Consider the following 57,671-nt stretch of genomic DNA (forward strand, 5'->3'; position numbering starts at 1 on the left):
GGTGCTGATCATCCTCGGCCCGTTTTCATCCTCATAACCTTTGGCGCCCTCTATGGCATAGCCCACACAATCCACCAAACGAATATTGACATCCAATCCTTCGTCCACATGGATCTGAATCGCCTGATTGGGCACAAATTTCGGCTCGATGGTTGTGATGGTACGTCCTGCACCGCTGTGCGGCAACTCATCCGTCGCTCTCACTCTTTCAGCTTCATCTTCAATGTTTGGGATGACAACCTGTTCCATGAACCGCTTGATAAATGTTGATTTACCGGTGCGCACCGCACCGACCACACCCAGGTAAATATCTCCTCCTGTTCTCTCTGCAATATCTTTCAGGATATCTACTTTTTCCACGAAATTCCCTCCTCCAGAACTTAAACATCACATGCTGGTCTTGTCGCCGGTGCGAAGGCAACCCCTCCCTCCGGAACCTTCCTTGGACACTACTAATATATGAATGCTTCGCTCCAATATGATTCTTTGGGTAAAAAAATAGAGCTCTCTTTTTGCAAGAAGCTCTAAGATGAACGGGATGACAAGCGGTCTTTGTGACGGGAAGAGGTTACTTTCGTCCGGAATGCGGATATTTTCACAGACCCCGACAACCTTCCCAACAAGAAAACCGACGGGATCGCCAAAAGGTGAAGCAAAAGCAGTTCCATGGGACTTCACTCCTCGGGCCCAAAGTTCTTCCGCTTGTTTTCATCCTTATTCAAAGAAAAAACAGTTATTCATTTTTTGCTGTGGCTTTCCTCATCCACCGGCAACAACCAAGGTTCGTTCCCCTTCATTTGGATCTTCGGGGAAAATGCGGGGACAAAAAGTGCATCTTCGGATAACCACAGGCGCAAATCCGTCTCTTCATCCGGTTTCTCTTTCGCATTTTGCCATTTTTTCATCACTTCTGTCCGGTAATCGAGATAAACTTTTCCTTGCCCGTTGACCACCAAAGGCAGGTTTTCCCCGGAATAAGGGCTGGGCACCTCCACGGGGTCCATACGCAGTTTTTGGAAATCGACGGTGTAAAATGGCCCGTTGATTTTCTCTTTGACCGGTAAAGAATGATGTTGTTTCACATAGCTGTTCACTTCAGCTTGGACTTTCATGACCGCATCATTGACGCGAAGGTCAAATAAGCGGACTTTGGGATCCTTTTCCACATCGACCAGAACAAACAAAAAATATCCGCCCTTTTCAAATGCCGATGGCGGGATATTCCCCAAAATCCCTTTCAGCTCTTCAAAGTTCACCTTGTACTTGGTCGTTAATTTTTCGTCCTCTTCTGTATACTTAAATGGCAAAACCCGGTTTTCCCGGTAATAGGCATCGACCGCCCCCTGCACTTGCGCCACTTGTTCCGGAAGCCGGTCGAGCTGCATCCGTTCCTCCTCCGGATACATACAACCGGCCGCAAGAAGCAGAACAAGGCTGAACATCCCGGGTAACCACTTTTTGAACCGCAAAACCATCCCTCCTCACGTAAACATTCGAATCACAAAGAGCACAACCACCAACAGGAGCAAGAAGGAAACGGTTGAAAAAATCATACTCACCCAGGCCCTTTTTTGTTGCCGTCCGATGGCCACCAAGATATTGATCAGCACCAATAAAAACAAGACAATCATTAAGTCCAATCTTTCCACACTTCCTTTTTCGTTTTCACCGGGATGGGTGAAATCCGCACCGGCCCAGGGGATCACAGGACATCTGCCTCAATACATTCGCCTGCCCTGTGCATAAGATAAATGGACATTAGCCTGAAATGGAGGAAGCCAACATGAGTAACCAACGAAATCGACCAAATGCTTCTCGCAAAAAGAGAAGAAAAAAAGTGACTTCCCCGGCAAAACCGGTTCAGCCGCCCGGCAAAGCGAAGCCGGAACCGCTGCCCCCCATGACATCCGAACATATCGCAAAAGTTCTGAGCGGATTTATGACCTTGCGTTCAACCATCCAAGACTTGAGCAAGTCCATCCAAAAGCTTGAAAACATCATGGATTCGGCATACAAAATTTTCGAATTGTCCAATCAGATGAAATCCGCCCAGCAAGCGTTTCCGTCACAACGCGCTTTTCCCATGCTTCCCCCGCCGGATCGGGAACACACCCCTTCTTTGCCAAGGGAAGAAGACATCCCGGTCATTGATTGGCCGGACGAAAAAAAAGCGGATCCCCCATCCCTCTTTTCATCCATCAGCATCGGCCAAATTCTTGAACTGTTACAATCTCCGTGGATTCAAAGAATGATTGCACAACTGTTCCGTCCCAAAACAGCTTCCACTTCTTCTTATTCCCAAATCAAACGAAAACAGGGGTAATGCTTATCAGGCATTACCCCTGTTTCTTGTACCCTGCTTCTCCTGACCAATCTGATTCCCTGTCCTTGTATCAGTGCTCAAGTTTTGTGGATATTGGTTGAAGCTATTACAGAGTATGAAATCACCGAAAAGCTTGCAACAGGGAAAAAGCCCAAATATCATTTTACCAACCTTGGACGATTTCTTCCAGTTCTTTTGTCCGTCCACGCTCCATCAATTCTTTTACGGCTTGTCTAGGTTCTTTGTTCTCAAAAAGCACCAAATACAGTTGTTCATTGATGGGCATTTCCACATTGTATCGCTTCTTTAAAGCATGGGCGGCACGGGTGGTTTTCACCCCTTCGACAACCATTCCCATCTCCTTAAGAACCTCATCCAACTTTTTGCCTTGGCTCAGCATATTGCCTGCCCGGAAATTCCGGCTGTGCTTGCTGGTGCAAGTCACAAACAAGTCCCCGACTCCGGCGAGGCCGGCAAAGGTAATGGGCTCGGCTCCCATCGCGGAACCTAGGCGGGCAATTTCGGCCAATCCGCGGGTCATCAGTGCGGCTTTGGCATTATCCCCGAATTGAAGCCCATCAGCCAAGCCGGAAGCGAGAGCGATCACGTTTTTCAGCGCCCCGCCCACTTCGACACCCACCACGTCCGGATTGGTGTAGACACGAAAATAATGGTTCATAAACAAGGTTTGGACCTTTTCCGCAGCCGGTAATCCGGAGGATGCAACAACAACGGTCGTCGGACACTTTCGAATCACTTCTTCCGCATGGCTGGGACCGGATAATACGACCAGCCGATCCCGGAACGACTCGCCCAGTTCTTCCAGCAAAACCTCCGACATTCGCTTCCACGAATCCAATTCGAAACCTTTTGTCGCATGCACAACGAGTGCATCCGGAGGCAGATACGGCTTCACTTTTCCGGCCACTTCCCTCATCGTGTGCGAAGGCACCACAAAAACGACGATGTCCCGCCCCTTCAGGCACTCAGCCAGCGAAGGGGAGGCAAAAAGCGATTCCGGAAGTTTCACCCCCGGCAAATATTTCTCATTGGTGTGAGATTGGTTGATTTCATTTGCCTGCTCATCCCTGCGGGCCCATATCTTCACATCATGGCCATTTTCCACAAGAACCGATGCCAGAGCGCTTCCCCAACTCCCTGCACCCAGCACTGCTATTCGTTGTTTCATGCCTTCTCTCCTCTGAATGAGATCTTCCGTTCTTTTCCGCGAATCAAATTACGAATGTTCTCCCGGTGGCGCCAAACGGACATCACCGTGATAATGAGCATCAGCCCGATCAAGCCCCCGGAATAATCCAGGATCCACATCATAACCGGGATAAAGAGGGCCAAAACCAGAGACCCCAATGAAACATAACGGGTAATAACAATAAACAAAATCGCCAAAATCCCGGAAACGAGGGTGGCGCCAAAAAAACAGGTGGCTGTCACCCCGACCATGGTGGCGATCCCTTTTCCTCCCCGAAAACGAAGAAACACTGGCCAGTTATGGCCGACAATGGCCGCAATCCCGCAAACAACCATCCATACCGGGTCTCCGTGAGACAACCAGTGACCCAGTCCCACCGCCGCCACTCCCTTGACGGCATCAAGGACAAAGACGGCCGCCGCAGGTCCTGCGCCAAGAACACGCAACGTGTTTGTCGCCCCGGCATTCCCGCTTCCATATTCCCGAATATCCACGCCTTTTAACCAGCGTGTAAACAAATAACTGAAACTGATCGACCCCAGTAAATAGGAGATCAATAAAGATATCCCCCAACTGAACAACATATTCTCCTCTCTCTCCCTGCTTGTGATTATCAACTTTTCTTTCTTAATTTTATTTTAAGAGGCGTGCCATGGAAAGGAAATGCCTGTCGCAATTGATTTTCCAAATATCGGAGATAACTGAAATGAGCGATCTCCGGATCGTTGACGAAAAACACAATTGTCGGCGGTCTCACGGCGACCTGCGTAATGTAGTGAACCCGGAAGCGGCGTCCCCTGTCGGAAGGAGGCGGTGTCGTCGCCATCGCATCTTGAATCACTTGGTTTAATACGGATGTGGGGATGCGCATCGCATGCTGTTCCGCCACTTCGCCCACGGTTGGCAAAATCTTTTGAATCCGTTTGCCTGTTTTGGCAGAAACAAATAAGATGGGGGCATAGTGCATAAACTGGAATGAATCACGAATTTTTTGCTCAAATTTATGCATTGTTTTTTCGTCTTTCTCAACCGCATCCCACTTGTTGACGATGAAAATGGCCGCTCTTCCCGCTTCATGTGCAAACCCGGCGATTTTTTTATCCTGTTCCGCTATCCCCCGTTCGCCATCAATGACAATCAGACAGACATCGGAACGCTCAATCGCCCGCATCGCCCGGATGACACTGTATTTCTCCACGGACTCATAAACTTTTCCGCGTTTGCGGATCCCCGCGGTATCAATCAGCACATACGACTGCCCGTCATACTCAAAAGGCGTGTCCACCGCATCGCGGGTGGTTCCGGCTTCCGGGCTCACTATCACCCGCTCTTCCCCCAAAATCGCATTGACGAGGGATGATTTCCCTACATTGGGCCGGCCGATGAGCGCTACCCGGATCGTGTCCTCGTCATACTCTTCTTCTTCTTTGTCCGGAAAAAGAGAAACAACGGTATCCAGCATGTCCCCGGTACCCGTGCCATGAATCGAAGAGACCGGGATCACATGTTCAAATCCCAACCGGTAAAACTCGTACACGCCTTCAATATGTTTGACATCATCAATTTTATTCACCATCAAAACAACCGGCTTTTTGGACCGGTGCAACCAACGGGAAACTTCTTCATCCGTTGCGGTGATTCCTTGCCGGCCGTCCGTGACGAAAATAATCACATCGGCTTCTTCAATCGCCAGTTCGGCCTGATTTCGAATATGTTTAAGGATCCCGTCTTTTTCATCAAATTCTATTCCGCCTGTATCAATCAAATGAAACTCGCGACCATTCCATTCCGTGCGGGAGTAAATCCGGTCACGGGTGATTCCCGGCTGATCTTCCACAATCGCAATCCGCTCTCCCGCCAAGCGGTTGAAAATAGTCGATTTGCCCACATTGGGCCTTCCAACGATCGCAACAACAGGTAAACTCATACAAAATCCTCGCTTTTCCATTTTCCAATCATTATATTAAGACATACCTAATCTTATCGATAAATATTTTTTAAGGCAAGCTCTTCTCATCCGGTTTTGATGTTCTTTCAAAGCTTTGGCAGAGACAGGCGTTTTTTGGATATTCGTGAACGAAAATGCTTTTCCAAAATATGAGCGAACAAAATGCCGGTCAAAGACAGCCATAACACATCCATAAAAACATCAGACCCCAAAACGACCGGGGCGAATCCATCCTGATGAAAATAAAGAATCCAAATATACAAGGTCATCAAACTCATGCCCGCAAACCAGATCCGCTCCGGGAGACGGGGAGAAATCAAAAGCGAAAACAGGATTACTCCCAAAAACAACATGATTCGAAAAGGTGGATAAGTCCAGTCGGCATGGGCATGGAGCCATTCATGCCCTAAAAGGAACAAGGTGCCTGCACAAAAGGAACTGCTGAGTAAAGTCATGAGGATATCCGGTGAAAATTTGCTGACGAAATAAATAAATATAAGAAGAAAAGCAATCCATGCGGGATGTATATACAAATACTCATGAACCATCCAAGGTTGACATAAACTGAACAAAGACAAGGTCCACAACACCCATTGGATGTTGGTGCGGGTCGATTCAAACGCTTCCATCCAATGTGACAACCATCCGGTGCCATATAAAATCAACAAGCTCCACGAACAAAGGAAGGCCGCAATCCTGTTCACCTTCTTTCTAAATCTTTTTATATATTTTTTGTAGAAAAAACTTTTCTTAAGCATACAAAAACCAGCCAACTTTTGGCTGGTTTAAACATACTGTGTTTTTATTTTAAGTTGCGCAATTCCGGATAAACATCACCCAAGGTCACATTCAAACCGGAGGATTGTTGCAATTTGTTCTCTTCTTTTTCTTTTACTTCTTTTTTCGGTTCTTTCGGTTCCACTTCTTTCATGCTTAAGCTGATCCGTTTTTGATCCGGAAGGATATCGAGCACTTTAACTTCCACTTCTTGTCCTTCTTCCAAAACCTCCGCCGGTGTTTCCACATGACGGTGGGAGATTTGGGAAACATGAACCAATCCTTCCACTCCCGGGTAAACTTCAACAAACGCACCAAACGAGACGAGGCGTTTCACTTTTCCTTTCACAATGTCCCCGGCGCTGATTTCTTTGGCCACCTTTTCCCAAGGGCTTTCCAGGGTTTCTTTGATGCTGAGGCTGATTCTTTCTTCTTCCTGGTTGACTTTCAGGACTTTCACCTGCACCTTGTCGCCTTCCTTCAACACATCGGCCGGATGCTCCACGCGGTGCCAGGCGATTTCGGATACATGAACCAGACCGTCCACACCGCCAATATCCACAAATGCCCCGAAGTCGGTTAAACGTTGTACGGTTCCTTCCAGCACTTGTCCTTCTTCCAGCTGGCTCAAGCGTTCTTTTTTGCGACGCTCTTGTTCTTCTTCCAATACGGCCTTGTGTGATAAAATCAGCTTGTTTTTCTCAGGATCCAATTCCACCACTTTTAATGTCAGTTCACGACCTTTGTAATCGGAGAAGTCTTCGACAAAGTGTTGTTCAACATGCGAAGCCGGGATAAAACCGCGAACGCCCACATCCACAACCAAGCCGCCTTTGACAATGTCATGAACTTTTGCCGTCAGCGTTTCGCCTGTTTCAAATTTTTGTTGCAACTCTGCCCACGCTTTTTCGGCATCGACTTCCTTTTTGGAGACAATCAATTTTCCTTCGTCTTCTTTAATGCGAAGCACTTTGACCGTGACTTCGTCTCCTTCCGACAAGACATCGGAAACTTTATCCACATGCAAACTAGACAATTCGGAAATGGGTAAAATGGATTCGAATTTATAACCTGTATCAACCAATGCTTGATTGTCTTCCACTTTCACGACTTTGCCTGTTACAACGTCGCCCACTTCTAAATTTTGAACTTCAGCCAACTCAGATTTCATCTCTTCTGCCATCACGAGCCCTCCTCATCATTGCCAGACGCAATCAAAACTATTTTTTATAAAAGAAAGATCAGATTTGAAAAGGTGAGCCTCTGAGTTTCCTCACCTTTTCGATGATCTTCATTCCCTGTTTTCATTTTGCATCGAACGGATTTCTTCCATCACCCGTTCCGTCAATTGTTTCGCCGTTTTCATGTTTGCTTTTTCCTGTAAATACGGCGTGATGTCAATGGGGGGACCATAGGTGATCTTGACCGGACGAAACAACCGGTAAGGTCCGGTGATGTTGACCGGCACAATAGGTGCTTTCCCCTTCAGGGCAACCAATGCGGCACCCACATGAAAATCCAACAGCTCCCCTGATTTGGAGCGGGTCCCCTCCGGAAAAATCCCCACGACTTTTCCGTCTTTAAGGAGTTGAATGGCTGTTTTCAACGATTTCAAATCCCCGGCTCCGCGCTTGACGGGAAAAGCCCCGAAACGGTGGATCAAACCACTCAGAACCGGAATGCGAAACAACTCCTCCTTGGCCATAAAATAAACCTGACGCGTCGTGGTGATCCCCACTAAAGGCGGATCCAAATTACTGATATGATTGGAACATAAGACCACAGGACCCTCTTTGGGAATATGCCCTTCCCCCTCAGACTTGAAGGGATAGAGCAAAGCCATCAAAAATCGAACAATGGCACGTGAAACACGGTATAACATATCTTACTCCTCATCGTTTAATTTGTTACGACAAAGTTGAAGGATCTTTTCGACAACTTCCGAAACCGGGCAATCCGTCGTATCCACCAACACCGCATCCTCTGCCTTTTTTAACGGGGCGATTTCCCTCATGCGGTCGTTTTCATCGCGTTTCGCCAGTTCCGCTTTCAATTGTTCGAAATCCACTTCGATCCCTTTTGCTTTCATCTCCCGGTATCGACGCATGGCCCTTTCTTCAATGGACGCCGTCAAAAACACTTTTACATCGGCATGCGGCAACACATGCGATCCGATATCCCGTCCGTCCATCACAACACTCCGGCCTTCGGCGATCCGTTGTTGGATGTTTACCAGGATGCGGCGAACCCCGGGCATTTTTGCAATGTTTGACGCAAGTTGCGACACTTCGGAAGTGCGAAGTTCATCTTTTAAGGGCTGTCCGTCGACACAGATTCCATCCGGATGCAGATCGATTTGAACCGATTCCGCAAGCTGAGTCATCGCTTCCTCATCTTCCGGATCAATCTGGTTCTGAAGCGCTTTCCATGCAATTGCCCGATACATGGCTCCTGTATCCACATAAGTTATTCCAAGGCGCTTTGCCACTTGGCGCGCCACTGTGCTTTTTCCGGCACCTGCCGGACCGTCAATTGCCACTGAAATCCTACTCATTGATTCTGTTAATCCTCCCTGAAAGTCGGGATGAAAATGATAAGAGCAGGCGTAGCCTGCTCGATTGGAAATACTTTATTCGATTCAAGTAAATTCCTCTCGACAAACTAAAACGCAACTGCTACCTGATCATATCAACTATGTATTTCCTTTTTAAGTAAAAACATGAAATTCGAGCGAATGACATCGCGCATCACGATAAAGGAAACCTGTTAAAAGAATAACATAATTTAGTCATAGTTGCAATGAAAACAATTAAATGAGCCGATCTTATTATATCGGCCCATTTAAAAGTTTAAACAAAAAATTAAATCTGATCGGCGTCTGCTTTTTCAATCCGCTCCACGTACTCTTCCTCGCCGGTTTTGGCATTTAAGAAGACGCGATACTGATTGTCTTTGATGGTACCCAAAAACTCATGGCACAATGCCGGCTGCCCGTTTTGGTTATAAATCACCGCAAGCCCGTTCTTCTGCACTTTCAAATACGGACTCAGTTTTTTCCTGGCCTCTTCCACCGTCAATTCCGGTTTGGTATCGACCACTTTGAATTGATTAAACACATATTCATCAGCCTGCAGCCCCATGATTTCCCCGTTATCCAACGCCACTTTGACGGCGAGGGTTTGCGGATAAATCATCACTCCGTTCAGCCGGCGGACAAACGTATATGACAAAATGTTGGCCGTTTCATCGTAGGCAACCGGTTCCATGTCCGGATAACCGATCCGTTCCAAAAACTGTTCCGCTTTTCTCAGCGCTTGCTCAGAAGAAATTTGTTTCTTTTTCACCGGCCGGTCAAACACCATCCATACCAGATGGCCTCCTTTGGTGGTCATTTCCGTGTAAACATCGGTGTTACCGGCTCCCTTGTAACGGACACTGTATGTCTCAAAATCTCCGTTTTTGTTTTTCGCCACTTCCATGCCTTTGGTTGTTTTTTTGCCAAAGGCTTTTGCGACAATTTCCCTTGCTTCTTGCGGTGTGATCTTCTTGCCGGAAATTTGATTGGCACGCTCTCTTTCCCGTACTTCCATATTATTCACAGCGGGTCCCCAATCCACTTCCGGGAACTCTTTCACTTTCTGATTCACCAACTTAAAGCCGTCAATAATGGTGCTGTCCATTTTCTTGTCTTCAGTGGCGATCGCCAGTTCGACATCCATCCAGCGCAAGTTGTTGTCCAATACCTTATGTTGCACATTTTGCAACTCATGGGTGATATTTTTGGATTGATTATAAAGTTCTTGCAGTGTGTTCCATTCTTTTTCACTCAAAGGCTCCTTGTTAAAATCGCGAATTCCGACTTGGTAGGCAAAACGTCCTACTTTTGCCAAATATTTTTCAGCCTGGTCAAAAGGAACCAACGTGAGCGGCAATTGTCCGATATCGTTTTGTGCCGCATAGGCCAGTCTCCACACATTGGTCATTGAGGTTGCCAACTGCTTGGGGGATTTCATTGCCAGCGACTTTCCCAATTCCCCGTGCAGACGGTCCAAATTCTCGTTCAAATCATGGAAAGCCCGTTGATAGGAGTTTTCCGCTTTAATCAAAACGGCATTTTTGTCTTGATATTCCTGGTATCCCCAGGCTGCTGTCCCCACCAGGGCCACCAAGGTAATCGGAAACAAAATGGCCGCCACTCTTTTGTACATGAGATCACATCCCCTTTAATCACAGAAAATATGTTTTCCGATTTTCTTTTTTTGCGGACGGGACCAGATCCATTTGGAGGTGGCTGTTTCCGGATTGAAATAATAAACCGCCCCTTCCGCCGGATCCCATCCGTTTATGGCATCCATCACCGCTTTGCGGGCTGTTTCATCCGGTTCCATCCAAATCTGTCCATCCGCCACGGCGGTAAAAGCCCCCGGTTGAAAAATGATCCCGGAGACGGTATCGGGAAAACTTTCACTTTCCAAGCGGTTTAAAATAACCGCGGCGATGGCGACCTGTCCAATATAGGGCTCGCCACGCGCTTCACCGTAAACCGCCTGGCTCAACAGCCGGATTTCATTTTCACTGAATCCTCCACTCGATTTTCCGGCATTTGCCGCATGAACCTGTCCCCGGTCTGCAGAAACCGTACAAACCATCATCAGGATCAGACAAAACCAAACGATGATCGACACAAACCTTTTCACCGTTTCTTCCTCCGTTTTTCATTTCTTCCAGTAGTTTGAACGGCCAGCCGGTGATTTATGCAATAAGAAAAGAGAGCCATTCGAGCTCTCTTTTTTCAACCGGTTCTTTATTTGTCATCCAATGAGGTATAATCAATTTCAAAATCCGAATCATTATCGCACAAGCATTTCTTAAAGCCTGTCTGCACTTGCCCCTTTTTCATCCTGCCTTTTAAAATAAACCGTTCGCCACATTGATTGCATTGGATTCTGACCATGTATCTTTCGTTTTCCTTCATTCTTTCACCATCCAAACCACTTGATAATCCTATTATTGACAGGGAATACTGGATTCCATACGATAGATTTGGTGTAAGCCGCAAACACGGACGGATGGAAAGGATGTGAACCGCTTGGATCAAAAAGTGGTTGTGATCACAACCGGAGGAACCATCGCCATGTCTCAATCCGATGAGACCGAAGGCGTCAAACCGGAAGATCCGGCAGCATTACAGGACACACTGCCGTTATTGAACAAATATGCAAAAGTGGAAATGGACCATTTCCTGAACCTGCCCAGCCCCCATATCACGCCGGCCATCATGGCTCAAATCGCCGGGCGGGCCAAACACTTCCTGGATCAAAATAACGTGGCGGGGGTCGTCATCACCCACGGAACGGATACCCTGGAAGAAACCGCATACTTCTTGAGTTTGGTCCTTCCCCAAGATAAGCCGGTTGTCATCACGGGTGCCATGCGAAGCCAAAACGAACTGGGTGCCGACGGCCCGTACAATTTGGTCAACGCCGTTCGCGTCGCCTCTAACGAAACAGCCAAAGGCATGGGAACCCTTGTGGTGTTTAATGATGAAATTCATTCCCCCAAAACGGTGACCAAAACGCACACAAGCAATGTTGCAACTTTTCAATCCCCGGGATTGGGCCCTCTTGGCATGATCACAAAAAAAGAAATTTTGTTCCAACGGCAAGCGATCAGTGAAAAACAACTGCCGTTAAAACCCCCGGCGCATCAAGTCGCTCTCATCAAGGCGGTCTCCGGAATGGACAGCTCCTTGATCGAGTGGTCGATTCACCAGGAAATGGACGGGCTGGTCATCGAAGCATTGGGACAAGGCAACCTTCCTCCCATGATGTTACCCGGAATCCGAAAAGCACTTTCCCGCAACATGCCGGTCGTGCTGGTTTCCCGGTGCTTTAACGGAGTGGTGCTCGACACTTATGAATACGAAGGGGGCGGAAAACAATTAAAAGAGATGGGGCTTTTGTTCTGCAACGGGATCAACGGGCCCAAAGCACGGATCAAACTGATGCTGGCCCTTCAACAAACAACCGATCTCAAAGAACTGGAGCCTTACTTTCAAATGTAAAAAAGGCCACATCGTGGTTTCAAAAGGAAAGCGGAGGGGCCTCCCTCCTGAAACCACCACACATGCCTTCATTACGCTTTGAATTTCTTCTTCAAATCCTCGGCAATGAACCGTCCGTGGTGTCTTCCGTTTTCAATAAAGATTTTGGTGGAATCATGACCGGTTGTGACCACCCCGGCCAGATAAAATCCGGGCACCGTTGATTCCATCGCTTCGGATAAAACGGGAACACCGGTTTTCGGATTCACTTCCCCTCCCAATCTTTTCAAAAATGTGAGATCGGGCCGGTATCCGGTCATCGCAAACACCACATCAGCCGGAATGGCCATTTTCTCCCCGTTTTTTCGAATCACCACGGAATTTGGCAAAATTTCTTCCACTTCCGATTCCCAAAACATCTCTATGCGTTTCTTTTCAATCGCAGTTTCAATCACCGGGCGCACCCAGGCTTTCACACTGTCGTGAAAAGCTCTTTTGCGGTAAACCATGGTCACCTTGGCTCCGGTATAGTAAAGCTCCAAGGCCACATCAATGGCTGAATTGCGGCCTCCGATGACAACCGCTTTTTGGTCGGCATAGGGATGGGCATCATGAAAATAATGATGGACATGCGGCAACTCTTCACCCGGTATTCCCATCCGCTGGGGATTATCATAATAGCCTGTTGCCAGCACCACCGCTTTCGCCTCGTAACGATGTTGTTCCTCTCTTTTTCGGGTTCGGACCACAAATGCATCCCCGTTCTTTTCAATGTCCAAAACTTCTTCATAAGTATGGATATTTAACTGAAAATATCTGGCCACGGTCCGGTAATAAGCCAACGCCTCGGCGCGGGTCGGTTTTTCATTTATAGTGGTAAAAGGAATTCCCCCGATTTCCAGATTGTCAGCGGAACTGAAAAAAGTCATGGATAACGGATAATGATAAATGGAATTCACCAGACACCCCTTTTCGATGATAAGCGGATCAAATCCTTCCTTCTTCAGTTCAATGCCGGCAGAAATTCCGCAGGGTCCGGCTCCGACAATAATAACATCTGCCAAGTGAACCACCTCCAAAATACATGCAAAAGAAGAACACCCCGCAAAGGGTGTTCTCCAAGTCTTTTATTATACTATACCCAGCCACGAAAACGCGATGCTTCCGCCATATTTCTCACGCCGACCATATAAGCGGCCAAACGCATATCCACATTTCGTGTTTGAGCCGTGCGATATACATTCTCAAACGCTTTCACCATGATTTTTTCCAATTTTTCCTCGACTTCTTCTTCCGTCCAATAATAGCCCTGGTTGTTTTGCACCCATTCAAAATAAGAAACCGTCACACCGCCGGCACTGGCAAGCACATCCGGCACCAACAAAACTCCGCGATCATTCAGGATTTTGGTCGCTTCCAAGGTCGTCGGACCGTTGGCGGCTTCCACCACGATATCCGCCTTGATCCGGTGTGCATTTTTGGCGGTGATTTGATTTCCGACCGCGGCAGGCACCAGGATGTCACAATCCAGCTCCAGCAATTCCTGGTTGGTTATCGTGTCTTTGAACAGATTGGTCACGGTGCCAAATGAATCGCGGCGATCCAGGAGATATTCAATATCCAATCCGTCCGGATCATAAAGGGCTCCATAAGCATCGGAAATCCCGATCACCGTGGCACCGGAATCATGCATGAATTTGGCCAAATAACTGCCCGCATTTCCAAATCCCTGAATCACAACCCGTGCAGTTTTGAGATCAATGTTCCGCTTTTTCGCCGCTTCGCGGATCATCAAAGTCACGCCTTTGGCCGTCGCTGTTTCCCGTCCGCGTGAACCACCGAGCACCAACGGCTTTCCGGTAATAAATCCGGGAGAATCAAATTCACGAATCCGGCTGTATTCATCCATCATCCATGCCATGATTTGCGAGTTGGTGTAAACATCCGGAGCCGGAATGTCTTTGGTGGGACCCACAATCTGACTGATCGCCCTCACGTAGCCGCGGGACAAACGTTCCAATTCCCGAAATGACATATTGCGCGGATCGCAAACCACGCCGCCTTTACCGCCGCCATAAGGAAGGTCGACAATCCCTGCTTTTAAACTCATCCAAATTGACAACGCTTTCACTTCTGTTTCAGTGACATTCGGATGGAAACGGACGCCGCCTTTGGTCGGTCCGACCGAATCATTATGTTGTGCCCGGTATGCAGTGAAAACCTTGACGGACCCGTCGTCCATCCTCACGGGAATCCTAACCGTCAAAACCCTTAACGGCTCTTTCAACAATTCATAAACCGCTTCTGAATAACCTAATTTTTCTAAAGCTTCTTTGATCACGGTTTGCGTGGAAACAAGAACATCCATGTTTTCTTTATCTTCTTGATGACTTTCTGCAACTGATTGTTGTGCCATCCTGACCACCTCAGAAAAAATACTACTTTTCATTCCCTTTAAACATATCTAAGTATACAATATTCCTCAGAAGAACTAAACTCAAAAAACAAGCGCCCTACACCACTACGTTAAACAAAGAAAGGAAAATCATCATGTGTCAAAAAATATTGTACGTATTTGCCCATCCCGATGATGAAACCTTCAGTTGCGGGGGAACCATTTGTCACTTTCATCAATTGGGATACGAACAGATTCTTTTTTGCGCCACCCGTGGCGAAGCCGGCAAAACCGGCAACCCTCCCCTGTGCACGCAGGAAGAGCTGGGGGATGTCCGGACACAGGAACTGAAAAATGCGCTGTCCATTTTGGGAATGGACCGGTTGATCCTTAAAAATTACGGTGACGGACGTTTGGCCGGGCAGCCTTTTTCGACCATCGTCGATGAACTGTGTTCCGTGATGAATGAGATTCGCCCCGATCGGATTATCACCTTCCCACCGTCCGGAATTTCCGGACATCCGGATCATAAAATCATCCAAAAAGCAACACTTACAGCTGTGCAAAATATTTCTTTCCCAACCAAACTTTACTATATTGTCATACCAGAATCAATTGGCCATTTTTATTCCTCTCCCGTTTCCTTTGTACCGGACGAGCATGTAACCGAAAAAGTGGATGTAAGCCCTTACCATCAACAAATCGCCAAAGCACTGGCCGCGCATAAAACCCAGCATCTGTCCGTCGAACGCGTCTTTCCGGGGGTCCTTTCAGGCAAAACCGGCCAGCTGCGAAAATTTGAGCATTTCCAATTGGTTGTGGATAAAACATCATGAAAAGCGCACCCGCCTGAAAACGGGTGCGCATCTATGTCATCCAAAATAATGGGATATTTGTTGAACCGCATGATCTTCACAAACCACTTTCCCGTATTCCTGCAAATAAGGAATGGTACACGTGGACATTTCCCCGAATTCGGACAAGATGGCCACCAAGGTTCCCAAATCATCCGATTGCATCTCTTGCCCGAAAAGGAGATAGTAACGATTTTGAAAAGCGTAAACCTGTCCTCCTTGGGTAAGATGTTTCACGCGATGGGCGGCCTGCACCAAATTTTCAAAGTCATGGAAACAGAAAACCAGGTCCTTTGTTTCCTCCATCGTCACTTCCAGTTCATAGATTTCCGGATCTTGGCTGATTTCCTCCGCCATATCGCCCGGAGCCTGACCACGGGTGACGACAACCACCATCCCCTGTGCAGGCAATGCAAACACTTCCACAGCCACGGGTCCGGTCACTTCAAATCCTAACTCCTGATAGGCATGTTCCATCATGTCATTAAATAACTCGTGCACTTTGGGGATATCCCGCCAAATATCCTCTTTTTCGATCCCGCGATCAGCCAAATCATCCAAAGTGAGGAAAAAGCGGATTTTATCCCCCCCAAGCCGTTCGACACGCATGGCCTACCCTCCCTCGCTGGAGACCTTCCCCTATACCTTATGTGAAAAAAAGATCATGTGACGGGGCAAAGTCTCCTTTTTCTATATTCATCATACACAATCAACAACTCTCTTGCCTAGATCAGCATATAAAATAATTAAAACATCTTGAAGTGGCTGTCAAGTTTTGAGCTTCCTTCCTCCTTTTGCCCTGTAACGGATGAACAATCCCGAAACAAAGTCGATCAGCCCGTGCGCAATCACGGCGGGAGTGATGTTGCCGAAACATTCCGTTAACCAACCGAGCCCCGCACTGATTGCAAAAACAGCGGCCACCAGCAACCATTTTTTCAAATACCGCGTATGCAAGAGCACAAACACAACACTGGTCATCCAGATCCCCAGCCATTCCTGGAGAACTCCCCGGAAAAACATCTCTTCCGAGACCGCCGCGACCACCGCAATCACAAGAACATGCACCACGGAACGATTTTCAAACAGCAGTTGATTCAAGCCCCCGTCGTCCAGCCAGCTTTTGGGGACGCAGGCCATGAGCACGGCGTCGATGGCCAGAATCAATCCTCCTGCACCGATTCCCCACAACCACATATGTATATCATGAAAGGAGAATAAATGCTCCAGTGATTTCTCTTGCCACCATAAAGCGACGGCACTGATTGCAAATAACAGTAACTGGGTAAAATAAAAGGCGAACAGCACTTGCTTCGCCGCAGGTGATGAATCCTTGGAAGCGTGTTCCCTCATGGTCATCCCTCTCAATCCGCTTCTTGCAATTCCAACCAATTCGTTCTAAAATGAGGGTTGGTAGTGGACTTAGCTCATTGGTATTTATTCACGGGAGGAGATTTGTACTTATGCGCACTTGGGTAGATAAAGATACTTGTATTGCTTGTGGTGCTTGCGGAGCAACGGCTCCCGACGTGTATGACTATGACGAAGACGGCATTGCTTATGTGATTCTTGATGACAACACCGGAACCGCTGATGTTCCTGAAGAACTTTGGGAAGATGTCCGCGACGCTCAAGAAGGCTGCCCCACGGACTCCATCAAAGTCGAGGAATAATGCCCACAAGCTACCCGGTTTTTTTCCGGGTAGCTTTTTCATTTTTCAAATTCCTCCAAATACAACCGGACGCGTTGAATTCCCCCTTCAACATTCACCACATCGGAAAACCCTTGTTGGAGCAAATATTGCGCGGCATAGAAGCTGCGGACGCCATGGGCGCATATCACATAAATTTTTTGCTGCTTATTCAGTGCATGAATTTGCTGATGCAATGTCCCCAACGGCATTAACTTCGAGTCTTCCAAATGATAATCATGCCATTCTTCAGGTTCGCGCACATCAATGATCACCATTTCATCCTTCTGTGGCTTTTGGCTTTGAACCTTTTTCGCAAACTCTTTTGCAGAAATTTCACTTATCATATTTACTCCCCTTTTTTATGATTGTAGCATACCCGGGGTGCCTTCTTTATTGCGAATCTGTAAAAAAACGTCTACAATGATGGTTAGGTTATACATACCAAAGGAGGAACAAAGATGTCCAATCCACTCGTAGTTGATGCATTCATTGAAATTCCGACCGGAAGCCAAAACAAATACGAATACGATAAAGAACTTGGCGTATTCCGACTGGACCGGGTTCTTTACTCTCCCATGCATTATCCGACCGAATACGGTTATCTTGAAAACACCCTGGCGGAAGACGGGGATCCGTTGGATATTTTGGTCCTGACTTCGTTCCCGACCTTCCCGGGTTGCGTGATTTCCAGCCGGGTGATTGGCGTGTTGCTGATGTCGGATGACAAAGGACCGGATGAAAAATTATTGGCCGTTCCGGTTGACGATCCCCGTTTTGACAAAGTCAACTCCTTGGAAGACGTGGCTCCCCATGTGTTGAAAGAGATCGAACACTTCTTCCAGGTTTACAAAGACCTCGAAAACAAAGAGACCAAGATCGAAGGTTGGAAAGATGCCGACTTTGCGGCTCAACTTTATGAAGAATGTCAAAAACGGTATCAAGAAAATAAATAACGCTTATTGAAAAAGCACCTGAAAGGATCAGGTGCTTTTTTTGTGCCTCCTGTTGCCCGTTCAATTTGTTTGTTATATTATATATATAACATATAGAATAAACGGAAGGTGGTGGAAAGGTGCAAATTTTTTTGGACTTTGAATCAGATGAACCAATTTATTTGCAGTTAAAGCATCAAATCATCGCCGGGATCGCCAAAAAAGAATTAAAACCGGGCGACCGCCTTCCTTCGGTAAGAGCCCTGGCTGCTGACATCGGAATCAACCTGCACACGGTCAATAAAGCTTACCAACAGTTAAAACAGGAAGGCTTCATCTTGATTCACAGACAAAAGGGCGTGGTCGTTCATCCGGAAGGGGTTCCGGAAGCGGATGAAGCATACCGGACAAAACTGGAACAAGCCCTTTCTCCCCTGATCGCCGAATCCGTGTGCCGCGGAATCGGGGAAAAGGAATTTCAACAGCTTTGCAGACGCTTGTTTCAAAAATTCACCGACAGGGAAGGTGACAACCCGTGAGTACAAGTGTGTTACTGATGTGCCTCATCATGATTCCCGTATTGATTTCCCTTTGTTTCATTCCCTATTGGACCAGACGGACAGAAAGTTTTGGCGTCTCCATCCCGGAAAAAGCTTATCATCTTCCGGAACTTAAAAAGATGCGCAAGCAATACGCCTGGATCATGGCCGGTATCGGATTGGCCGTCCTTGCCATGTTTGTTCCGGGATCCACGGTATTAAACGACGAGGAATCGCTCGGCCTTTGGTTTGTTTTTCTTCTTCTTTTTTATCTGGCTGCCCACTTTCTGGCTTACTTAATCTTTCACCGAAAAATGAAAGCATTGAAACAACAGGCCGATTGGGGAAAAGAGAAAAAACAGATGGTGGTCGTGGATACCAGCTTTCGCCAAGAAAAGCTGACTTACTCCCATTTATGGTTTTTGATTCCCTTTTCCCTGACGCTGGCCACTTTGATCTTTTTAATCCATTTTTATGAACGGATCCCGGAAAAGATCCCCATGCAATATGACTTTAACGGAAAGGTAACCCGCTATGCGGAAAAATCTTACCGGACGGTTCTCTTTCCACCGGTGATGCAAGTCTATTTAACCCTGTTGTTTTTATGGATCAACATCATGATCGGCAAAGCCAAACAACAAATCAGCGCGGAAAACCCGGGAAAATCCATCCGGCAAAATGTGATTTTCCGGCGCAGATGGTCCCTTTTCACCATCCTTTCCGGAACCGCTGTGGTTTCGATGTTCTCTCTGTCATCCTTTTCATGGATTCACCCGGTTTCCGCGGGACCGGTGACTGCCGTTTCACTTGTCATTACCATCGGAATTTTGATCGCCGCACTTCTCATATCCTTTACAACGGGACAAGGAGGAAGCCGGGTCAAAGCGGTTTCCGGCAAAAACGGGGACATGATCAACCGGGATGATGACCAATACTGGAAGCTCGGACAGTTTTACTTTAATAAAAACGATCCGGCAATTTTTGTGGAAAAACGCTTCGGGATCGGCTGGACCAATAATTGGGCTCATCCGCTTTCCTGGATCTTCATCCTTCTTGTCATCGGTCTTGCGTTTGCCATTACCTATTTTTTTGGAAATTGACAAAAGGTCAGGGAACCTGTGTCCCTGACCTTTTTCATGCCTGCCGGATCAATCCCAACTGCCGGGATAATTCATAGTGCAAGGATTGCCGCTCGCCTTGAAACCGCACCAGAATTTTTCTGCCGGGAGCCACCCCTTCAATGGGAACAACATCTTCAATGACCCCGGTTCCGAACCGGGTATGGTGAATCTGCATGCCGATGGTGATTTCTTCATGGATAAATCGCATTTGCGGTTGTTTTTTCAGATCGGACAGTTTTACAGGGGAAGCGGATTCCGGCTTCTTTTCCGTTTCCCCTTGTGCCCTCCGGTTTTCCCCGGTGATTCCGATGTCTTTTAAAAACGGGGAAGGAGCGGTTCTTTTCCCCTGCCTGGTTTTGGCCGAAGACAAAATCAGTTCTTTTCGCGCACGGGTCATTCCCACATACAACAAGCGCCGTTCTTCTTCCCAAGCGGCACTTTTCCGTTCCTCCGCCACCTGAAGGCTCCGGTGATGCGGAAGGATTTGCGCCTGTAAACCGATAATGAAAACCCGGTCAAACTCCAGCCCTTTGGATCGGTGAAGCGTCATCAACTTGATTTTGGCCGTGTCGGGATTGCTACGTTTCAACGCTTCTTCCACTTTTTCCGCATGCGCGAGCATCTCCGTGAGATCAGAAAAACTTTCCGCGGCGACCATCAGTTCATCCAACGGTTCGATCAACTGCTCGAGATCCGCCCCCGTTTCCTTCGCAAATGCTTCCAAATACCGGTCATATCCCGTTTGAAACCGCAAATGCCGGATCGCTTCAACCGGTGAGCATGCCTGAATTTCGCGCAGATCTTTTCCCAGCTTGTCCAAATGGCGGACCTGATACGGTTCCAGTCCCGGCAACGCCGGTAATGTATCCACCAGCGACCGCCCGCTTTTTTTGGACAGGAACCAGCATGCATCGATCCATTCTTCTTGAAACAAGTAACGTTTGGGTTTGTTGATGATGCGGATCAAGGCATCCAGATCATCCGGATCATTGACAAGACGAAAATAAGAAAACAGATCTTGGATCTGCCACCGGCGGTAAAAAGAAAATTCCCCTGACATATAAAAAGAGATGCCCTTTCGTACCAACGCATCGACCAAAGCGCGTGCCTGAGTGGCGGTTCGAAACAATACCGCCGTGTCGGTGCCGTCCTGGATCCGGAAAAGAATCCGTTCAGCTTCTTCATTCTCGTCTTCCGGCTCCATCCATTCCACGTCCGCTCCGTCCTTCCCCAGTCCATGCCGGACTTTGGCCTGTCTGAAGCGGTTTTTTTGGATCAAACGTTCACTGGCTTGAATGATCGGATCGGCGGACCGGTAGTTGGTGGTCAAGATCAATCGCTTCAAATCGGGAAAATCTTTTTTTAATTGCAGCATGATTTCCGGATCGCTTCCCCGGAATCCATAAATGGATTGATCATCGTCCCCGACGGCATACAACAGGCGGTGCCTGGAAGCCAACCGGACCAGAATATCATATTGAATCCGGTTGATATCCTGAAACTCATCCACCAATATATGTATCAACCGTTTTTGCCACCGCGCAAGAAACTCCGGTTTTTTCACCTGATGGTACATCGCCAGCAAAATATCATCATAATCCCAATAATCCTGCTCCCGTTTCCATGCTTCGTATAAAGAATAAATTTCCCGAAACAAGATGTTTTTTTGCTTTTGGACTTTCATTCTGGCCGGAAGAATGGCATGCGCTTTACATAATCCGATTTGCTGAAGATAAGTGCCGATCGTGTCATCATCGGTGGGCTGGTTCAGTTGGGACAAGATGTTGCGGATGGCTTCTTTTTGCCTGCCGTCTTTCAACAAGGGAGGAATTCTCATGCCGCTATCCTTTAACATCAAAAGAAACAAAGAATGAAACGTTCCGATCCACAGTTTGTCCGTTTCCACGGGATTCACTTCCTGTAAACGGCTTTTCATCTCTCGTGCCGCTGCCCGGGTGAACGTCACCACCATGATCTGTCCGGGCGGTGTTCCCTGTTCCATCAAATATAAGATTCTTCTTGTCAGCACCGTCGTTTTTCCGCTCCCCGGCCCGGCAAACACCACGGTCGGCTGGCAGGGTACCGTTACGGCCTCTTGTTGTTTGTCATTCAATCCGGACAAAATGTATTTCGTTCCGCTGATCCCCACCGCTTCTCCTCCTTTCCTCCGGATCGCCATCGACACAACTGAATAATTCAATGTTAACACAAACCTTTTTTTCTATGCCTCAACATTTTTCTTCTTTACGGGTTGACAGTACTTCCCCTCCATGTTACATTATTTATCAAAATTCAGATGATTAAAGCGATGAAGGAGCCAAGCATCAGCCGGCAAACTCTCAGAGAGCCGATGTTTGCTGCGAATCGGCAGTTTGCCCGATGTGGAGCACTCCTGAGCGGTCTGCTGAAAGAATGAGTAGGCAGATCCGGATGATCCGTTACATCATGAGTCCTTTTCGGACTTGATGAGGCAATTGGTGCGAACCAATTGCGAACGAGGGTGGCACCACGGACCTTACGTCCCTCACCTGTTGCCACAGGTGTGGGGATGTAAGGTTTTTTTTTATTGACTTTCACCTTGGATAGGAGGAGATCTTCATGCCATTGAAAGACAAATATCATCTTCGCATTCCCGGTCCGACACCCGTTCCGCCTCAAGTCCAGCGCGCCATGACACAGCCGGTGATCGGGCACCGGAGCCGCCTGGCTTCCCAATTGATTCATGAATGTTCCGAGCGGCTGAAACCCATCTTCGGGACCGGACAGCAACCACTCATTGTGGCAGGCAGCGGAACTTCGGCTTTGGAAGCGGCTGTCGTCAACACCTTATCCCCCGGGGATGAAGCCATTGTCGTGGTCACCGGTGCATTCGGCGACCGCTTTGCCAAAATCGTCGAAAAATACGAGATCGATTTGCATCGCTTGGATATTCCCTGGGGAAAAGCATGCGAACCGGAGCAACTGGCTGACTTCTTAAAGAAACATCCCGGCGCCAAAAGCGTCTTTCTGACTTATTGCGAAACATCCACCGGCGTTTTGAATCCCGTTCCGGAACTGGCCCGAACCGTCCGGCAACATTCCGATGCCTTGGTGATCGTTGACGGCGTCAGCTGTGTCGGGGCGGTTCCCTGCCAAATGGATGATTGGGGAGTCGACATCATGGTGACCGGTTCCCAAAAAGCACTGATGCTGCCTCCGGGGCTTGCTTTTCTTGCCGTGAGCGAACGCGCATGGCAAGTGATTGCCGGCAACCGGCAACCCCGTTTTTACTTGGATCTGGAAGCGTATCGCCGGAAACTGGAACAGGAGGACACCACTCCTTTCACCGCTGCCGTCTCCCTATTATACGGTTTGAAAGAGTCTTTGTCCCTTTTGGAAGAAGAAGGATTTGAAAATGTATGCTCCCGGCATGAACGTCTCAAAAACATTACCCGCGCCGGCATCCGGGCTTCCGGCCTGACCTTGATGGCCGATGATCGCCACGCTTCCCCGACTGTCACCTCCATCGATGCGTCGCAAGAGAAGTGGGATGTGGAAGCGTTCCGAAAAAAATTGCAAAGCCACGGTTTTTATGTTGCCGGCGGACAACAACACCTGAAGGGGAAAATCTTCCGAATCGGGCACATGGGTTACTGTGACGAGTGGGATATCCTGACGGTTCTTGCTGCCGTTGAAGTCACTCTTTCGCAAATGGGACAACCCGTTGAACCGGGAATGGCCACCAAAGCAGCACAAGAGGTGATGATGAATGTTTAAAGTATTGATCACCGATCCGATCAGCGACCAAGGGATTGAAAAATTACAACAATCCCCGGATATTCAAGTAATCCAAAAATCAAAATTATCCCGAGAAGAACTGCTTACAGCCATCGAAGATGCCGATGCCCTTTTGGTTCGCAGCCAAACCAAAGTAACCGCCGAAGTCATCGATAAAGCCCGGCGTTTGAAAGTGATCGCACGTGCCGGGGTCGGTGTGGACAACATCGATGTCCATGCCGCCACACAAAAAGGAATCATAGTGGTCAACGCTCCGGACGGCAATACGATATCCACCGCTGAACATACGTTTGCCATGTTGTTGTCATTGGCCCGCAATATTCCGCAAGCGTACCATTCCCTGCTGCAAGGCAAATGGTTGCGCAAAAAGTATGTGGGAACGGAATTGAACGGAAAAAACCTCAGCATCATCGGACTCGGACGGATCGGATCGGAACTTGCCAAACGCGCCAAAGCATTCCGGATGAACGTGATCGCATACGATCCTTACCTGTCCAAAGACCGGGCTGAAAAATTGGGCGTCACCAAAGCCGGGTTGGAAGAAGCGATCGAAAAAGGCGATTTCATCACGGTACACACGCCGTTGACCAAAGAAACCAAACACTTGATCAATCATGACATGTTTTCCAAAATGAAAGATGGTGTCCGGATCTTAAACTGTGCCCGGGGCGGGATCATCGATGAGGAAGCCCTGTACCAGGCCATTTTGGACGGAAAAGTGGCCGGAGCCGCACTGGATGTGTTTGAGTCGGAACCGCCCGAGGATCATCCGCTTCTTTCCCTGCCTCAGGTGATCGCGACTCCGCATCTGGGAGCCTCCACCGTCGAAGCCCAAGAAAATGTGGCACTGGACGTTGCGGAAGAAGTGCTTCACATCCTGCGTGGGGAACCCTTTAAAAATGCCGTCAATCTGCCATCCGTCCCCGCCGAACTGAGACAAAAACTGCTTCCGTATCAAGAATTGGCCGAAAAGCTGGGAAAATTCGTCTCCCAGATCAGCAACGGCGCCCTGTCGCAAATCACCATCACCTATGGGGGGGAAGTGGCTGAACTGGATGTTTTCCCACTGACCCGCACGGTATTAAAAGGAGTGCTTTCCCATTACTTATCCAATGTAAATGATGTCAATGCCCCCCATCTCGCAAAAAAACGCGGCGTTCAAATCGTGGAACAAAAAACGATGGCAAGCCATGGTTTCACGCAATATATCCGGGTTGAAGTGCATACCTCCAAAGAAATCCGCAGTGTGGCGGGAACCCTGTTAAACGGCTTTGGGCCCCGCATTACCAAGGTGGACGATTATCCGGTGGATGTCACCCCCAAAGGGCATCTCCTGTTTATTCAGCACCAGGATTTGCCCGGGGTCATCGGACGGGTTGGAACGTTGCTTGGAAGCGAAGATGTCAACATTGCAACCATGCAAGTGGGGCGGCTGGGAATCGGCGGCCAAGCCATCATGATTCTTCGAATTGACAAACCGCTGACCAAAAACCTGATTGATTTGATTCTGCAAATCGATAACATTCAATCTTTGCATGAAATTGATTTATAATAGAGATTCAGAATCAATGTGTCAGGATTGGAGGAAAACGGTATGGAAGCGGAGCAAAAAATCGCCATTGTGACAGGTGCAAGCAAAGGATTGGGCGCTGCCATCGCCCGACGCCTAGCCAAAGAAAACATCAAAGTTATTGCCACGGCCCGCAGCACCGAAAAACTGAATGAATTGGCCGGGGAGTTCCAAGGCACCATCGATCCCGTCGCTTGCGATGTCACAGATTCCCGCCAAGTCAAAAAAGTCATGGATGATACTATCGAAAAGTACGGCCGGCTGGATATCCTGATCAACAACGCCGGTCTCGGATATTTTTCGCCCGTGGAAGAATTAAGTGAAGAAGAATGGGACGAAATGATGAATGTCAATTTGAAGGGCGCTTTTCTTCATTGTAAATATGCCATTCCCCATTTGAAAAAGACCGAAGGGCACATTGTCAATATTTCCAGCATCGCCGGAACCGAGGCATTTGCTTCCGGAGCCGGATATTGCGCATCCAAATTCGGATTGATGGCATTGACCGATGCACTGACGCTCGAATTAAAACCTCATCAAGTCAAAGTATCGGCTCTTTGCCCGGGGTCGATCAAAACCAACTTTAACAACTACAAAGAATACGCCATGGAAGCGGAACAAGTGGCCGAAGCGGTATGGACCATTGTTTCAGCACCCAAAGGGGTGATTTACAATCAGATTTTGATGCGCCCCTTGGTTCCCAAAGCGTTCCAAAAGTAACTTCCTTCCCATAAAAAAAGCACGGATCCTTAAGATCCGTGCTTTTTCTTCAGCCGATAAAAAATTCATTATTCTCTTCGATCCGAAGCGGCAATTCAATCATAAACACCGTTCCCTTTCCGGTCTCGCTTTTGACAGAAACATTGCCTCCATGCGCATCCACCAGGTGTTTGACAATCGACAAACCGATTCCGGTTCCTCCGGATTGGCCCCGGGTCCGGGCTTTGTCCGCTTTATAGAAGCGCTCAAACACAAAGGGCAAATCTTCTTCCGGAATTCCCGAACCGGTATCTTCCACATCGATGTTCACTTTTCCGTCTTCGACACCGACGTGTACATAGACGTTTCCTCCACTCGGAGTATGGCGGATCGCATTGTCGATCAGATTGGTCAAAACCTGCTCAATTTTATCTTCATCCCAATAGACAACCGGTTGCGATTCTTCTTTGAAAACGGCAGCCAACTTAACATTGCTCTCCTTCGCCATTCCCTGGAATTTGCGGATCACGCGCTGGATAAACTCATCCAGAGGAACTTCCGTGGGAGCGATTTGAATATGCCCGGATTCAATACGGGCAAGGTCGAGCAATTCACGGACCAGACGGCTCATCCGTTGAGACTCTTCATTGATCACTTTCGCCAATTCCCGGCGCTCTTCCGGTGTGTCGGCAATGTCATCCATCAAAGCTTCACTGTAACCTTGCAACATTTGCAACGGGGTTCTCAGCTCATGAGAAACATTGGCAACAAAATCTTTTCTGAGTTTGTCCAATCTTCTCTCTTCCGTGACATCCCTCAACACTGCCACCACCCCGCGCACCTGGTCCCCGGTATCGGTGTAAAGCGGGGACATGACCACCACCCATGTCCGTCCCCGGGCGGTGATATCCCCGGTATATTCTTTATGGTCGTCGGTCACTTGTCTGAAAAGATCTTGCAACGGCTTGGGCAAAGCATCTTTGGGGGTGTCATCTTTCCACTGCGCGAGAAAACGGTCGGCAATGGGGTTGGTCAAAATGATTTTTCCATATTTACTGATGGTCAAAACGCCATCCGACATACTTTTTAAAATGCTTGCCAATTGTTCTTTTTCTTGTGACAGCTGATGAATCGAGTCTTCCAGTTGGGAGGCCATCCGGTTAAACGTCATCGATAACTCGGCAATTTCGTCCCGTTCATGATAGCGGACCGGAACCCGGGTGGAAAACTCTCCGCGCGCCATTTTTTCCACCGCTTTTTTCATCTGCACCAACGGAAGGGAAATCCGGGTTGACAAGAAAAAGGCAAAAATGGTCGTCAACACAATGCCGATCAGCGAAGAGTAAAAAATCCACCGTTTGATGTCCGTCTCGCTCAACTGTTCCTGGGTTTGATAAAGCACGATCGCACCCACCGTTTTGTCGTTGACAATATGCGGAACGGCAACAAGCAAGACGTCATTTTTAAAGAACGGAAAATTTCCCGGATCGGACTTTACCCGGACTTTTCCCTGAATAAAAAGCGTTTCGCCTTTTAGCACCCGGTTTAAATCATCTTGCGATAAAACTTCCTGCCAGGGAACGTTCGGCACATGGGGAGAAACCCCGTAGTTGCTCACCGATCCGCTGGCATCCAACGTGACGATATATGTATGGAAAAGTTCAGAGACTTGCAGGACATTATTCAGATACTGGATATGATCATATCCGGGTTGATTAAACTTTTTCTGAATCTCTCCAGCAAGTTGCTCCAAACTTTTCTTCTGGTCACGAACATAAGTTTTCTCCACTTGTTCATTCAAAAAGAGATTTAACAGCACCAACACCAAGGAAACAAGAATGATGATGGTGATCCACAGCTTGCCGACTACACTTCTCCAAATCACTCTTTCGGCACCTCTAGTTTGTAACCGACTCCCCACACCGTGGTGATCATCTTCGCCGCTTTGGTGGAAGCGCGGTTCAGTTTTTCACGCAATCGTTTTACGTGTGTGTCAACCGTGCGCAAATCCCCAAAAAATTCATAATGCCATACATCCCTCAACAACTGTTCCCGGGTAAAAACCTTATCGGGAGATTTGGCCAAATAATAAAGCAGCTCATATTCTTTCGGTGTCAATTGGATCTTTTTGCCGCCCGCTTTGACTTCATGGGCATCATGATCAATTGTCAGTTCAGGAAACACAATCACATTATGCGTTTCAATATTGGTGGTCAAGAAGGCAGTCGCCGAGGCCCGGCGCAACACCGCTTTCACCCGGTGTACCAATTCCCGGGGGCTGAACGGCTTGACCACGTAATCATCGGTTCCGGATTCAAACCCTTCCACACGGTTGGCTTCTTCTCCCCGGGCCGTCAGCATAATCACGGGCGTTGCTTTTTTCTTTCGCAATTCGGCACAAACATCCAATCCGTCCATCCCCGGCAACATCAAATCCAGCAAAATCAGGTCATAGTTTTTATCCAGCGCCATTTGCAAAGCTTTTTCGCCATCTTCCGCTTCTTCGATTAAATAGCCTTCTCTTTCCAGATACATGCGAAGCAACCGACGAATGCGGTCTTCATCATCCACCACCAGAATCTGATACTGTTTGTCCAAGTTACTTCACCCCTGCTGCTTTGATTTACGCATATGAATGCAAACCAGTGATCACTAAATTAACTGCGATCAAATTAATCATGATAATCACAAAACCGCCAACCGCCAGCCATGCCGACTTCAACCCGTGCCAACCGCGGGACAGCCGCAAATGCAGATAAGCGCTGTAAAAGAGCCAGGTAATGAGCGCCCACACTTCTTTCGGGTCCCATCCCCAGAAACGGCCCCACGCTTGATGAGCCCAAATCATTGCAAAAATCAGCGCGCCCAATGTAAAAATCGGGAAACCGATTGCAATCGCGCGGTAAGAAATTTCATCAACCAATTCGCTGTCCAAGTCTTTCACCAGCGGATGAAGCGCTGTTCGAAGCGGCTTTCTCAAGATCAACCGCAAAAGCCCGTATAAAATCAGTCCGGTAATCACAGACCAAATGACGGAATTCAATTTGCTTGCCGCTTTTTCTCCCTTCATCCAGCCGGGACTTTCAAACAGCGGTTCATTCAGGCCCGGGAAGGAATCCATTTGAATGATTTGGCTGTCAGTCGGACTCACGATGGGAGGAAGAGAGTACTCTTGAACATTTGCCTCCCCATCAACAGTATGCGAAAATTTCGCTTCATAATCAACGAGGCCAAATGCAAATTGAACAATACTAAATCCAAGAAACATCAAAACAATCAACAGGGTGGTTTCCAGCCAAAAAGCATTTTTCCCTGCTTTCTGATTCCCGACGTTTTTAACCAGATAAATTAATCCGGCGATAAAACCAATCCCAAAGGCCCCTTGCCCCAGCGCCGCCGTCGACACGTGAATCGGCAACCAGTAGCTTTGCAAGGCCGGGATCAGCGGCTGGACATCCCGCGGGAAAACAGAAGCATAAGCCAGCAAAACCACAGCCAGAGGCATGACAAAAGCCCCTAAAACAATATTTTTATAAATAAAGTAAACAATTACAAACGCAATGACAATGGCATAACATAGAAAAGCCGTAAATTCAAACATGTTGCTTGTCGGGAAGTGGCCACCGATCATCATTCTTGTAATAATGAACAAAGTTTGAAAAACGGCTCCCACGATCGCAATTCCGACGGCAATATTTCCCCAGCGTCTTTTTCTTTGTTCACTTTTTTCATTTTTGTCTTTGGAGATTCCCATCACAAACGCGACAGAAGAAATCAAATATAAAAAGAATGTTCCAAAAAGGAGATTCTCCATCAATTGTTCCATCGTCTTTTCCCCCTATTTTTTCGCCGGCTTCAAGTCATAATCTTTCAATACATCCAGCGCAGACAGTTCGCGGTAAAAACTGTACCAGTTTTTGTTGGTGTGCCCGCCAACGTATAAGGAACCGTCGGTCACACGGACCCAGACCCGGCGATGGTGCCAGTAAAATCCCATCACCAGCCCGATCATGCATATGAATCCTCCCAAAAAAATCACCGGCAAACTTTTATCGACGCGTACCATGAGCCCGGAGGAATTCACCGTGTGGATATTGGCCAGATCAATGTTATAGTGATTGTCTTTCAACAAATCGCCCAAGTCCTGACCGGAGATGACCCAGGATTTCTCTCCCGTTTTCGCTCCTTTTTCCCGGACTTCAAAGACAAAAGCCGGGCGGTTCGGTTCCTGCGATTTGGTCACCGGTCGATTGTTTTCCATGGCAAAGTCCGGATAATATTCCAGTGCCCGGACTTCCAAATTTCCGACCGGATAAACCTGGTCCTTCCGGAGGTTATTCAAATCAACGGTAAAGGTTCCCAACTCTTTTTTCGTATTTTTCTCCGTGACTTTAAAAGAAATTTTTTGGAGCAATCCGGTCTCAAAGCTGGATTGATATAACAACAAGCCTTTGTATTTCAGCGGTTCATTCACAATGATCGCATGCTTTTTGACCGGCTTTAACTGCCCCGTCTGCTTGTCCTTTTCATACAACACGGCATTGGTTTGGTATTTCTTGACAACCGGTCCTTCATCCTTGCTTTGTTGATCATAAAACTCCATGGTGAAGCGCTCATTTTTCACATAATACGGTGTCTCCGGAACTTTTTTGGTTTCCCCTTCCCGGACCCACAACGTTTCATTCAGATACCATCCGGGCACATACCGCAGCAAAACCCCGAATAAAAAAATAATCAACCCGATATGATTGATGTAAGGACCCCATCTGCTGATCCGTCCTTTTTCTGCAAGAAGCGCCCCGTTTTCGCGCCGTATGTGATAACGTTTCTTGCTCAATGCTTGCGCGATCTCATCAATCTTTTGCTCCGGGTATTCGTCGGTCACATGCTCCACATGCGAAATCCGTTGCCGGCGGATAAATTCCGGGCTTTTGGTCACGGTTTGGTTTTTAAGCGCTTTATACAGAGGAACAACCCGGTCCAAACTGCAGACAACAAGCGAAACCCCGATCATTGACAAAAGCAGAAAAAACCACCAGGAGTTGTACATATCCGAAAAACCAAGTGCATAATAAAGTTTTCCCCAGATTCCATAGTGCTCCTCATAGTAACTCTTTGGATCGGAAGAGGGGACATATATTTCTTGAGGAAAAATGGTGCCGATTCCGGCGGCGATCAAAGTAACGACAATCAAAATAATGGCAACTTTCACTGAGGAGAAGAACTGCCAGACCCGGTCAAACGGGGAGGGTTGTGCCATTTGGGAACGTCTTGCTTTTCCTTCATAGCGCATCTCCTCAGCAATATTTTCCTTTTCTTTGATGGTCTTGTCCAGCGGTTTTCCGCAGTACTCACACAATATGGTGCCAACAGGGTTATTGTGTCCGCACTCACATTTGCTGTTATCTATCACGCATGACTCCCCCCTGTGATCCAATCACGAAAAACTCCATGATTTCATTAACTAATTATACATTTAAGTTTGGTTTTCGATTAGGAACATGTGACGATGATTTGAAAGTTGTTCACAAAATCTCTTTTTTTAACCGTTGAATTTCTTCATCCGTCAATTCCCTGAATTCCCCCTTGCTTAATCCTTCCAGCGTCAAAAATCCAAATCGGACCCGGATCAGATGAATCACCTGGTGCCCGACCGCCTTCAACATGCGTCGGACCTGTCTTTTTCTCCCTTCATGAATCGTCAGTTCCAACCGGGAGGTATTGTCCCGGCTGGAATGGGAAAGAAAGCGGACTTTGGCCGGGGCGGTCCATCCATCCTTCAGTTTCACACCCTTTTCCAGCTGTTTTAACGCTTTCGGGCCGGGTTTTCCCTCCACAGTGGCAATGTATACTTTATTTACCTTGTAACGCGGATGAAGCAAACGATGGGTCAGTTCTCCATCATTTGTCATGATCAGCAGACCTTCGGTATCGTAATCCAGCCTCCCGACCGGGAAAACACGCTCAGGGATATGGCGGAAATAATCAGCCACCACTTTCCGTCCCTGCGGGTCATGCATACTGGTAATCACTTGCTCCGGTTTATAAAACAAAAATGTCCTTTTTCTCTCCAACACGACCGGCCGGTCATCCACCTCGATCCGGTCTTGGCGGGGATTCACCTTGGTTCCCAGCTCGGTGACCCGTTGTCCGTTGACTTTCACTCTCCCGGAACAGATCAATGCTTCCGAACGTCTTCGGGAAGCGACTCCCGCCTGTGCCAACACTTTTTGTAAACGCTCCATGCCATGCTCACCTCTTAGTCATCTTAACTGTTTACAAAGTTTCGTACAAGTCAAACCGGACAGCCCTGTTGTTTTCAGACATTATAAAACCCGGTATCGCAGAAAAAGCCTTTCTCTGCTTAACCGGGTAAAAAAATCAATGTACAAATGATCCAGGCAGCCAAAAATCCCGCCAAGTCCGCCCACAAACCGACTTTCAGCGCATAGAGCGAATTGCGGATCCCCACGGCGCCAAAGTAAACCGTCAGCACATATAAAGTGGTATCGGTACTTCCCTGAATGGTGGATGCCAGTTTTCCCAGAAAGGAGTCCGGCCCGTAGGTGCGAAGAACGCTTTCCACAAAGGCCAGGGAACCGGTTCCGGAAATCGGCCGCAAAATCCCAATCGGAACCACTTCTTCCGGAATCTTCAGCCAACCGAGCACCGGCTTCAAAAATTGCAAATAAAACTGCAAAGCGCCGGTATCCCGGAAGATGGAAACAGCCACCATCATACCGACCAGGTGTGGAATAATCGAAATCGCTGTCGGGAATCCTTCCTTGGCCCCCTCGACAAAACTGTCATAAACGGGAACCTTGCGAAACACGGCATACAGCGGAACAAACACCACAATGGCCGGCAACATCAGATTGGAAACAAAACTGATGATTTCAAACATCTGATTTACCCTCTTCCCTGTTTGATTACTTCTTCAGCCGCCCGTTCTCGTCAAACGTGCGCTTTCGGTAATAACGATCCAACAGGATGGCAAAAGAAGTGGCAAGCAAGGTGGCAAGCAATGTCGGGCCGATAATCTCCGTCGGGTTCACCGAACCGTGTTTCAACCGGATCCCGATAATTGTTGTCGGAAGCAATGTCAGTCCCGAGGTGTTCAGAGCAAGCAAAGTGCACATCGCAGGAGTGGCCGTCTTCCGGTCGGGGTTCAATTTTTGCAACTCTTCCATTGCCTTGAGTCCCATGGGGGTCGCGGCATTTCCCAATCCAAACAGGTTGGCGCTCATGTTCGATAAAATGTAGCCCATCGCCGGATGATCATGAGGCACGGATGGAAACAAAAACCGGGCAACGGGACGCAAAATCTTCGCCAGCTTTTCCAACAAGCCGGCATCTTGGGCAATCCGCATCATCCCCAACCAAAACACCATGATACTGATCAGTCCCAGACAAACGGAAACCCCTTCTTCCGCACCATTTAAGGCCGCTTTTGTCACCAACTCCAACTTCCCCTGCAGTGCCGCTGCCACCACCCCGCTTAAAATCATAAAAATCCAAATATAATGGATCATTTTTGCTTCACCCTTTTTTCCAAAGCATCAGCCCGAAGGATTGGAACCACTTTTTCATCATGGATGGTTCGGGCTCCATTTCGACTTCCAAAGGAACCGATCCGATCAATTGCCGGTTCACGTAAATCCGGGCGCTTCCCACTTGCATGCGGTCGCTTGTCACCAGCCGGAGAGGATAACTGATGACCGGCTTTACCGTAACCTGTTTTTTTTCTTCTTCCGTCAGCGGATAATCAAAGGAAGCACCGGCGACAACCCGGAACTTTTTGTGATCATCCGTTTCATATGCCTGACCGGACAGAACCTGTCCTTTTTTCAATAAGGAGACCAAATCATAATGCTGAAACCCGTACTCCAGCATGTTCATGGAATCTTTCCAATCATCCCCGTCATTCAAAGTGACGGTGATTAACTGGTGGCCGTCTTTGGTCGCAGAAGAAACCAGCGTTCTTCTCGCCTTTTTGGTGAACCCCGTTTTAACGCCGTCCGCCCATTTATAAAAGCGCAACATCTTATTCTTATTGTAAAATTTTCTTTTCCATTTTTCGCCAGGCCAGGACACCGTCTTGACCTCTGTTTTGACAATTTCCTGAAAAACCTGATTTTTGAGTGCGTATGCCGTCAATACGGACAAATCTTTGGCCGATGAATAATGCCCCTCTTGATCCAGACCGTGCGGATTGGCAAAATGCGTGTTTTCCAGACCCAGATAGGCGGCTTTTTCATTCATCAAATAAACAAACCCTTCCACCGATCCGCCGATGTGTTCGGCGATCGCCGTTGCCGCGTCATTTCCGGAACGCAACATCAGTCCGTACAACAGGGTGCGAAGCGGTATTCTTTCACCGGCTTTCAGATAGATGGAAGAGCCTTCCACTCCTTCCGCATTGGGGCTGATGGTCACTGTTTCATCCAAATTCCCGTTTTCAATCGCAATGATTGCCGTCATGATTTTGGTCAAACTGGCAATCAACATGGGTTCCTCTGCATTCTTCTCAAATAAAACACGGCCTGAAGAAGCATCATACAAAATGGCGGCTTTTGCCCCGGGAGCCAAATCCCCTGTCACTTCGGCTCTTGCTCCTTCCGGCCAGACAAAGATCATCATCAAGATGGCTGTGACAAGCCCAACCGAACAGATCCGCCCCAGAATCAAATGATCTCACCCCACTCCCGTTCGGGTTTGTACAAATATATGCACTCCGGACAAGATTATGTAAAAAAACGACACTGCCCCGGGCTGTGCCGTTTTGTATCCGGTTTACTTTTCACTTTTATCACTTTTTTTAACCATGTTTTTCAACTGCTCCACAAATTCAGGGACCGTGTCAATCAGGCGGTCATATAAATGGGTTTGTTTATCCATGTTTAACACACGAATTCCTTTTTCACTGACAACAAGAAATGCAACCGGAGTGACAGAGACGCCTCCGCCGCTTCCTCCACCAAACGGAAGCTTTTCTTGGCTTTTTTCAGTGGAATGTCTGGAATTCCCCCGCTTTTCCTGATCTTCCCCCTCTTTATCATCCGAATGTCCTCTGAATTCACTTCCTCCCGCTGCAAATCCAAACCCGACCTTGGAAACCGGAATGATGACTTGGCCATCCTGCGTCTCCACCGGATCACCGATAATGGTATTGACATCAATCATTTCACGAATATTTTCCATGGCAGTTTCCATCAAGTTTTGAATAGGGTGCTCAGACATTTATTGGATCCTCCCTTTCCGCATATGATCTGATAAACGTTTCACAGCAAGGATAGCATGCCCGATCCGGAACCGGATTATACTGTGAAAGTAGGTTTCCAATATCGCTTCATTGAATCTTGGATCCACCTTTAACTCCGGTTTGGCATTCCACCGGATTTGATTTCCCAGCCAACTGAGAAGCATCCACTTAAAGCTCCATGCCAATCCGGTTAAAAATCCCGCCTCTGCTGCATCCCCCGTTCCGATCTTGGTGTTCCAAACGAATTTTTCACAGGTGATCTTTCCAAAGAACCACCGCATGATTCGTTGAAAATCATGGTACCGGTAAAGAATCTGGCGATATTCAAAATGAAATTTCTTGACTTTCCGTTTATCAATGTGAATCGATTTCTTTTTCGTTTTGGTTTCTTTCTTGCCAATCTTACCGGTCACGTTCTGCTTGAGGGCCACCCCTTCATCCAAACCACCCCATAGGATTTGCGGCAAATTGTATTGAAATCTGAGCAATCCGCCAAACATCTTCACTTTGATTTTGCCAAAATCATTTTGCGCTTCCCGTTTAAACAACAATTCAATTTGAATGTTGGAAAACCAAGTTCCGATGAAGAAGACCAGCAACAACACAAGAATGATCAGAAAAAAAATCAACCCCACCACCTGCCATCACTGGGTAGTTTGGGCAAGATGACGGGTGAATATACAATATTATCCAACAAATTTTTAAACCGTCCGGCCTTTTTGAAAAAATTCCGACCACTAAGTTGCTAATTGCACTGTTTTCTTGAATATTGATGAATCAGTTCTTCAATTTCTTCAATTTTTTCGGTATGTATCATCCGTTCAATATTTTTCTCTTCAGACAATAATTGAGATAAATCCGACAATGCATGTAAGTGAAACTTTTGGTCGATGGCTGCTAAAATAATAATCAGATGCACCTCTTGTCCTCTTCCAAAAGAAACACTCTTCTTTAACCGCAAAAGACTCATGGATAACCGGTTCACTCCCGCATCCGGTCGCGCATGGGCAATGGCCACATGGGGTGTCAAAACCACATAGGGGCCCAGCGTTTCGATAATATGGATCATGGCTTTTACATATTCCGGCTCAATCCATCCTTTTTTTAACAGGGGTTCGGATGCATATTGAATCGCCTCTTTCCAATTGCGGACTTCCTCTTTTAAAACAATGGTATCCCTCGTGATCAATTCATGTAACAAATTCAGCCTGCCTCCTCTCCGATCCAGCCATTCACGTTTTTTTCATCTTAAAAGCGTTTACAAAAACGGCAATTTTTCTTTTTTGTTTTTAAAAAAGGAGGCCGGCCGGCCTCCTTTAAACGGGAGATCCTTCATCCGTCTCCGCCTCTTCCATTTGTTCCACACCCAAACGCTTAAACAAATCCTGGCGCTCTTGTTCCCATTCCTGCCAATCAAAGATGGATTCCGGCGGGGGAAGTTCTTCGATATCGTTGAGTCCGAAATAATCCAGAAAATCTTTGCTGGTTCCGTATAAAATCGGGCGTCCCGCTCCTTCCGCCCTGCCGGCTTCCCGAATCAATCCCTTTCGCGAAAGGACTTGCAACACCCGTTCGCTTTTGACCCCCCGGATCTCTTCAATCTCGACACGCGTAATCGGTTGTCGGTATGCGATAATGGCAAGGGTTTCCAATGCCGCACGGGACAGCCGAGAACGGTTCGGGGCTTGGGCCATCTTTTCAAAGTAGGACGCATGTTCGGGCAATGTGGTCATTTGGTAAACTTGGGCCACTTTGACGATTTGAATGCCTCTTTGCTGTTCCTTATAGTCGACCCTGAGATCATGCAAACATTGTTCCACTTCGTGTTTTTCCAAGCCGGTCACATCCGCCAGTTCTTTAATGCTCATTCCTTCTTCTCCGGCTGCAAACAAAAGACCTTCCATCACTGCTTTCATATCCCGGCTCATCAAGGCTGCACCTCCGCCTGCAGTCGTTCCACCCGGATTTCCCCAAACATATGTTCCTGATAACAAACGATCCTTTTTAATTTCATCAATTCCAGAAGCGCCAAAAAGGTCGTGATCACCCGTTCTTTGGTGGCGGTTTTCCAATCGATCAGTTTGGAAAAAAGCAACTGCCCTTTTTCTGTCAAAAGCGCATCAATTTCATTCATCCGGTCACTGACCGAAATCTCTTCCCTGGTCAACTTGGCTTCCGGCTCATGGGTTTCCCGGTCTTTCAGCGCCTCGACAAATGCCTGCAACAAATCGTCCGGAGAAAGCCCTTCAACCGGGTTTACTTCTGGTGTGTAGGCCGTCAGATCCATCGCCGGACGGGAATAAATTTTGCTTCTTTCTTCTTCCCTCTGGCGCAACACTTCCCCCAAACGCTTGTATTTCTTATATTCCAGCAACCGTTCGACCAATTCCGTCCGGGGATCTTCAAACCATTCATCCTCTTCCATCATAAAATCTTCTTCAAAAACCTCTTGCTTGGGCAGGAGCATTTTGCTCTTGATGGCCAAAAGAGTTGCCGCCATGACCAAAAACTCACTGGCCACATCCAGCTTACTCTCTTCGGCTTCATTTAACACTTGCATATATTGTTCGGTAATTTGCGCAATCGGAACCTCATAAATATCCACTTCCGAGGTTTCGATTAAATGCAACAACAAATCAAGAGGCCCCTCAAACATATCCAGCTTAATTTTTACTTCTTCCATATGATAATCGTTACCCCATCAACGATTTAACTGTTTCATCAAATCAGCCATTTCGATGGCTGCCAGTGCACTTTCCCATCCTTTGTTTCCAGCTTTGGTGCCGGCTCTTTCAATGGCTTGCTCAATGTTTTCGGTGGTGATCACTCCAAAAATCACCGGCAGTTGATGACGCACGCTCGCCGCCGCCACTCCTTTGGAAACTTCATTGCATACATAATCGTAATGGGTGGTGGCGCCGCGGATCACACATCCCAACGCGATCACCGCATCGTATTTTTTCGATTGAGCCAATTGATCGGCAATCAGCGGAATTTCAAAAGCTCCCGGCACCCAAACAATATCAATGGCATCGTCTTCGGCTCCATGGCGTTTCAAACCGTCAACGGCTCCATTCACCAATTTGCCGGTGATAAATTCGTTAAACCGTCCGGCGACAATCGCAAACCGCATTCCTGTTGCCACAAGCGTTCCTTCATATACATTTGGCATCCTTGTTTCCTCCTCTTTTTACAAATGCAACATGTGACCCAATTTTTCCTTTTTCGTTTCCATATAACGACGATTATTTTTGTTTGCGGGGATTTCCAGAGGAACCACCTCTGTCACTTCCAGACCGTAACCTTTCAAACCGGTGATTTTCCGCGGGTTATTGGTCATCAGGCGCATTTTCCCCACGCCCAAATCGCGCAAGATTTGCGCGCCAATCCCGTATTCACGCAAATCATCGCGGAATCCGAGACGCAGGTTGGCTTCCACCGTATCCAAGCCTTCTTCCTGCAGTTTGTATGCTTTTAATTTATTGATCAAGCCGATTCCGCGCCCTTCTTGCCGCATGTAGAGAAGCACGCCTTGTCCGGCTTCTTCGATTTTCCGCATCGCTGCATGCAACTGGGGTCCGCAGTCGCATCGTTTGGATCCGAAAACATCCCCCGTCAAGCATTCGGAATGAACACGGACCAGGACGGGTTGATCCGGGTCAATGTCTCCTTTGACAAAAGCGACGTGTTCTTTTTCGTCAATTTCATTGGTGTAACCGATCATTTGAAACTCGCCGTATTCGGTCGGCATCCGAACCGACACGATGCGCTCGATCAATGTTTCTTTTTGCCGCCGGTATTGGATGAGATCTTGAATGGTAATCATTTTCAATCCAAATTTCCGGCTCATTTCTTTCAAATCGGGCACACGGGCCATGGTTCCGTCTTCTTTGATCACTTCACAAATCACTCCGGCCGGATATGCCCCGCACAACCTCGCCAAATCAACAGCTGCCTCGGTGTGGCCTGCACGGCGCAACACACCGCCTTCACGGGCAATCAGCGGGAAAATGTGTCCCGGGCGCCGGAAGTCTTGGGCTCCCCGCTTGGGATCGATCAATTGCATCACCGTAAGCGACCTTTCAAAAGCCGAAATCCCGGTCGAGGTTTCCATCGCGTCCACCGATACGGTAAAGGCCGTTCCGTGCCGGTCTGTATTGTGATTGACCATCAGGGACAAATCCAATTCCCGGGCACGTTCTTCCGTCATCGGCACACATACCAGTCCCCGCCCGTGGGTGATCATAAAATTAATGGCCTCCGGCGTCGCTTTCTCGGCGAGCACCACCAGATCCCCTTCATTTTCGCGATCTTCGTCATCCACCACAATAATGATTTCTCCCTTTTTCAAGGCGGACAGCGCTTCTTCAATCGTATCAAAAGACATGGTATCCCCCCTTATCCGATAAATCCGTGTTCTTTCAGCATCTCCCGGGTAATCGGCGAACCGGAACCGGTTTTATTTTCAAACCACTTATGCAGATATTTTCCAATCATATCCACTTCGATATTCACCATATCTCCCTGCTTTGCATCACGCAATTGGGTATGCTTGTAGGTATGCGGGATCAAGGACACCGTAAAGTCATGATCACTGACCTCCACAATCGTCAAACTGATGCCATTGACGGTCACGGATCCCTTTTCAATCATGTATCGGGTCAATTGCGGGCTGGTTTCAATCCGGTACACAACGGCATTTTCATAAGGGGTCTTCGACAGGATCGTACCGACTCCGTCCACATGCCCCTGAACAAAGTGGCCGCCCATTCGTTGTCCGGCGGCAACCGCCCGCTCCAGATTGACCGGATCCGACACATTCAACTTGCCCAGATTGGTCCGTTTCATGGTTTCAGGCATGGCATCGGCCATAAAATAGTCACTGCCCAGCTGTGTAACCGTCAAACAAACCCCGTTGACGGCGATGCTGTCTCCCAGTTGGGTGCCCTCCAAAACCTTCCGGCACTGAATGGTCAATTCCATGGTCAGCGGATTTTTACGCAACTGCTTGATCCGTCCCACTTCTTCAATGATTCCTGTAAACACATTGACGCCCCCCTTCTAACCTTGTGCCGGCTTTTCATAAGAAATATATCCCGTAAGCAAGAAATCTTCCCCGAAGCGCCGGATCTCCGTGTGTTTTAAAGAAACAGCCTCCTTCATCCGTTCGGGATTCTCTCCCGCAATGGCGCTTTTGCTGTCTTTGCCACCCAATAATTTGGGGGCAAGATAAGCCATCACCTTTTGCACGTGGCCGCACCTTAAAAAGGATGCATTGACCTGGCTGCCTCCTTCCACGATCAACGATAAAATCCCCTGCTGTCCCAAGTAAGACAACACTTCATCGATATCGACCCGGTCTTCGCTTTGGGTCACGATCACTTTGACCCCTTTTTCGATCAACCGGTCCACTTTGCTCCGGTCACAGCGGGGCGTTGTAAAAATCCAGGTCGGAGCAGCTTGAGTGTTCACGATTTGCGCATCCAGCGGGGTGCGAAGCCGGCTGTCCAAAACGATCCGCACCGGTTGCCGGACCGGCTCTCCGTCGATCCGTGCGGTCAATTGCGGGTCGTCTGCCAAAACCGTCCCCACGCCCACAAGAATCGCATCACTTTTTTTGCGGATTTGATGCACATGTGCCCGCGACTCATGGCCTGTGACCCACCGGCTGTCCCCGTTGTATGCTGCAATCTTTCCATCCAGGGTGGTCGCCATCTTGAGCGTGACAAACGGTTTTTTGGTTTTCCGGTGGTGAAAGTATGCTTCATTCAGCCGCAAACATTCTTCGCGCAAGATCCCTTCCACCACTTCGATTCCGGATTCGCGCAGCCGCTTGATCCCCTCACCGGACACTTTTTCATCCGGATCCACACACCCCACGACCACACGCCGGACCCCGGCTTCGATGATGCGCCCGGTGCAAGGCGGCGTGCGCCCGTAATGATTGCACGGCTCCAAAGTCACATAAAGCGTGCTGCCTCTGGCATCATCCCCGGCCATGTTTAATGCATGGACTTCCGCGTGCGGTGTGCCGGCCTTTAAATGGGCTCCGGCTCCGACAATTTGCCCGTCCTTGACCACGACGGCCCCAACCATCGGATTCGGGGAAGTTTGACCCTCCGCCGCTTCGGCCAGTTGCAATGCCAAACGCATCCAAGTTTCGTGTGTCGTCAGCATCCTTCTCTCCTTATTCTTTTTTGTCGAAGCAAATAAAAAACCTCGAATCTTTATGAATTCGAGGCAGTCACGGAAGAAACAGCTGTGTATCCTGAAAGTAATAATTTTGCATACAGAAATAAGCCTTTAACAAATGTGAAAAAATTCACAGGTTAAAGGTACACATCTGTTCATCCTTCTCCCATCCAGACTTTCACTGTCGGTTTCGGAGTTGCACCGAATCCACCGCCAACGCGGGTCACGGACTGAGGCAAACGTGCCATCACCGCCGGTCGGGAATTTCACCCTGCCCCGAAGGATGTGAAAAATCCATATCCAATTTTCACACCTTACCAATGAGTATAGCTTATCTTCAGCAGATTGTCGATATCTCTTCTTTTTAAACAAAAAAATGAAGGTGAAAATCCACCTTCATTTTTTTCAGCTTGTCTGCCCGACTCCCGTCGAAACATCGGGCAAATGCGTTTTTTTGCTCCAGGGTAAGCCGATTTGCATGCACATATACGAAAGGACGGCAAAGAACGCCGAAATAATGGTGGTATGCAACAACTCGGCCATTAATTTTCCGCCCGTCCAGACAATAATCGCACCGCTTAATGCCTGGAGTGTGATCAAAAGAAACGCAAGCCAACCCCCGTGCACCAAATCTTTCCGGTCACGATGTTTTTTCAAAATAAAAATCAACGTGCCGAGGACAAGGAAAAAGAGCAAAAATGCAAAGTAACGGTGAAGCAAATGAATCTCAGCCAGGGAAGAAAAGCCTGGGAAAACGGTCGGGCCGCATAACGGGAAGGAATAGCCGCATCCCATCGTCGCCTCGGAATGGCGTACCAAAGCTCCGGTATACACCACGATATAAGTGTAGGCAGCCAAGCCCCAAAGCCATTTGGCCAGCAGGGTGTTCCTCATATCCATGAGCCCGTTCTTCTTCCCGGGTTTGGACAATTGAAACAGATAAACCGTCAGCAAAATCACACTGGCAAATGAAATAAGGGAAAAGCCGAAATGCAAGGCCAGTGAGAAGTTTTTGGCAAACGTGCCTTCAAAAACAACCGTCAATGCTCCGAGAATTCCTTGAAACACGACAAAAAACAAACTTAAAAAACCCAAAACCTTCACACGTTTATTCTCTTTAAACGCCATCCAGGACCAGACCGTCAGAATCAGGATCAACAAACCGTCCACTCCCGAGACAATCCGGTGGCTGTATTCAATCACGGTTTCCATCGGCAAACTTTCAGGGATCAGTTTTCCATGACAAAACGGCCAGGTGTTGCCGCATCCTTTCCCTGATTCCGTAGCGCTTACAATGGCTCCAATCGCCAACATGAAGTAAGCGCCAATCGAAGTGATGATTCCGAATATCTGCAATGCGCGCAGTTGCTTCATCTTTTGATTCCCTCCCTCCAACGAGGAAAAAATGTTCACAACTGATCATACCACAAATTTTGGCGAAAAGCCGCACAGGGACAAAAACGGCAAAAACTTATCACAACTCCGTAAAAAAAAGAGTGGAAACCCCCACTCATTTATGCTTAAAATGTATTTTTATATGTTTTTATCAACTGTTTTTATCAACCTTTGGGCTTGAAAATCGCCGCTGTCAGAAAGCCGAAGATAATGGCCGCGGATATACCTGAACTTGTGATTTGAAAGATCCCTGACAACACCCCGATGAATCCGTTGCGATGTGCTTCCGACAATGCCCCGTGCACCAATGAATTTCCAAAGCTTGTAATCGGAACCGTTGCGCCGGCTCCGGCAAACTGGATCAACGGATCGTACAATCCGAATCCGTCCAACACCGCACCGGCAACCACCAATAGGCTGAGGACGTGTGCCGGTGTCAAATTGGTTAAGTCAATCAACAACTGTCCAATCACGCAAATCAACCCCCCCACCAAAAAAGCAGCCCAATAAGAACCCATTTCTCATACACCCTTTCTTTCTTGATCAGTATCAAAAAAACATCCATTCCGCAATGGAACCGGCCACTTTGCCGAGTGCCATTGCCAGCAGAAAATAAACCAAATAACCTTCCATGTTCAAACGCTTTGCCATAATCGGGATGACGTTTACCACCTCTGTCAGTGCCGCCGCCAAAAGGCCGACAAACACCCCCATGAACAGGCCGACGATCAAAGTGAAAACACCTGGTATCGAAAGCGAAAACGAACGAAAGTCCAACCAGGTAAAAAACAAAACGCCAAGTCCGATGCTGTACTCATAGAGGGCGATCATTTGTGGTGTCCTTGTCACTTGTGCCAGTCTCGGAACAATGTCAAGCACGGTGATAAAAGCGACAAAACCGCCACCGACCACCGTCCCTCCCGCCAGACCGATGATGATGAGAAGCAAGTCATGGAACAGATTCATGGCAACCGGAATCCTCTTTCCGCTTTTCATGATCGATCATGTATTGTTCAATATTTTCCTGATACAGGAACATCTCCAGCTCCAACGGACTTGGTTCTTCTTTCAACCGTTTTTTAATCAAGCGGTTAAAAAAGACAAAAATGCCGATCCCGATGCCCAACGAATAAGGAATTTGCATGATCAAGGGGGATGATTTATGTTCCCCGGTAATCAGATAATAAATTCGTTCATGAACCTGGGGCATGCTGACATCCATGTGAAAATTCATGATGGCCAGTCCGGAACCGATAAATAAAAGAATCATCACCATCAGGACAAGGATGATCGAAGGCGGCCGCAAATTGCCGGAGATCTCAACCAATGTTTGCGGCGGCCCCGCATGACGAACATCCAATGCCGGAAAATGTTTGTGGATGATGTCCATGACATCCATCACATCAATCACATAAAAACTCCCATGCTGTACCTGCGGGTCATAAATGATTAAATCTTTGACTTTGCATGCAATTTCCTCTCGCGCAGAATCCAACCGGGAAATATCTTTCAGATACAATGGTTGCCCAGGTTTTATGACGACTTTCTTTTTGAGACGGATGGTTAACATGTCTTTCATCTGCGGGCAACTCCTTTAAAAAAACACTTCGATCATCCGTTAGTATGTGCAGAACTGGTAAAATATAAAAAAGCACCGTCAAGGTGCTTGAAGCCTGAAATTACCGGTTTTCTTTCTGGATATCCAGCTCCTGTCGCATTTTGGCAATAATTTTTTTTTCCAACCGCGAGACCTGAACTTGGGAAATGCCCAGCCGGCTTGCCACTTCGGACTGTGTCTGGTCTTTGTAATAACGAAGATAAACGATTAACTTTTCCCGATCGCTCAAACGATGAATCGCTTCTTTGATGGCCAGCTTGTCAAACCAGGTGGTCACCGGCTCGTCTGCAATCTGGTCCATCAAGGTAATCGGGTCGCCGTCATTTTCGTAGACGGTTTCATGGATCGAAGCAGGAGCCCGGTTGGCTTCTTGGGCAAAAACAATCTCCTCGGGGTCCACTCCCATCTCATTGGCAATTTCCTGAATGGTCGGCAAACGCCCGTATTTTTTGGACAAATGGTCTTTCGTTTTGCGGATGCGGTTGGCCATCTCCTTTAACGACCGGCTCACTTTCACCATTCCATCATCACGCAAAAACCGCTGTATTTCGCCAATAATCATCGGAACGGCATAAGTGGAAAATTTCACGTCATAGTTCAAGTCAAATTTATCCACTGCTTTCAACAAACCGATACATCCGATCTGGAATAAATCCTCCGCCTCATATCCGCGGTTCAAAAACCGTTGCACCACCGACCAAACCAACCGAATATTATGACGAATCAAACGGTTCCGGGACTCCATGTCCCCGTTTTGACTGGCCTGAATCAGTTTTTTCACTTCTTCATCCGACAAATGGCTGTGCCTGTTGTTGTATACATCCGGTTCCATAGGCATCCCTCAATGAGCCATCGTCTGCTGACGGCTTTTCAAGTATTTCACCATGTGAACGGTTGTGCCTTTCCCCGGTTTGGAATGAATCATCACTTCATCCATGAAATTTTCCATGATGGTAAATCCCATGCCCGACCGTTCCAATTCCGGTTTGGACGTGTAAAGCGGTTGTCTGGCTTCGTTGATATCTTCAATGCCGATGCCCTGATCGGAAATGGTGATGCTGATTTTTTGCCCCTCGATATCCGTCCGGATATAGATGACCCCATCCTCTTTTTCTTCATATCCATGAATCACCGCATTGGTCACCGCTTCGGAAACAACCGTCTTGATCTCGGTCAATTCCTCCACCGTCGGATCCAATTGAGAGATAAAAGAAGCGACCGTCACTCTGGCAAACGCTTCATTTTCCGAACGACTGCTGAATTTCAATTCCATGAAATTTTTCCCTGTTTCGCTCATGACGCCACCCCGCAAGCTGAAATTGCATGCTTTTCATTTTCGTATGTAGGCAAAATTTTAAATAACCCCGACATTTCCATCAAGCGGTATACAGGCGGCTGAATGGAACAGAGAATCATTTTTCCTCCCAACTGGGAAACTTTTTTATAACGCCCCAAAATCACACCCAATCCGGAACTGTCCATAAATTCCAAACGGGCCAGATTCAACACCAGGTGGCGAAACTCCCCTTTTTCCAATTCGGCTTCAATCGAAGCACGCACTTTTTCGGCATGATGATGGTCAAGTTCTCCGGCCAGCCGGACGATCAAAACCTGACGGTCGGAATCCATTTGCAGGGATAAGCTCATCTCTCCCGCCCCTTTCTTTTTTTCCCATATCTTCTATGATTTTTCGGCCCTTTCCTTCCGTCTGCAAAAAATAACCAAAAAATGAGGATTCCTGACAAGATTGTCCAGAATCCTCTTTCCTTCTACATCTGTGTATTCACATCATCCGGCAAAAAAAGCATTTCTTTCAAACTTCGCTTCACAGAGGTCCAGAGGTTTGCTTTTTGGATCTCCATGCTGCTGATCAAATTCCACTCGGCAACAACTTGTCCGTCCTTAACGATCTGCAGTTTTCCAAGACGGTCTCCTTTTTTGACGGGAGCCTTTAAATCCTCCCAAACCCATTTCTTTTGATAATCACGGATGGATTCGCCTTTTTTTATCAACATGTCGATCGGCTGTTTGGCTTCAATGCGGATTTTGTCCGGATTTCCTTTATCAATCCGTTTTTCCGCGATCAAATCCCCTTTGTTGTAAATCCGTTGGCTTGTGTAATGGTTAAATGCATGATCCATCATCGAGAAAACTTCCTGATTCCGCTTCTTGACATCTGGTTCGCCCATCACCACGGCGATAAACCGGAGATTGTTCCTTTTGGCCGTGGCCGTCAAGCAATATTTCGCCTCGGAAGTGTATCCGGTTTTCAACCCGTCCATTCCCGGATAAAACCGGACCAATTTGTTGGTATTGACCAGCCAGAACGGTTTTTTCGAATTTTTCCTCAGGTAATCTTCGTAAAGTCCCGTATAGTTGGTCACTTTGGGATAAGAAAGAAGTTCCCTGGACATCACGGCAATATCATAAGCGGAAGAGTAATGGCCTGATGCCGGCAAGCCGTTGCAATTTTCAAAATGTGTATTTTTCAGTCCCAATTCCTTGGCTTTGTCATTCATCATTTTCACAAAACGCTCTTCCGTGCCTCCCAAATATTCCGCCAGTGCCACTGCCGCATCATTGGCTGATGAAATGGCCATCGCCTTAAACAAGTCATGGACGGTCATTTGTTCCCCCGGTTCGAGGAAAATCTGGCTCCCGCCCATGGAAGCGGCATGTTCACTGACACGCACCGGATCCGACCAGGATATTTTCCCCTGATCGATTGCCTCCATGACCAGTAACATGGTCATCACTTTGGTAATGCTTGCAGGAGGCAACGGTTGATGGCTGTTTTTTTCGTACAACACTTTTCCCGTCCCGGCATCCAGCAGAATGGCGGAAACGGCTTCCGGCGCCAAATCGGTTTCCGCCTCTTCGGCCGAAACCGGTTGTGACGGGATCAACGAAACGGCCATCAAGCCGAGCGACAGGATTAAACAGCTGAGCTTTTTCAGCATTCCAATTCCCTCCCCAATAGCAGTATCTATAGTTTGAACCACGAGCCGGATAATTATGCCAAAAAAGAAAAGACTTTACCGCTAAAAGCAGCAAAGTCTTTTTTCAGTCATTGCTTTTTATTTTTTGGATACTTCCACAATCACTTCTTTTTCACCGTTTTTCACTTTTTTCAAAGCGATTCCGATTCCGTAATGGGGCAGGATCTTTCCTCCGTCCGGATTAAACGGGCTGGTGTAATCGTGTCCGTCATAAAACGCCGGAATTCCCGGCAACGGATCATACTTCATGTAGGAACCGTTGAACTCGATATCGATAGGGGAAGTCTTTTTGAATCCGAAAGCCGCATCATTGATTTGATACCGGGTGTCCGCCACGGTTCCGTCGTTCCAGTAATGCCCGCGTTGATGGGCATCAACCACGCCGAGGAAACCTTCTCCCGGATGGAGCCCCGTCATGTTGTCTTCTCCCCAACGGGCATCATAAAACCAGACCACCATTCCGGGATCATAACTCAACATGGTTTGTCCGCGGCGAAGATGCTTCAGGGCCAGATCCATTCCGTGATGGGTTCGCCATTCCACCAAGTAATATTGTTCAAAGGGAATTTTGGACCCGTCAAATACTTTGAAACCATCCAGTGTGAATTTTGGATCGCCTTCGGCATCATCGGAAAAGACCATTTTTCCATCTGCGGTGACAGCGATATTGTCCACATAGAACCCTTCCATCATCAATCCGATATCCGTGACGTAATTAAATTCGATTTTGATTTTTTTGCCGGTGTACGGAGTCAAATCCAACTCTTCTTCAACCCATTTGCCGTTGGTGTCATCATCGTATTGCCGGATGGTTTCCTTTTTCCCGTCGGCATAAACATTGACATACAAGAAATCATAACCTGCCTCAATCTGACGCCACGATTCAAATTGCAATTTCGCTTCCGAAGCATGGGTCAAATCAATTTCCGCCGATGTCAGCTTTGTGTTCAGCATATTTCCTTTGTCAGAGAAATACGATTTCTTTCCTCTTGGCTGGGTCGGCGGATCCACCAGCTGGTCCGGCAGGTTGATTTTCAGGATTTTTCCTTTGCTGGATTGCGCCACCGCTTCTTTTAACACCGCCGCTCTTTTTTGGTGCAGTCGGTCGTAATCTATGACAGTGGCGATCGGCCAGGTTCCGCCGTAAGTTTCTTGGAAATACAGTTTTGCCCACGGGCTGAATCCGGTCGGTTCGGTCCCCGGGATTTTCCCCGTCCAACTGCCGTAAGACATCAAAGACCAAGCCTCGATCGGGGAACCGGCTCCGGTGTATCCGGTGTCATATTCATCCGGCAATCCGAGATTATGGCCGTATTCATGGGCAAAGACACCGGCCGCACCATCTTCCGGCTGAATGATATAATCAAAAGCCTTTAAATTGGTTCCCGGAATCGGAACCGGCTCCGGACCGATCACTGAACGGTGGGACCAAATCGCGTCTTCGCCCAAATCGCCGCCCCCCGCTTCTTCGCCTTCACCGGAGTGGACAATGAACAGGTTGTCCAACAAGCCGTCCGGTTCCATGACATCGCCGTCATTGTCAAGATCATACGGATCCCGTTGGTCATACAATTCCTCTTTTCCGGCAATTTGTTGGCCGACGGCCGCCAACGTTTCCATCACCAACTCACGGGGACGGGCATCTTTTAATTCATAATCCCCTTGGTCCTGGTGTCCTCCATAATATTTCGCTTCATGCTTTGCTTGAACCCAAGGGGTCACTTCGCCAACCACATTCCAGTACCCGACGGATTGTTCGAGATAAAATTGGCGCAAGGACGGGATTTTCTCCCCGTTATCCATGGTAAATCCATCGCGGTTGAACAACAGCTGTTCGTAATGTTCCGGATTAAAATCTTTCACCCAAAACTGGTTTTCTTTCTTTTTGATGGAATTGTGTGGAAAATCAGGAAATTCAATCAAGGCCACAACCGCGCGGTCATTAAAAGATTTTTTGTTCTCTTTCAGTGCTTGAACGGTATTTTCATCGATTTTGCTGATTTTGTCGAATACTTTTTGTTGGATCTTTTTCTTCCCTTTGTATGCTTCTTCACCAAATTTGGAAGAAGTGTCGATCCCTTCGGTTTGGCTGAAAGGAACACTTCCGTCCATCACGTATTCTTTCACGGCTTGGTTGATTTCCTCAGGGCTTGCATCTTGATCCAGTTTCCCCTTCTCTTTCAAATGCTGAATCAATGCATTTTCATTCACCAATGACCAATCAACCCGTGTTTCCGCTTCTTTTGCTTCCACTTTTTCCGTCCATCCCGCCACCGGCGACATAACAATGGATCCGAGCAAAAGTGAAGAAGAAAGAAGGGCAAACACCTTTTTCGTTTTCTTCATCGGTTTCCCCCTTTGATTAAAACATAAAAACACATCTATTATTATAAATTATGTTAATTTTTTTTCAACATGGATGTACTCTGTTTATCCCAAAAAACACCATAAAAAAGAAGATGGAACCATGAAAAATCATGGTTCCATCTTCTTCCCTTCCGATTAATCCAACTGTTGCAAAATCCCTTTCACCAGTTTGATAAATTTCCCTTTGACACGGTTACCGGTTTCGATCACTTCTTCATGCGAAAGCGGTTGCGGCAAAATGCCCGCCGCCATGTTTGAAATGCAAGAAATCCCCAATACCCGGATTCCCGCATGCCGGGCCGCAATCACTTCCGGCACCGTCGACATGCCGACCGCATCTCCGCCCAGCGTCCGGATCATGCGGATTTCGGCCGGCGTTTCATAAGACGGGCCCAACACACCGGCATAGACGCCTTCCTGCAGGGAGAAACCCTGTTCCTTCGCAACCTGATGGGCCAACTTGCGCAATTCTTCATCATAAGCAACCGACATATCCGGGAAACGGTCCCCGAGTTCCGGATCATTCGGACCGACCAAAGGATTCCGGAACATCAGATTAATGTGGTCGCGAATCACCATCAAGTCCCCCGGTTCATAAGACTGGTTGACTCCTCCGGCCGCGTTGGTGACCAAAATCGTTTCCACTCCCAGTTCTTTCATCACACGGATGGGGAACACCACCGATGACGGGTCATGTCCTTCATACAAATGGAATCGTCCGGCCATGACCATCACATTTTTATTCTCCAATTTCCCGGAAATCAGCTCTCCTGCATGCCCTTCCACCGTGGAAACCGGGAAATGCGGGATATCTTGATAACGGCTGGTGACCGGCTCCTGAATTTCTTCGGCCAACACGCCCAGTCCGGACCCCAAAATCAATCCGACTTGCGGTTTATCCTTCATTTGTCCGCGAATCGACTCTGCGGCTTCTTTGATTTGTTCTTTCGTCACACTCACGGTTTCAACCACTCCTTTTATTTCAATTCTTTCAGAAAGCTTTTTCCGATTTTCGGCATGGTCACATCAAAGTTTTCTGCAATAGTGGCTCCCACGTCTGCAAAACATTCCCGCACACCCAACGATTGTCCGGGCTTGACCAAACGTTTCCCATACACCCAAAGCGGCGTGTATTCCCGGGTGTGATCGGTTCCATGATGGGTTGGATCGTTTCCGTGGTCGGCGGTGATGATCAATAAATCATCTTCTTGGAGAGATGCCAAAATCTCCGGCACCCGCGCATCAAACTCTTCCAACGCTTGTTGATATCCTTCCGGATCCCGGCGATGGCCGTATTTGGCATCAAAGTCCACCAAATTCACAAACGCCAGTCCGTGAAAATCCTCTTTCATGATATTGAGGAACTGATCCACGCCATCCATATTGGATTTGGTCTTCAGGGAATATGTAATTCCTTCACCGGCATAAATATCGGAAATCTTCCCAATGGAGATCACATCTTTGCCCGCTTCTTTCAAATGATTCAACACGGTTTTTTCCGGCGGTTTGACCGAATAATCCCTGCGGTTGGCCGTACGGGTGAAATTTCCGGGTTGTCCCACAAACGGCCGGGCAATCACGCGAATGACGGAATATTTTTCATCCAGGGTCAATTCACGGGCGATTTCACAAATCCGGTACAATTCCTCCAGTGGCACCACTTCCTCATGGGCGGCAATCTGAAACACGCTATCGGCGGAAGTATAGACAATCAATGCACCGGTTTTCATGTGCTCTTCGCCCAATTCTTTGATGATTTCCGTTCCGGAAGCCGGTTTGTTCCCGATCACTTTGCGTCCGGTTCTTTCCTCAAACGCTTGAATCAATTCCGTGGGAAATCCGTCCGGATAGGTTTTAAAGGGCTTGTCCGTATAAATCCCCATAAACTCCCAGTGTCCGGTGGTTGTATCTTTTCCTCTGGAGATCTCCTTCATTTTTCCGTACCAGGCCTCGGGTTCCGCGACCGGCTCAATCCCTTTCAAGGCTTCGATATTTCCCAACCCGAGGCTTTGCATATTCGGCATTTTGAGCCCGTCTCCATATTCGGCAATATGCCCCAGCGTATGCGCACCTTCATCATTAAATTCACCGGCATCCGGCAAAGCCCCGATTCCGACACTGTCTAATACAATCAAGGCGACACGTTTAAAACGATTCATCTCTTCATCTCCTTCCGATTCCCATTATAATCCATGAGAAAAAAAAAGAACGGTGGGCGTTCTTTTTCATTCCCCCATCCAGTAAAACAAAAGCAACCGTTCTTTCATTTCTTTCAGCGTGGATGAGGATTCATGAGTATCTATATTTTGTGCAATCACTTTCACCGCTCCGCCGGAAGGCTCTTCATACAGAAAGTCCGGTTGGAAATAAGGAGCCAGGATCATGAAAAGCTGATACAGCAAAAGCGTAAATAAGGTAAATAATAACAAAAATTTTACCCACTGTTTCACCTTACGCAAAGAAATTACCATAAAAGATCGTCCCTTTTCAAACATTTTTATAAACATTATGTGAAAGACAATCTTTTATGACATCATCCGGGAGTGAAACATCCCTTTATCCCATCACCTCATCAAGCGGCGTATAAGGCAAATCGAGGCTTTCCGCCACGGCTTTGTAGGTCACGTGCCCGTGGATCACGTTGACTCCTTTGGCTAGCGCCTTATTCTCTTTTACGGCCTGCTCCAAACCTTTATCGGCAATCTCTTTGGCATACGGCATGGTGACATTGGTTAAAGCCATGGTGGAAGTCCGGGGAACCGCACCGGGGATATTGGGAACGGCATAGTGCACCACCCCGTATTTCTCATAGACGGGATTACTGTGTGTGGTAATCCGGTCGACCGTTTCGATGGATCCCCCCTGGTCCACCGCCACGTCGACAATCACGGATCCTTCTTTCATCGTTTGGACCATCTCTTCCGTGACCAGCTTGGGTGCCCGCCGTCCCGGAATCAGAACCGCCCCGATTAATAAATCCGCCTGTTTGACGGCTTCGGCAATATGGAACCGGTTCGACATCAACGTTTGAATCCGTTGTCCGGCAAACAAATCATCCAGCTGTCTGAGCCGCTCCGCATTGATATCGAGGATCGTCACATTGGCCCCCATGCCCAAGGCCATTTTGGCGGCTTGGGTTCCGACCGTTCCGCCTCCGATAATCACCACATTGCCAGGGGCCACACCGGGCACTCCACCTAATAACACGCCTGCACCGCTTTGCGGTTTTTCCAAAAAGCGTGCTCCGATTTGCACGGACATCCGGCCGGCCACTTCACTCATCGGGGTTAAAAGCGGCAGGGACCCGTTATCCAATTGCACCGTTTCATAGGCAACGGCGGAAACTTTTTGGTCCATCAGCGCCTTTGTCAATTCCGGCTCCGGCGCAAGATGCAAATAAGTAAATAAGATCAAATCCTCGCGAAAATATTGGAACTCCTCTTTCAACGGCTCTTTTACTTTTAAAATCATATCCGCTTTGCCCCACACATCGGCCGCGGAAGGAAGAATATGGGCGCCATGCTCCAAAAATTCTTCATCCTTGAATCCGCTTCCCTCGCCGGCACCGGACTCCACCATGACTTCGTGCCCGGCTTGCACCAAAAGGTCGACACCAGCGGGTGTGATGGCGACACGATTTTCATTGTTTTTGATCTCCTTGGGAATTCCGACTTTCAATATTCAACACCCTCCTTTGGTTTGAGCTTCCATTTATAGGATGGAATATATATCGGATTTTAAACATAAAAAAACGTGAGATCTGAAGAGATCTCACGTCACTTTAGATCCTACCAGTTTTTTTAAATTGGATACTTTTCCTTTACAACGATGGCAAATTCCATGGAATGTCAACCGATGATCCACAATCTGAAAATCAAAATCTTTCTCCACCTGTTCCTCAATCGGGCCTAGCAAATCCTCCGTAATTTCATCGACTGTACCACAATGGAGACAGATGAGGTGATGGTGGTGATGTTCCGCCCCTTCAGCCCGAAATTCATACCGTGTTACACCATCTCCGAAATTCAACTTATGGATAATCTGCAATTCACTTAAAAGCTCCAGCGTCCGATACACGGTTGCCAACCCGATTTCCGGAGCTTTTTCCTTCACCAACAGGTAGACATCCTCCGCGCTCAAATGATCTTCCTCATTTTCCAAAAGCACACGGACCGTCGCTTCCCGTTGGGGGGTCAATTTATAGTTATGGGCGGATAATTGTTGTTTAATTTGATTCACCCGATCTTCCAATAACGACACCCCCCCTGTCTGTCTTACACCATTATATTTGACCAAAGCAGAGGAGTCAATCCAATCGAGAAATATTATCAAATAATAATTGTTATAAATTATGGATTTTGACTCATAGTGATGTCGGTTGGCACAACCTCTTTCATCATCACCGGGGAAACATAAGCTTCAAAGGCGGAAGAAACCAGCATAACCACCGCCATGCCCGTCACCAACAGCGAAAAGGAGACAAAATGCGGATAAATGGCTCCACGATGATGAATCAAACGATTCTTGATCAGGGTGATGGAAAAACGGATGCCGGCCATGGTGATGATAATCATCGACGGGATGATCAGCAAATTTTGCGGCACAATGGAAACAAACGCAAACCAAAGCCCCTGCCAGGACAATTTTGAAAAAAGAAACCCCACCGTAAACCCGATGACCAGGCCTTTTAAGAACAAGAGAACCAACAAAACAGGAATCCCGATGACCGACAAGCCCAAAATCCACATCAAACCGATCGTTTTCAAATGGTCTCCCAATGAATGTTGGAAAGCAACCCCCGGCTCGGCAATGGTCTCGTCTTTTAACCCCTGAAAAAAATACCCCAGATAATGAAGCAACCCTTCTTTTTGAGACGGATCCAAGGAGTTGACCAAAACGGCGCCAAAAATCACTCCCATCATAAACAGGGTCGTGACGAAAATATATAACGACTTTTGACTCTGAAAATGGGACCTCAGTGTATGCTCAAAGGGACCCGGTCTTCTTTTCATACTTTCCGCCTCCTTTGTCCATCACTATGAAACTATGACGGACAAAGCCAAAATATACGAAAAGATTCTATAGATTTGCCTGCTTCCGGTTCATTCGCCCGGATCCCGGTTCCGCTCCGGCAACACCTCGTCCCCCCACCAGCTTTCAATCACCCAGCCGTCTTTGGAACCGCCAGCCGCCTCGGGATGGGTCCGGGTGGCTTTGAATCCCAGGATTCCCCGTACGGGGCCGATCCAGAACAAAACCGCCAGGCCAAAAATGATCAGCGTCATTCCAATCTCCCAAACCGGATCCCCGTCAAAAGACGGATAAATCAGAAATCGATAAATAAATATACAGATCAAACCATAGTAAAGGATAAAAAAGACAGCCCAAATCCCTTTGAAGCAAGCGATGAAAACCGATAATTTTTTGTTGCGGAGAAGGAAAATCAATCCTTTGAACAAGATTAAAAGAATCACACATACAAGAACCCATGACCCGCTCACTTTCAGCAACTTCTGAGACCAATCCAAATAAGCCATTCCCATCACTCCAAATTTCACCTCTGGTGTTTTCCCAATCCCTTCTTCACCTTTCATCGCTCAAACTTAACCGGTACAGATGTTAAATCCATTATACTACGTTCTTCTTTCTTGTTCCCGGAATGGATCATCTTTTAAGAAAAGGCGGGAATAAAAAAAGCCGGCCACAATTCATGTGGTCAGCTTGGTTTCACCCGTCCGTATATGCCTCCCCCGCCTTCTTCGAAAGCCAGTTTTTGTTCCCGGGCCATGAGAATGTGACGGGCGATGTGGCTTCCCGCCACGCTTTCAAGCGCTTCGACCGGAACTTCATGAAGAATGTTCATTTCAGTGCCAAATGCATCCAGCAGTTTTTCCAGTGTCCTTTTCCCCAGTTTCGGGATAAATTCCAAAGGAACTTGATATTGGTACGGAGGACGGAATGACGGATGGCGGCAAGATTGGTCACTGATTTCCAAAATCCGGTCCAAAACGCCTTTGACTCTCTTTTTGCTTCCGCAATGCATGCAAACCGGCGTTTCTTCATGAGTCCAGAGCTCACCGCACTCCAAACACCGGGTCCGGTAATATTTTCCCAGCCGCGGATTCAACCCGTAGTTTTTAAGGATTTTGCGGCCGTCCGTCCCGTTCAACGCCTTGCGGAATTCTTCAAAACTGGCTTCTTTCACCAAAAGCTGGTTGTACTCCCGTCCGATTTTCGGCAGGGAGTGCGCATCCGAATTCGTTAAAAACAGAAATGCATTCAACTCCGAAATCCGGTCCGCCAATTCCGAGTCGGAGCTCAGCCCCAATTCGACCGCAGCCACTTTCTTCAAATCAAAAAGCTCTCCCATGGAGTCGGCGGCGCTGCCGTAAACACTTTTAAACGGCGTAAAAATGTGGGCAGGAATCAACAACCCGTCCAGCTCTTCCACTTTTTCCTGCAACTTTGAAACCGGCTGATAAAGCCTTTGGGTGCTCAACTGGACATTTTTCATCGACTTTTTCAGCCAGGCCGTCAATTGCTGCATCTTCTCCAACGTTTTTACAAACACCAACACATGGGCCGGGCCCGTGCCCGGTTCCCGGATCTCAATTTCGGCTCCGAGCAAACAGGTCGTCTCTTTGTAAACGATGCCCCCGTCCGGATGCTCCCGGAAACATCCGGATCGAAGCCCGTCGAGAATATCCTCCTGCACCGGCGGGGACTGGCTGTCAATCACGCCGATCATGCCGAGCCCCTTGCGATGGTGTGCCTCTTTGACGATGTTTTCAAAGGTCATGTTTCGGGCCGCGGTAATCTTTACCGGATGATTGCGGCTGGTTCTCCCGATATGAATATGAAAATCGGCATAAAGGGTCTTCAGTTCACTCATTGCCGGCTTCCACCCGGTTTTTCCAATAATAAACGGCAAAAATCGTTTTGGCGTCGCAGATTTCTCCGGTTTCAATCCGCTTGAAACATTCTTCCATGGTCAGCTCGACCAGCTCCACAAATTCGTCTTCATCCGGATTGCGGGTTCCTCTTTGCAGCCCGGTTGCCCAATACAAATGAATTTTTTCATCCGCAAAACCGGGGGAGGTGTAAAACGAAACCACTTCTTCCAGACGACCGGCCTGATAACCGGTTTCTTCCTCCAACTCCCGCCGGGCACTGTCCATCGGATCTTCGCCTTTTTCCAATTTTCCCGCCGGTATTTCCAAAATCGTTTTTTCCAACGCTTTGCGGAATTGCCGTACAAGCACGAGCTTGTCTTCTTCATTGAGCGCCATGACCGCCACGGCGCCGGGGTGTGTCACAATTTCCCGTTTGGAGACGTTTCCGTTGGGAAGCAGGACATCATCCACTTGTAAATCAATGACTTTTCCGGTGAATATTTTTTGGGTGGCAATCGTTTTTTCTTCCAGATTTTGTTTCATGACCAGTCACTCCTGTTTGGGATGTCCACTCCATTATAACGCAGTAAACCGCATATACCGGAAACCGGATCAAAAAAAAGAAAACAGCCCAGCCGGGGCCGGACTGTGGCTGTCAGCCGTTTACATATAAAATTTCAATTTATTTAACACCCACTCATAATGATCTTTGTCAAGGCCCGGGGCAAACTCTTCCGGTTTTTTCTCCAAATCAGGCACAGGGGCTCCTTCCGGCGTTCCCTTCACCACACGGAGCGGTGCACCCGTTTCCGGGTTTTCCCCTCTCCAGATCTTGTCGATGTCGCGGTAGTCATGGTCACTCCAGGTGTAAAGAATGTTGTCCAGTCCTTGTTCAATGTATTTTCTGGCATGATCAAATTTGGAGTTGTCCAGACTCGGTATGGGAAGCATGCGGGTGACATCGACACCGGTCAGGATTTCGAGCGCCTTGGCATAGGCAACGATATGCACGCCTCCCCGCACCAATAGGTAACCGATCATCTCCCGGGCCACCGGTGCATCG

General features: G+C 47.8%; 64 protein-coding genes, 1 pseudogene, 1 riboswitch and 1 other annotated feature (2 of these 67 cut by a window edge). Of the genes and pseudogenes, 10 read left to right on the top strand and 55 right to left on the bottom strand.

The genetic code is table 11. The features are described from left to right. The 4 genes from spoIVA to FA954_RS08475 all read right to left on the bottom strand — a co-directional run. On the bottom strand, positions 1-360 hold the 5' end (the start) of the coding sequence (gene spoIVA / locus FA954_RS08465; RefSeq protein ID WP_037995281.1) for a stage IV sporulation protein A. It extends 1,119 nt beyond the left edge of the window; 360 of the gene's 1,479 nt are visible here — the first part of the coding sequence; its start codon is at positions 358-360; its stop codon lies off the left edge, out of view. Positions 361-524: 164 nt separating this feature from the next. Continuing rightward, the gene (locus tag FA954_RS13685) at positions 525-668 is read right to left on the bottom strand and encodes a hypothetical protein (protein ID WP_156097728.1); all 144 of its coding nucleotides are present in this window, start codon (positions 666-668) and stop codon (positions 525-527) included. Positions 669-737: 69 nt separating this feature from the next. Beyond that, positions 738-1,469 (bottom strand): hypothetical protein, encoded by a 732-nt coding sequence (locus FA954_RS08470; RefSeq protein WP_037995283.1) that lies wholly within the window; start codon positions 1,467-1,469, stop codon positions 738-740. Between the two features lie 12 nt (positions 1,470-1,481). Then, the gene (locus tag FA954_RS08475) at positions 1,482-1,706 is read right to left on the bottom strand and encodes a hypothetical protein (protein ID WP_037995285.1); all 225 of its coding nucleotides are present in this window, start codon (positions 1,704-1,706) and stop codon (positions 1,482-1,484) included. 77 nt (positions 1,707-1,783) lie between these two features. On the opposite strand from FA954_RS08475, the gene FA954_RS08480 reads away from it, so the two are divergent. Then, positions 1,784-2,323, top strand: a complete 540-nt coding sequence (locus FA954_RS08480; RefSeq protein ID WP_062842974.1) for a hypothetical protein — start codon at positions 1,784-1,786, stop codon at positions 2,321-2,323. Between the two features lie 163 nt (positions 2,324-2,486). On the opposite strand, the gene FA954_RS08485 is transcribed toward FA954_RS08480, so the two are convergent. The 9 genes and pseudogenes from FA954_RS08485 to FA954_RS08525 all read right to left on the bottom strand — a co-directional run. Further along, positions 2,487-3,512: an NAD(P)H-dependent glycerol-3-phosphate dehydrogenase gene (locus tag FA954_RS08485; RefSeq protein ID WP_049719991.1), complete on the bottom strand. Its 1,026-nt coding sequence runs from the start codon at positions 3,510-3,512 to the stop codon at positions 2,487-2,489. Further along, complete coding sequence (plsY, locus tag FA954_RS08490) at positions 3,509-4,117, bottom strand: glycerol-3-phosphate 1-O-acyltransferase PlsY (RefSeq protein ID WP_037995289.1); 609 nt, start codon at positions 4,115-4,117, stop codon at positions 3,509-3,511. Before plsY ends, FA954_RS08485 begins: the two co-directional genes overlap by 4 nt. A 29-nt stretch (positions 4,118-4,146) precedes the next feature. Then, the gene (gene der / locus FA954_RS08495) at positions 4,147-5,460 is read right to left on the bottom strand and encodes a ribosome biogenesis GTPase Der (protein ID WP_138615009.1); all 1,314 of its coding nucleotides are present in this window, start codon (positions 5,458-5,460) and stop codon (positions 4,147-4,149) included. 107 nt (positions 5,461-5,567) lie between these two features. Then, a complete protein-coding gene (locus FA954_RS08500) occupies positions 5,568-6,185 on the bottom strand; it encodes a hypothetical protein (RefSeq protein ID WP_138615010.1) in 618 nt (205 codons plus the stop codon). Positions 6,186-6,283: 98 nt separating this feature from the next. Continuing rightward, a complete protein-coding gene (gene rpsA, locus FA954_RS08505; RefSeq protein WP_138615011.1) occupies positions 6,284-7,441 on the bottom strand; it encodes a 30S ribosomal protein S1 in 1,158 nt (385 codons plus the stop codon). Between the two features lie 108 nt (positions 7,442-7,549). Further along, a complete protein-coding gene (locus FA954_RS08510) occupies positions 7,550-8,140 on the bottom strand; it encodes a lysophospholipid acyltransferase family protein (RefSeq protein WP_037995299.1) in 591 nt (196 codons plus the stop codon). Between the two features lie 3 nt (positions 8,141-8,143). Further along, positions 8,144-8,812, bottom strand: coding sequence for a (d)CMP kinase (gene cmk, locus FA954_RS08515; protein WP_037995301.1), 669 nt, complete (start codon positions 8,810-8,812; stop codon positions 8,144-8,146). A 307-nt stretch (positions 8,813-9,119) separates the two neighbouring features. Beyond that, on the bottom strand, positions 9,120-10,466 hold the full coding sequence (gene ypeB, locus FA954_RS08520; RefSeq protein ID WP_138615012.1) for a germination protein YpeB: 1,347 nt from the start codon (positions 10,464-10,466) through the stop codon (positions 9,120-9,122). A 15-nt stretch (positions 10,467-10,481) separates the two neighbouring features. Continuing rightward, positions 10,482-10,844 (bottom strand): annotated as a pseudogene (locus FA954_RS08525) (cell wall hydrolase); the annotation flags it as partial. Between the two features lie 503 nt (positions 10,845-11,347). Between FA954_RS08525 and FA954_RS08530 the strand changes: the two are divergent. After that, on the top strand, positions 11,348-12,322 hold the full coding sequence (locus FA954_RS08530; RefSeq protein WP_121874047.1) for an asparaginase: 975 nt from the start codon (positions 11,348-11,350) through the stop codon (positions 12,320-12,322). Between the two features lie 71 nt (positions 12,323-12,393). Here FA954_RS08530 and FA954_RS08535 read toward each other — a convergent pair whose 3' ends face one another. Together FA954_RS08535 and FA954_RS08540 are read right to left on the bottom strand one after the other, a co-directional pair. Then, positions 12,394-13,374 carry a YpdA family putative bacillithiol disulfide reductase gene (locus FA954_RS08535; protein ID WP_342353638.1) on the bottom strand — a complete coding sequence of 327 codons (981 nt, stop codon included), beginning with the start codon at positions 13,372-13,374 and terminating at the stop codon, positions 12,394-12,396. 62 nt (positions 13,375-13,436) lie between these two features. Next, positions 13,437-14,717 carry a Glu/Leu/Phe/Val family dehydrogenase gene (locus tag FA954_RS08540; RefSeq protein WP_062842968.1) on the bottom strand — a complete coding sequence of 427 codons (1,281 nt, stop codon included), beginning with the start codon at positions 14,715-14,717 and terminating at the stop codon, positions 13,437-13,439. A 134-nt stretch (positions 14,718-14,851) separates the two neighbouring features. Between FA954_RS08540 and FA954_RS08545 the strand changes: the two genes are divergently transcribed. Beyond that, on the top strand, positions 14,852-15,532 hold the full coding sequence (locus tag FA954_RS08545) for a PIG-L deacetylase family protein (RefSeq protein WP_049719983.1): 681 nt from the start codon (positions 14,852-14,854) through the stop codon (positions 15,530-15,532). Between the two features lie 36 nt (positions 15,533-15,568). On the opposite strand, the gene FA954_RS08550 is transcribed toward FA954_RS08545, so the two are convergent. Both FA954_RS08550 and FA954_RS08555 read right to left on the bottom strand, forming a co-directional pair. Further along, complete coding sequence (locus FA954_RS08550; protein ID WP_037997674.1) at positions 15,569-16,159, bottom strand: genetic competence negative regulator; 591 nt, start codon at positions 16,157-16,159, stop codon at positions 15,569-15,571. A gap of 159 nt (positions 16,160-16,318) precedes the next feature. Further along, positions 16,319-16,903, bottom strand: coding sequence for a CPBP family intramembrane glutamic endopeptidase (locus FA954_RS08555; protein WP_062842967.1), 585 nt, complete (start codon positions 16,901-16,903; stop codon positions 16,319-16,321). Positions 16,904-17,013: 110 nt separating this feature from the next. Here FA954_RS08555 and FA954_RS08560 point away from each other — a divergent pair, with 110 nt between their 5' ends. Further along, positions 17,014-17,223 carry a ferredoxin gene (locus FA954_RS08560; RefSeq protein WP_037997672.1) on the top strand — a complete coding sequence of 70 codons (210 nt, stop codon included), beginning with the start codon at positions 17,014-17,016 and terminating at the stop codon, positions 17,221-17,223. Between the two features lie 38 nt (positions 17,224-17,261). Here FA954_RS08560 and FA954_RS08565 read toward each other — a convergent pair whose 3' ends face one another. Continuing rightward, on the bottom strand, positions 17,262-17,588 hold the full coding sequence (locus tag FA954_RS08565) for a rhodanese-like domain-containing protein (protein ID WP_037997669.1): 327 nt from the start codon (positions 17,586-17,588) through the stop codon (positions 17,262-17,264). 114 nt (positions 17,589-17,702) lie between these two features. Between FA954_RS08565 and FA954_RS08570 the strand changes: the two genes are divergently transcribed. The 3 genes from FA954_RS08570 to FA954_RS08580 all read left to right on the top strand — a co-directional run bounded on the left by FA954_RS08570 (position 17,703) and on the right by FA954_RS08580 (position 19,815). After that, positions 17,703-18,197, top strand: coding sequence for an inorganic diphosphatase (locus FA954_RS08570; protein WP_037997666.1), 495 nt, complete (start codon positions 17,703-17,705; stop codon positions 18,195-18,197). Between the two features lie 119 nt (positions 18,198-18,316). Beyond that, the gene (locus FA954_RS08575) at positions 18,317-18,715 is read left to right on the top strand and encodes a GntR family transcriptional regulator (RefSeq protein WP_037997663.1); all 399 of its coding nucleotides are present in this window, start codon (positions 18,317-18,319) and stop codon (positions 18,713-18,715) included. Next, positions 18,712-19,815 (top strand): DUF1648 domain-containing protein, encoded by a 1,104-nt coding sequence (locus FA954_RS08580; protein ID WP_138615013.1) that lies wholly within the window; start codon positions 18,712-18,714, stop codon positions 19,813-19,815. The genes FA954_RS08575 and FA954_RS08580 overlap by 4 nt, the downstream gene beginning before the upstream one ends. Positions 19,816-19,849: 34 nt before the next feature. Here the strand turns inward: FA954_RS08580 and FA954_RS08585 are convergent, their stop codons facing one another. Next, entirely contained in the window at positions 19,850-21,985 is a 2,136-nt protein-coding gene (locus tag FA954_RS08585; protein WP_175413185.1) for an ATP-dependent helicase, read from the bottom strand. A gap of 150 nt (positions 21,986-22,135) precedes the next feature. After that, positions 22,136-22,364, top strand: a binding site (T-box leader). A 70-nt stretch (positions 22,365-22,434) separates the two neighbouring features. Here FA954_RS08585 and FA954_RS08590 point away from each other — a divergent pair. From FA954_RS08590 to FA954_RS08600, 3 genes are read left to right on the top strand one after another with little or no spacing between them, the layout of a single operon-like run. Next, positions 22,435-23,592 (top strand): pyridoxal-phosphate-dependent aminotransferase family protein, encoded by a 1,158-nt coding sequence (locus FA954_RS08590; RefSeq protein WP_037997655.1) that lies wholly within the window; start codon positions 22,435-22,437, stop codon positions 23,590-23,592. Next, positions 23,585-25,165 carry a phosphoglycerate dehydrogenase gene (serA, locus tag FA954_RS08595; RefSeq protein WP_037997651.1) on the top strand — a complete coding sequence of 527 codons (1,581 nt, stop codon included), beginning with the start codon at positions 23,585-23,587 and terminating at the stop codon, positions 25,163-25,165. The genes FA954_RS08590 and serA overlap by 8 nt, the downstream gene beginning before the upstream one ends. A gap of 42 nt (positions 25,166-25,207) precedes the next feature. Next, positions 25,208-25,903 carry an SDR family oxidoreductase gene (locus tag FA954_RS08600; protein WP_037997551.1) on the top strand — a complete coding sequence of 232 codons (696 nt, stop codon included), beginning with the start codon at positions 25,208-25,210 and terminating at the stop codon, positions 25,901-25,903. Between the two features lie 49 nt (positions 25,904-25,952). On the opposite strand, the gene FA954_RS08605 is transcribed toward FA954_RS08600, so the two are convergent. The 36 genes from FA954_RS08605 to FA954_RS08780 all read right to left on the bottom strand — a co-directional run. Beyond that, on the bottom strand, positions 25,953-27,767 hold the full coding sequence (locus FA954_RS08605) for an ATP-binding protein (RefSeq protein ID WP_425329137.1): 1,815 nt from the start codon (positions 27,765-27,767) through the stop codon (positions 25,953-25,955). Continuing rightward, positions 27,764-28,417, bottom strand: a complete 654-nt coding sequence (locus FA954_RS08610) for a winged helix-turn-helix domain-containing protein (RefSeq protein ID WP_425329142.1) — start codon at positions 28,415-28,417, stop codon at positions 27,764-27,766. The genes FA954_RS08605 and FA954_RS08610 overlap by 4 nt, the downstream gene beginning before the upstream one ends. Before the next feature lie 88 nt (positions 28,418-28,505). After that, entirely contained in the window at positions 28,506-29,708 is a 1,203-nt protein-coding gene (ccsB, locus tag FA954_RS08615) for a c-type cytochrome biogenesis protein CcsB (protein ID WP_037997546.1), read from the bottom strand. Positions 29,709-29,720: 12 nt separating this feature from the next. Beyond that, entirely contained in the window at positions 29,721-31,295 is a 1,575-nt protein-coding gene (locus tag FA954_RS08620) for a cytochrome c biogenesis protein ResB (RefSeq protein WP_231564643.1), read from the bottom strand. A 112-nt stretch (positions 31,296-31,407) separates the two neighbouring features. Then, on the bottom strand, positions 31,408-32,127 hold the full coding sequence (locus FA954_RS08625; protein ID WP_037997544.1) for a pseudouridine synthase: 720 nt from the start codon (positions 32,125-32,127) through the stop codon (positions 31,408-31,410). A 119-nt stretch (positions 32,128-32,246) separates the two neighbouring features. Next, positions 32,247-32,786 (bottom strand): spore maturation protein, encoded by a 540-nt coding sequence (locus FA954_RS08630; RefSeq protein ID WP_037997541.1) that lies wholly within the window; start codon positions 32,784-32,786, stop codon positions 32,247-32,249. 25 nt (positions 32,787-32,811) lie between these two features. After that, entirely contained in the window at positions 32,812-33,414 is a 603-nt protein-coding gene (locus FA954_RS08635) for a nucleoside recognition domain-containing protein (protein WP_037997539.1), read from the bottom strand. A gap of 7 nt (positions 33,415-33,421) precedes the next feature. Further along, entirely contained in the window at positions 33,422-34,570 is a 1,149-nt protein-coding gene (locus FA954_RS08640) for a D-alanyl-D-alanine carboxypeptidase family protein (RefSeq protein WP_369792463.1), read from the bottom strand. A 105-nt stretch (positions 34,571-34,675) separates the two neighbouring features. Then, positions 34,676-35,122 carry a GerW family sporulation protein gene (ytfJ, locus tag FA954_RS08645; protein ID WP_037997536.1) on the bottom strand — a complete coding sequence of 149 codons (447 nt, stop codon included), beginning with the start codon at positions 35,120-35,122 and terminating at the stop codon, positions 34,676-34,678. Beyond that, positions 35,123-35,773 carry a DUF2953 domain-containing protein gene (locus FA954_RS08650; RefSeq protein ID WP_037997533.1) on the bottom strand — a complete coding sequence of 217 codons (651 nt, stop codon included), beginning with the start codon at positions 35,771-35,773 and terminating at the stop codon, positions 35,123-35,125. A gap of 116 nt (positions 35,774-35,889) precedes the next feature. Next, complete coding sequence (locus FA954_RS08655; protein ID WP_037997530.1) at positions 35,890-36,345, bottom strand: PTS sugar transporter subunit IIA; 456 nt, start codon at positions 36,343-36,345, stop codon at positions 35,890-35,892. A 115-nt stretch (positions 36,346-36,460) separates the two neighbouring features. Next, positions 36,461-37,072, bottom strand: coding sequence for an SMC-Scp complex subunit ScpB (scpB, locus tag FA954_RS08660; protein ID WP_037997528.1), 612 nt, complete (start codon positions 37,070-37,072; stop codon positions 36,461-36,463). Then, complete coding sequence (locus tag FA954_RS08665) at positions 37,072-37,827, bottom strand: segregation and condensation protein A (RefSeq protein WP_037997525.1); 756 nt, start codon at positions 37,825-37,827, stop codon at positions 37,072-37,074. Before FA954_RS08665 ends, scpB begins: the two co-directional genes overlap by 1 nt. 18 nt (positions 37,828-37,845) lie before the next feature. Further along, positions 37,846-38,316: a 6,7-dimethyl-8-ribityllumazine synthase gene (gene ribH, locus FA954_RS08670; RefSeq protein ID WP_037997524.1), complete on the bottom strand. Its 471-nt coding sequence runs from the start codon at positions 38,314-38,316 to the stop codon at positions 37,846-37,848. 18 nt (positions 38,317-38,334) lie between these two features. Next, positions 38,335-39,531 carry a bifunctional 3,4-dihydroxy-2-butanone-4-phosphate synthase/GTP cyclohydrolase II gene (locus tag FA954_RS08675; protein WP_037997522.1) on the bottom strand — a complete coding sequence of 399 codons (1,197 nt, stop codon included), beginning with the start codon at positions 39,529-39,531 and terminating at the stop codon, positions 38,335-38,337. An 11-nt stretch (positions 39,532-39,542) separates the two neighbouring features. Then, the gene (gene ribE / locus FA954_RS08680; RefSeq protein ID WP_037997519.1) at positions 39,543-40,190 is read right to left on the bottom strand and encodes a riboflavin synthase; all 648 of its coding nucleotides are present in this window, start codon (positions 40,188-40,190) and stop codon (positions 39,543-39,545) included. Positions 40,191-40,205: 15 nt separating this feature from the next. Then, positions 40,206-41,321 carry a bifunctional diaminohydroxyphosphoribosylaminopyrimidine deaminase/5-amino-6-(5-phosphoribosylamino)uracil reductase RibD gene (ribD, locus tag FA954_RS08685; protein ID WP_037997516.1) on the bottom strand — a complete coding sequence of 372 codons (1,116 nt, stop codon included), beginning with the start codon at positions 41,319-41,321 and terminating at the stop codon, positions 40,206-40,208. A 169-nt stretch (positions 41,322-41,490) separates the two neighbouring features. Continuing rightward, positions 41,491-41,624, bottom strand: a riboswitch (FMN riboswitch). 117 nt (positions 41,625-41,741) lie between these two features. Then, positions 41,742-42,710, bottom strand: coding sequence for a COX15/CtaA family protein (locus FA954_RS08690; RefSeq protein WP_049719975.1), 969 nt, complete (start codon positions 42,708-42,710; stop codon positions 41,742-41,744). Between the two features lie 185 nt (positions 42,711-42,895). After that, positions 42,896-43,249 carry a stage V sporulation protein AE gene (gene spoVAE / locus FA954_RS08695; protein ID WP_037997515.1) on the bottom strand — a complete coding sequence of 118 codons (354 nt, stop codon included), beginning with the start codon at positions 43,247-43,249 and terminating at the stop codon, positions 42,896-42,898. Between the two features lie 31 nt (positions 43,250-43,280). Then, the gene (locus FA954_RS08700; RefSeq protein WP_037997513.1) at positions 43,281-43,697 is read right to left on the bottom strand and encodes a stage V sporulation protein AB; all 417 of its coding nucleotides are present in this window, start codon (positions 43,695-43,697) and stop codon (positions 43,281-43,283) included. Continuing rightward, complete coding sequence (locus FA954_RS08705; protein ID WP_037997511.1) at positions 43,681-44,310, bottom strand: stage V sporulation protein AA; 630 nt, start codon at positions 44,308-44,310, stop codon at positions 43,681-43,683. The genes FA954_RS08700 and FA954_RS08705 overlap by 17 nt, the downstream gene beginning before the upstream one ends. A 100-nt stretch (positions 44,311-44,410) precedes the next feature. After that, positions 44,411-45,181 (bottom strand): RNA polymerase sporulation sigma factor SigF, encoded by a 771-nt coding sequence (sigF, locus tag FA954_RS08710; RefSeq protein WP_037997510.1) that lies wholly within the window; start codon positions 45,179-45,181, stop codon positions 44,411-44,413. Positions 45,182-45,190: 9 nt separating this feature from the next. Continuing rightward, positions 45,191-45,646, bottom strand: a complete 456-nt coding sequence (spoIIAB, locus tag FA954_RS08715; protein WP_037997507.1) for an anti-sigma F factor — start codon at positions 45,644-45,646, stop codon at positions 45,191-45,193. Next, positions 45,643-45,996, bottom strand: a complete 354-nt coding sequence (gene spoIIAA / locus FA954_RS08720) for an anti-sigma F factor antagonist (protein ID WP_037997504.1) — start codon at positions 45,994-45,996, stop codon at positions 45,643-45,645. The genes spoIIAB and spoIIAA overlap by 4 nt, the downstream gene beginning before the upstream one ends. A gap of 122 nt (positions 45,997-46,118) precedes the next feature. After that, a complete protein-coding gene (locus FA954_RS08725; protein ID WP_037997501.1) occupies positions 46,119-47,309 on the bottom strand; it encodes a D-alanyl-D-alanine carboxypeptidase family protein in 1,191 nt (396 codons plus the stop codon). A gap of 117 nt (positions 47,310-47,426) precedes the next feature. Then, positions 47,427-49,694: an immune inhibitor A domain-containing protein gene (locus tag FA954_RS08730; RefSeq protein ID WP_138615015.1), complete on the bottom strand. Its 2,268-nt coding sequence runs from the start codon at positions 49,692-49,694 to the stop codon at positions 47,427-47,429. Between the two features lie 156 nt (positions 49,695-49,850). After that, complete coding sequence (locus FA954_RS08735; protein WP_049720042.1) at positions 49,851-50,621, bottom strand: purine-nucleoside phosphorylase; 771 nt, start codon at positions 50,619-50,621, stop codon at positions 49,851-49,853. Between the two features lie 71 nt (positions 50,622-50,692). After that, positions 50,693-51,874 carry a phosphopentomutase gene (gene deoB, locus FA954_RS08740; RefSeq protein ID WP_049719971.1) on the bottom strand — a complete coding sequence of 394 codons (1,182 nt, stop codon included), beginning with the start codon at positions 51,872-51,874 and terminating at the stop codon, positions 50,693-50,695. A gap of 66 nt (positions 51,875-51,940) precedes the next feature. Continuing rightward, complete coding sequence (locus FA954_RS08745; protein WP_037997497.1) at positions 51,941-52,186, bottom strand: DUF4227 family protein; 246 nt, start codon at positions 52,184-52,186, stop codon at positions 51,941-51,943. Between the two features lie 85 nt (positions 52,187-52,271). Beyond that, a complete protein-coding gene (ald, locus tag FA954_RS08750; protein WP_049719970.1) occupies positions 52,272-53,393 on the bottom strand; it encodes an alanine dehydrogenase in 1,122 nt (373 codons plus the stop codon). A gap of 93 nt (positions 53,394-53,486) precedes the next feature. Next, the gene (fur, locus tag FA954_RS08755) at positions 53,487-53,966 is read right to left on the bottom strand and encodes a ferric iron uptake transcriptional regulator (protein WP_037997491.1); all 480 of its coding nucleotides are present in this window, start codon (positions 53,964-53,966) and stop codon (positions 53,487-53,489) included. A gap of 98 nt (positions 53,967-54,064) precedes the next feature. Further along, positions 54,065-54,727 carry a stage II sporulation protein M gene (gene spoIIM / locus FA954_RS08760; protein ID WP_062842963.1) on the bottom strand — a complete coding sequence of 221 codons (663 nt, stop codon included), beginning with the start codon at positions 54,725-54,727 and terminating at the stop codon, positions 54,065-54,067. Positions 54,728-54,817: 90 nt separating this feature from the next. After that, positions 54,818-55,273, bottom strand: a complete 456-nt coding sequence (locus FA954_RS08765; RefSeq protein WP_131470936.1) for a hypothetical protein — start codon at positions 55,271-55,273, stop codon at positions 54,818-54,820. 158 nt (positions 55,274-55,431) lie between these two features. Further along, positions 55,432-56,607 carry an endonuclease Q family protein gene (locus FA954_RS08770; RefSeq protein WP_138615016.1) on the bottom strand — a complete coding sequence of 392 codons (1,176 nt, stop codon included), beginning with the start codon at positions 56,605-56,607 and terminating at the stop codon, positions 55,432-55,434. Continuing rightward, positions 56,600-57,151, bottom strand: coding sequence for an NUDIX hydrolase (locus FA954_RS08775; RefSeq protein ID WP_037997480.1), 552 nt, complete (start codon positions 57,149-57,151; stop codon positions 56,600-56,602). The genes FA954_RS08770 and FA954_RS08775 overlap by 8 nt, the downstream gene beginning before the upstream one ends. A 120-nt stretch (positions 57,152-57,271) precedes the next feature. Continuing rightward, positions 57,272-57,671, bottom strand: the 3' end of a protein-coding gene (locus tag FA954_RS08780; RefSeq protein WP_138615017.1) for a manganese catalase family protein. It continues 491 nt past the right edge of the window; 400 of the gene's 891 nt are visible here — the last part of the coding sequence; its start codon lies off the right edge, out of view; it ends in the stop codon at positions 57,272-57,274.

The organism is Thermoactinomyces vulgaris (genome assembly GCF_005886755.1).
Lineage (GTDB): Bacteria > Bacillota > Bacilli > Thermoactinomycetales > Thermoactinomycetaceae > Thermoactinomyces > Thermoactinomyces vulgaris.

Coding starts and splice junctions, on each gene's coding strand:
- FA954_RS13685 (WP_156097728.1), bottom strand. CDS start 668: ATGGAACTGCTTTTGCTTCACCTTTTGGCGATCCCGTCGGTTTTCTTG.
- FA954_RS08480 (WP_062842974.1), top strand. CDS start 1,784: ATGAGTAACCAACGAAATCGACCAAATGCTTCTCGCAAAAAGAGAAGA.
- FA954_RS08485 (WP_049719991.1), bottom strand. CDS start 3,512: ATGAAACAACGAATAGCAGTGCTGGGTGCAGGGAGTTGGGGAAGCGCT.
- plsY (WP_037995289.1), bottom strand. CDS start 4,117: ATGTTGTTCAGTTGGGGGATATCTTTATTGATCTCCTATTTACTGGGG.
- der (WP_138615009.1), bottom strand. CDS start 5,460: ATGAGTTTACCTGTTGTTGCGATCGTTGGAAGGCCCAATGTGGGCAAA.
- rpsA (WP_138615011.1), bottom strand. CDS start 7,441: ATGGCAGAAGAGATGAAATCTGAGTTGGCTGAAGTTCAAAATTTAGAA.
- FA954_RS08510 (WP_037995299.1), bottom strand. CDS start 8,140: ATGTTATACCGTGTTTCACGTGCCATTGTTCGATTTTTGATGGCTTTG.
- cmk (WP_037995301.1), bottom strand. CDS start 8,812: ATGAGTAGGATTTCAGTGGCAATTGACGGTCCGGCAGGTGCCGGAAAA.
- ypeB (WP_138615012.1), bottom strand. CDS start 10,466: ATGTACAAAAGAGTGGCGGCCATTTTGTTTCCGATTACCTTGGTGGCC.
- FA954_RS08540 (WP_062842968.1), bottom strand. CDS start 14,717: ATGGCACAACAATCAGTTGCAGAAAGTCATCAAGAAGATAAAGAAAAC.
- FA954_RS08545 (WP_049719983.1), top strand. CDS start 14,852: ATGTGTCAAAAAATATTGTACGTATTTGCCCATCCCGATGATGAAACC.
- FA954_RS08550 (WP_037997674.1), bottom strand. CDS start 16,159: ATGCGTGTCGAACGGCTTGGGGGGGATAAAATCCGCTTTTTCCTCACT.
- FA954_RS08555 (WP_062842967.1), bottom strand. CDS start 16,903: ATGAGGGAACACGCTTCCAAGGATTCATCACCTGCGGCGAAGCAAGTG.
- FA954_RS08560 (WP_037997672.1), top strand. CDS start 17,014: ATGCGCACTTGGGTAGATAAAGATACTTGTATTGCTTGTGGTGCTTGC.
- FA954_RS08565 (WP_037997669.1), bottom strand. CDS start 17,588: ATGATAAGTGAAATTTCTGCAAAAGAGTTTGCGAAAAAGGTTCAAAGC.
- FA954_RS08570 (WP_037997666.1), top strand. CDS start 17,703: ATGTCCAATCCACTCGTAGTTGATGCATTCATTGAAATTCCGACCGGA.
- FA954_RS08590 (WP_037997655.1), top strand. CDS start 22,435: ATGCCATTGAAAGACAAATATCATCTTCGCATTCCCGGTCCGACACCC.
- serA (WP_037997651.1), top strand. CDS start 23,585: ATGTTTAAAGTATTGATCACCGATCCGATCAGCGACCAAGGGATTGAA.
- FA954_RS08600 (WP_037997551.1), top strand. CDS start 25,208: ATGGAAGCGGAGCAAAAAATCGCCATTGTGACAGGTGCAAGCAAAGGA.
- FA954_RS08610 (WP_425329142.1), bottom strand. CDS start 28,417: ATGTATCTGGAAAGAGAAGGCTATTTAATCGAAGAAGCGGAAGATGGC.
- ccsB (WP_037997546.1), bottom strand. CDS start 29,708: ATGGAACAATTGATGGAGAATCTCCTTTTTGGAACATTCTTTTTATAT.
- FA954_RS08625 (WP_037997544.1), bottom strand. CDS start 32,127: ATGGAGCGTTTACAAAAAGTGTTGGCACAGGCGGGAGTCGCTTCCCGA.
- FA954_RS08630 (WP_037997541.1), bottom strand. CDS start 32,786: ATGTTTGAAATCATCAGTTTTGTTTCCAATCTGATGTTGCCGGCCATT.
- FA954_RS08635 (WP_037997539.1), bottom strand. CDS start 33,414: ATGATCCATTATATTTGGATTTTTATGATTTTAAGCGGGGTGGTGGCA.
- ytfJ (WP_037997536.1), bottom strand. CDS start 35,122: ATGTCTGAGCACCCTATTCAAAACTTGATGGAAACTGCCATGGAAAAT.
- scpB (WP_037997528.1), bottom strand. CDS start 37,072: ATGAGCCGGGATATGAAAGCAGTGATGGAAGGTCTTTTGTTTGCAGCC.
- FA954_RS08665 (WP_037997525.1), bottom strand. CDS start 37,827: ATGGAAGAAGTAAAAATTAAGCTGGATATGTTTGAGGGGCCTCTTGAT.
- ribH (WP_037997524.1), bottom strand. CDS start 38,316: ATGCCAAATGTATATGAAGGAACGCTTGTGGCAACAGGAATGCGGTTT.
- FA954_RS08675 (WP_037997522.1), bottom strand. CDS start 39,531: ATGTCTTTTGATACGATTGAAGAAGCGCTGTCCGCCTTGAAAAAGGGA.
- ribD (WP_037997516.1), bottom strand. CDS start 41,321: ATGCTGACGACACACGAAACTTGGATGCGTTTGGCATTGCAACTGGCC.
- FA954_RS08690 (WP_049719975.1), bottom strand. CDS start 42,710: ATGAAGCAACTGCGCGCATTGCAGATATTCGGAATCATCACTTCGATT.
- spoVAE (WP_037997515.1), bottom strand. CDS start 43,249: ATGGGTTCTTATTGGGCTGCTTTTTTGGTGGGGGGGTTGATTTGCGTG.
- FA954_RS08700 (WP_037997513.1), bottom strand. CDS start 43,697: ATGAATCTGTTCCATGACTTGCTTCTCATCATCATCGGTCTGGCGGGA.
- FA954_RS08705 (WP_037997511.1), bottom strand. CDS start 44,310: ATGAAAGACATGTTAACCATCCGTCTCAAAAAGAAAGTCGTCATAAAA.
- sigF (WP_037997510.1), bottom strand. CDS start 45,181: ATGGAACCGGATGTATACAACAACAGGCACAGCCATTTGTCGGATGAA.
- spoIIAB (WP_037997507.1), bottom strand. CDS start 45,646: ATGAGCGAAACAGGGAAAAATTTCATGGAATTGAAATTCAGCAGTCGT.
- spoIIAA (WP_037997504.1), bottom strand. CDS start 45,996: ATGAGCTTATCCCTGCAAATGGATTCCGACCGTCAGGTTTTGATCGTC.
- FA954_RS08725 (WP_037997501.1), bottom strand. CDS start 47,309: ATGCTGAAAAAGCTCAGCTGTTTAATCCTGTCGCTCGGCTTGATGGCC.
- FA954_RS08730 (WP_138615015.1), bottom strand. CDS start 49,694: ATGAAGAAAACGAAAAAGGTGTTTGCCCTTCTTTCTTCTTCACTTTTG.
- FA954_RS08735 (WP_049720042.1), bottom strand. CDS start 50,621: ATGAAGGATAAACCGCAAGTCGGATTGATTTTGGGGTCCGGACTGGGC.
- deoB (WP_049719971.1), bottom strand. CDS start 51,874: ATGAATCGTTTTAAACGTGTCGCCTTGATTGTATTAGACAGTGTCGGA.
- FA954_RS08745 (WP_037997497.1), bottom strand. CDS start 52,186: ATGGTAATTTCTTTGCGTAAGGTGAAACAGTGGGTAAAATTTTTGTTA.
- spoIIM (WP_062842963.1), bottom strand. CDS start 54,727: ATGAAAAGAAGACCGGGTCCCTTTGAGCATACACTGAGGTCCCATTTT.
- FA954_RS08770 (WP_138615016.1), bottom strand. CDS start 56,607: ATGAGTGAACTGAAGACCCTTTATGCCGATTTTCATATTCATATCGGG.
- FA954_RS08775 (WP_037997480.1), bottom strand. CDS start 57,151: ATGAAACAAAATCTGGAAGAAAAAACGATTGCCACCCAAAAAATATTC.